The sequence below is a fragment of the Macrococcoides caseolyticum genome, from assembly GCF_002902665.1.
Classification (GTDB): domain Bacteria; phylum Bacillota; class Bacilli; order Staphylococcales; family Staphylococcaceae; genus Macrococcoides; species Macrococcoides caseolyticum.
Genome location: NZ_PPRM01000005.1, coordinates 1 through 57,671, shown reverse-complemented (window position 1 = coordinate 57,671; position 57,671 = coordinate 1). Strand labels below are relative to the sequence as shown.

At 37.3% G+C, this 57,671-nt stretch carries 61 protein-coding genes and 2 pseudogenes (1 of these 63 running past the window's edge); 17 read left to right on the top strand and 46 right to left on the bottom strand.

Going from position 1 to position 57,671, the window contains the following annotated elements; translation table 11 throughout:
- Window positions 1-247 carry the 5' portion of a peroxiredoxin gene (locus CD152_RS01195; protein ID WP_086039107.1) on the bottom strand. 218 nt of this gene lie to the left of the window's left edge, so only the first 247 of its 465 coding nucleotides appear in the window; it begins with the start codon at window positions 245-247; its stop codon lies off the left edge, out of view.
- 81 nt (window positions 248-328) lie between these two features.
- Here CD152_RS01195 and CD152_RS01190 point away from each other — a divergent pair, with 81 nt between their 5' ends.
- Window positions 329-1,615, top strand: coding sequence for a glutamate-1-semialdehyde 2,1-aminomutase (locus CD152_RS01190; protein ID WP_101141423.1), 1,287 nt, complete (start codon window positions 329-331; stop codon window positions 1,613-1,615).
- 62 nt (window positions 1,616-1,677) lie between these two features.
- A complete protein-coding gene (locus tag CD152_RS01185; RefSeq protein ID WP_086039108.1) occupies window positions 1,678-2,760 on the top strand; it encodes an FUSC family protein in 1,083 nt (360 codons plus the stop codon).
- Window positions 2,761-2,805: 45 nt separating this feature from the next.
- On the opposite strand, the gene CD152_RS01180 is transcribed toward CD152_RS01185, so the two are convergent.
- The 4 genes from CD152_RS01180 to mutY all read right to left on the bottom strand — a co-directional run bounded on the left by CD152_RS01180 (window position 2,806) and on the right by mutY (window position 7,072).
- Window positions 2,806-3,408, bottom strand: coding sequence for a DNA-3-methyladenine glycosylase (locus CD152_RS01180; protein WP_086039109.1), 603 nt, complete (start codon window positions 3,406-3,408; stop codon window positions 2,806-2,808).
- A gap of 141 nt (window positions 3,409-3,549) precedes the next feature.
- A complete protein-coding gene (locus CD152_RS01175; protein ID WP_101040219.1) occupies window positions 3,550-5,298 on the bottom strand; it encodes an ABC transporter ATP-binding protein in 1,749 nt (582 codons plus the stop codon).
- Window positions 5,299-5,420: 122 nt separating this feature from the next.
- Window positions 5,421-5,972 (bottom strand): nucleoside tri-diphosphate phosphatase, encoded by a 552-nt coding sequence (gene ntdP / locus CD152_RS01170; RefSeq protein WP_041636159.1) that lies wholly within the window; start codon window positions 5,970-5,972, stop codon window positions 5,421-5,423.
- Between the two features lie 65 nt (window positions 5,973-6,037).
- On the bottom strand, window positions 6,038-7,072 hold the full coding sequence (mutY, locus tag CD152_RS01165) for an A/G-specific adenine glycosylase (protein ID WP_101141422.1): 1,035 nt from the start codon (window positions 7,070-7,072) through the stop codon (window positions 6,038-6,040).
- Between the two features lie 96 nt (window positions 7,073-7,168).
- Here mutY and CD152_RS01160 point away from each other — a divergent pair, with 96 nt between their 5' ends.
- Window positions 7,169-8,149, top strand: a complete 981-nt coding sequence (locus tag CD152_RS01160; RefSeq protein WP_101040223.1) for a metal-dependent hydrolase — start codon at window positions 7,169-7,171, stop codon at window positions 8,147-8,149.
- A 47-nt stretch (window positions 8,150-8,196) separates the two neighbouring features.
- On the opposite strand, the gene CD152_RS01155 is transcribed toward CD152_RS01160, so the two are convergent.
- From CD152_RS01155 to CD152_RS11795, 8 genes are all read right to left on the bottom strand, one after another.
- Window positions 8,197-8,991 (bottom strand): hypothetical protein, encoded by a 795-nt coding sequence (locus tag CD152_RS01155; RefSeq protein WP_101040225.1) that lies wholly within the window; start codon window positions 8,989-8,991, stop codon window positions 8,197-8,199.
- A gap of 8 nt (window positions 8,992-8,999) precedes the next feature.
- Window positions 9,000-10,529 carry an ABC transporter ATP-binding protein gene (locus CD152_RS01150; RefSeq protein ID WP_101141420.1) on the bottom strand — a complete coding sequence of 510 codons (1,530 nt, stop codon included), beginning with the start codon at window positions 10,527-10,529 and terminating at the stop codon, window positions 9,000-9,002.
- A 12-nt stretch (window positions 10,530-10,541) separates the two neighbouring features.
- The gene (locus CD152_RS01145) at window positions 10,542-10,856 is read right to left on the bottom strand and encodes a YfhH family protein (RefSeq protein ID WP_041636160.1); all 315 of its coding nucleotides are present in this window, start codon (window positions 10,854-10,856) and stop codon (window positions 10,542-10,544) included.
- Entirely contained in the window at window positions 10,834-11,646 is an 813-nt protein-coding gene (gene recX, locus CD152_RS01140) for a recombination regulator RecX (protein WP_157821015.1), read from the bottom strand. The genes CD152_RS01145 and recX overlap by 23 nt, the downstream gene beginning before the upstream one ends.
- A 65-nt stretch (window positions 11,647-11,711) precedes the next feature.
- Window positions 11,712-12,419, bottom strand: a complete 708-nt coding sequence (locus CD152_RS01135; RefSeq protein WP_012657506.1) for a glycosyltransferase — start codon at window positions 12,417-12,419, stop codon at window positions 11,712-11,714.
- Window positions 12,420-12,615: 196 nt separating this feature from the next.
- Window positions 12,616-13,131, bottom strand: a complete 516-nt coding sequence (locus tag CD152_RS01130; protein ID WP_101040229.1) for a type 1 glutamine amidotransferase domain-containing protein — start codon at window positions 13,129-13,131, stop codon at window positions 12,616-12,618.
- 90 nt (window positions 13,132-13,221) lie between these two features.
- Complete coding sequence (rlmD, locus tag CD152_RS01125; protein WP_103214248.1) at window positions 13,222-14,601, bottom strand: 23S rRNA (uracil(1939)-C(5))-methyltransferase RlmD; 1,380 nt, start codon at window positions 14,599-14,601, stop codon at window positions 13,222-13,224.
- An 11-nt stretch (window positions 14,602-14,612) separates the two neighbouring features.
- A complete protein-coding gene (locus CD152_RS11795; protein ID WP_157819712.1) occupies window positions 14,613-14,771 on the bottom strand; it encodes an SE1561 family protein in 159 nt (52 codons plus the stop codon).
- Between the two features lie 131 nt (window positions 14,772-14,902).
- Here CD152_RS11795 and yfkAB point away from each other — a divergent pair, with 131 nt between their 5' ends.
- Entirely contained in the window at window positions 14,903-16,030 is a 1,128-nt protein-coding gene (yfkAB, locus tag CD152_RS01120; protein WP_101141415.1) for a radical SAM/CxCxxxxC motif protein YfkAB, read from the top strand.
- A gap of 133 nt (window positions 16,031-16,163) precedes the next feature.
- Here the strand turns inward: yfkAB and CD152_RS01115 are convergent, their stop codons facing one another.
- The 4 genes from CD152_RS01115 to CD152_RS01105 form a co-directional block, all read right to left on the bottom strand.
- A complete protein-coding gene (locus CD152_RS01115) occupies window positions 16,164-16,682 on the bottom strand; it encodes an acyl-CoA thioesterase (RefSeq protein ID WP_181451698.1) in 519 nt (172 codons plus the stop codon).
- Between the two features lie 89 nt (window positions 16,683-16,771).
- Window positions 16,772-16,945: a hypothetical protein gene (locus CD152_RS11790; RefSeq protein ID WP_165980564.1), complete on the bottom strand. Its 174-nt coding sequence runs from the start codon at window positions 16,943-16,945 to the stop codon at window positions 16,772-16,774.
- 55 nt (window positions 16,946-17,000) lie between these two features.
- The gene (locus tag CD152_RS01110; RefSeq protein ID WP_099483422.1) at window positions 17,001-18,230 is read right to left on the bottom strand and encodes an aminopeptidase; all 1,230 of its coding nucleotides are present in this window, start codon (window positions 18,228-18,230) and stop codon (window positions 17,001-17,003) included.
- Window positions 18,231-18,241: 11 nt separating this feature from the next.
- On the bottom strand, window positions 18,242-18,439 hold the full coding sequence (locus tag CD152_RS01105; RefSeq protein WP_041636162.1) for a DUF1128 family protein: 198 nt from the start codon (window positions 18,437-18,439) through the stop codon (window positions 18,242-18,244).
- Between the two features lie 173 nt (window positions 18,440-18,612).
- Here CD152_RS01105 and CD152_RS01100 point away from each other — a divergent pair, with 173 nt between their 5' ends.
- Genes CD152_RS01100 through CD152_RS01090 form a run of 3 tightly spaced genes read left to right on the top strand, consistent with a single transcriptional unit; the run spans window position 18,613 to window position 20,569 of the window.
- Complete coding sequence (locus tag CD152_RS01100) at window positions 18,613-18,918, top strand: YtxH domain-containing protein (RefSeq protein WP_012657512.1); 306 nt, start codon at window positions 18,613-18,615, stop codon at window positions 18,916-18,918.
- Window positions 18,919-18,942: 24 nt separating this feature from the next.
- Window positions 18,943-19,971, top strand: coding sequence for a YihY/virulence factor BrkB family protein (locus CD152_RS01095; protein ID WP_101141412.1), 1,029 nt, complete (start codon window positions 18,943-18,945; stop codon window positions 19,969-19,971).
- 19 nt (window positions 19,972-19,990) lie between these two features.
- Entirely contained in the window at window positions 19,991-20,569 is a 579-nt protein-coding gene (locus CD152_RS01090; protein WP_101141410.1) for a beta-class carbonic anhydrase, read from the top strand.
- A gap of 36 nt (window positions 20,570-20,605) precedes the next feature.
- Here the strand turns inward: CD152_RS01090 and CD152_RS01085 are convergent, their stop codons facing one another.
- The 5 genes from CD152_RS01085 to map all read right to left on the bottom strand — a co-directional run bounded on the left by CD152_RS01085 (window position 20,606) and on the right by map (window position 24,157).
- Entirely contained in the window at window positions 20,606-21,229 is a 624-nt protein-coding gene (locus CD152_RS01085) for a response regulator transcription factor (protein ID WP_012657515.1), read from the bottom strand.
- A 1-nt stretch (window position 21,230) separates the two neighbouring features.
- The gene (locus tag CD152_RS01080; RefSeq protein ID WP_099483427.1) at window positions 21,231-22,250 is read right to left on the bottom strand and encodes a sensor histidine kinase; all 1,020 of its coding nucleotides are present in this window, start codon (window positions 22,248-22,250) and stop codon (window positions 21,231-21,233) included.
- Window positions 22,247-22,942 carry a cell wall-active antibiotics response protein LiaF gene (gene liaF, locus CD152_RS01075; RefSeq protein ID WP_103214247.1) on the bottom strand — a complete coding sequence of 232 codons (696 nt, stop codon included), beginning with the start codon at window positions 22,940-22,942 and terminating at the stop codon, window positions 22,247-22,249. The genes CD152_RS01080 and liaF overlap by 4 nt, the downstream gene beginning before the upstream one ends.
- Window positions 22,943-22,954: 12 nt before the next feature.
- Window positions 22,955-23,308 carry a hypothetical protein gene (locus CD152_RS01070; RefSeq protein ID WP_086039121.1) on the bottom strand — a complete coding sequence of 118 codons (354 nt, stop codon included), beginning with the start codon at window positions 23,306-23,308 and terminating at the stop codon, window positions 22,955-22,957.
- A gap of 93 nt (window positions 23,309-23,401) precedes the next feature.
- Complete coding sequence (gene map, locus CD152_RS01065; RefSeq protein ID WP_012657519.1) at window positions 23,402-24,157, bottom strand: type I methionyl aminopeptidase; 756 nt, start codon at window positions 24,155-24,157, stop codon at window positions 23,402-23,404.
- 124 nt (window positions 24,158-24,281) lie between these two features.
- On the opposite strand from map, the gene CD152_RS01060 reads away from it, so the two are divergent.
- A complete protein-coding gene (locus CD152_RS01060) occupies window positions 24,282-25,271 on the top strand; it encodes an FUSC family protein (RefSeq protein WP_101141405.1) in 990 nt (329 codons plus the stop codon).
- Window positions 25,272-25,415: 144 nt separating this feature from the next.
- Here the strand turns inward: CD152_RS01060 and scdA are convergent, their stop codons facing one another.
- From scdA to murT, 3 genes are all read right to left on the bottom strand, one after another.
- Window positions 25,416-26,090 (bottom strand): iron-sulfur cluster repair di-iron protein ScdA, encoded by a 675-nt coding sequence (gene scdA / locus CD152_RS01055; protein WP_103214246.1) that lies wholly within the window; start codon window positions 26,088-26,090, stop codon window positions 25,416-25,418.
- Between the two features lie 204 nt (window positions 26,091-26,294).
- Window positions 26,295-27,020 carry a lipid II isoglutaminyl synthase subunit GatD gene (gene gatD / locus CD152_RS01050; RefSeq protein WP_103214245.1) on the bottom strand — a complete coding sequence of 242 codons (726 nt, stop codon included), beginning with the start codon at window positions 27,018-27,020 and terminating at the stop codon, window positions 26,295-26,297.
- Entirely contained in the window at window positions 27,017-28,333 is a 1,317-nt protein-coding gene (gene murT, locus CD152_RS01045; protein ID WP_101141400.1) for a lipid II isoglutaminyl synthase subunit MurT, read from the bottom strand. Before murT ends, gatD begins: the two co-directional genes overlap by 4 nt.
- A 156-nt stretch (window positions 28,334-28,489) precedes the next feature.
- On the opposite strand from murT, the gene CD152_RS01040 reads away from it, so the two are divergent.
- The 4 genes from CD152_RS01040 (at window position 28,490) to CD152_RS01025 (ending at window position 31,544) form a co-directional block, all read left to right on the top strand.
- Window positions 28,490-28,990, top strand: coding sequence for a ferritin (locus CD152_RS01040; protein ID WP_101141398.1), 501 nt, complete (start codon window positions 28,490-28,492; stop codon window positions 28,988-28,990).
- 162 nt (window positions 28,991-29,152) lie between these two features.
- A complete protein-coding gene (locus CD152_RS01035) occupies window positions 29,153-29,389 on the top strand; it encodes a FeoA family protein (RefSeq protein ID WP_041636164.1) in 237 nt (78 codons plus the stop codon).
- A complete protein-coding gene (feoB, locus tag CD152_RS01030) occupies window positions 29,382-31,358 on the top strand; it encodes a ferrous iron transport protein B (protein ID WP_101140774.1) in 1,977 nt (658 codons plus the stop codon). The genes CD152_RS01035 and feoB overlap by 8 nt, the downstream gene beginning before the upstream one ends.
- A gap of 9 nt (window positions 31,359-31,367) precedes the next feature.
- Window positions 31,368-31,544, top strand: a complete 177-nt coding sequence (locus CD152_RS01025) for a FeoB-associated Cys-rich membrane protein (protein ID WP_083754287.1) — start codon at window positions 31,368-31,370, stop codon at window positions 31,542-31,544.
- 5 nt (window positions 31,545-31,549) lie between these two features.
- Here CD152_RS01025 and CD152_RS01020 read toward each other — a convergent pair whose 3' ends face one another.
- Window positions 31,550-32,632 (bottom strand): YkvI family membrane protein, encoded by a 1,083-nt coding sequence (locus CD152_RS01020; RefSeq protein WP_103214244.1) that lies wholly within the window; start codon window positions 32,630-32,632, stop codon window positions 31,550-31,552.
- 153 nt (window positions 32,633-32,785) lie between these two features.
- Here CD152_RS01020 and CD152_RS12105 point away from each other — a divergent pair.
- Both CD152_RS12105 and CD152_RS12205 read left to right on the top strand, forming a co-directional pair.
- Window positions 32,786-33,298 (top strand): annotated as a pseudogene (locus tag CD152_RS12105) (3'-5' exonuclease); the annotation flags it as partial.
- Window positions 33,299-33,331: 33 nt separating this feature from the next.
- Window positions 33,332-33,679 (top strand): BRCT domain-containing protein, encoded by a 348-nt coding sequence (locus CD152_RS12205; protein WP_331463263.1) that lies wholly within the window; start codon window positions 33,332-33,334, stop codon window positions 33,677-33,679.
- A gap of 24 nt (window positions 33,680-33,703) precedes the next feature.
- Here CD152_RS12205 and CD152_RS01010 read toward each other — a convergent pair whose 3' ends face one another.
- The 3 genes from CD152_RS01010 to rlmD (CD152_RS01000) all read right to left on the bottom strand — a co-directional run bounded on the left by CD152_RS01010 (window position 33,704) and on the right by rlmD (CD152_RS01000) (window position 36,519).
- Window positions 33,704-33,910, bottom strand: a complete 207-nt coding sequence (locus tag CD152_RS01010) for a hypothetical protein (protein WP_041636165.1) — start codon at window positions 33,908-33,910, stop codon at window positions 33,704-33,706.
- Window positions 33,911-33,925: 15 nt separating this feature from the next.
- The gene (gene dinB / locus CD152_RS01005; RefSeq protein WP_101037665.1) at window positions 33,926-34,990 is read right to left on the bottom strand and encodes a DNA polymerase IV; all 1,065 of its coding nucleotides are present in this window, start codon (window positions 34,988-34,990) and stop codon (window positions 33,926-33,928) included.
- A gap of 164 nt (window positions 34,991-35,154) precedes the next feature.
- Window positions 35,155-36,519: a 23S rRNA (uracil(1939)-C(5))-methyltransferase RlmD gene (gene rlmD, locus CD152_RS01000; RefSeq protein ID WP_101140776.1), complete on the bottom strand. Its 1,365-nt coding sequence runs from the start codon at window positions 36,517-36,519 to the stop codon at window positions 35,155-35,157.
- Window positions 36,520-36,849: 330 nt separating this feature from the next.
- Here rlmD (CD152_RS01000) and CD152_RS00995 point away from each other — a divergent pair, with 330 nt between their 5' ends.
- The gene (locus CD152_RS00995) at window positions 36,850-37,683 is read left to right on the top strand and encodes a glucose 1-dehydrogenase (protein ID WP_012657531.1); all 834 of its coding nucleotides are present in this window, start codon (window positions 36,850-36,852) and stop codon (window positions 37,681-37,683) included.
- Between the two features lie 165 nt (window positions 37,684-37,848).
- On the opposite strand, the gene CD152_RS00990 is transcribed toward CD152_RS00995, so the two are convergent.
- The 3 genes from CD152_RS00990 to CD152_RS00980 all read right to left on the bottom strand — a co-directional run bounded on the left by CD152_RS00990 (window position 37,849) and on the right by CD152_RS00980 (window position 40,884).
- Window positions 37,849-38,808 (bottom strand): diacylglycerol kinase, encoded by a 960-nt coding sequence (locus tag CD152_RS00990; RefSeq protein WP_101037661.1) that lies wholly within the window; start codon window positions 38,806-38,808, stop codon window positions 37,849-37,851.
- A gap of 11 nt (window positions 38,809-38,819) precedes the next feature.
- On the bottom strand, window positions 38,820-40,262 hold the full coding sequence (locus tag CD152_RS00985) for a helicase HerA-like domain-containing protein (protein WP_101037659.1): 1,443 nt from the start codon (window positions 40,260-40,262) through the stop codon (window positions 38,820-38,822).
- Between the two features lie 100 nt (window positions 40,263-40,362).
- Window positions 40,363-40,884 (bottom strand): GrpB family protein, encoded by a 522-nt coding sequence (locus tag CD152_RS00980; RefSeq protein WP_012657534.1) that lies wholly within the window; start codon window positions 40,882-40,884, stop codon window positions 40,363-40,365.
- Between the two features lie 220 nt (window positions 40,885-41,104).
- Between CD152_RS00980 and CD152_RS00975 the strand changes: the two genes are divergently transcribed.
- On the top strand, window positions 41,105-41,833 hold the full coding sequence (locus tag CD152_RS00975) for an SGNH/GDSL hydrolase family protein (RefSeq protein ID WP_101037657.1): 729 nt from the start codon (window positions 41,105-41,107) through the stop codon (window positions 41,831-41,833).
- 63 nt (window positions 41,834-41,896) lie between these two features.
- On the opposite strand, the gene CD152_RS00970 is transcribed toward CD152_RS00975, so the two are convergent.
- The 4 genes from CD152_RS00970 to gatC are packed head-to-tail and all read right to left on the bottom strand — an operon-like array spanning window position 41,897 to window position 45,951.
- The gene (locus CD152_RS00970; protein WP_101037655.1) at window positions 41,897-42,706 is read right to left on the bottom strand and encodes a tyrosine-protein phosphatase; all 810 of its coding nucleotides are present in this window, start codon (window positions 42,704-42,706) and stop codon (window positions 41,897-41,899) included.
- A gap of 57 nt (window positions 42,707-42,763) precedes the next feature.
- The gene (gene gatB / locus CD152_RS00965; protein WP_101037653.1) at window positions 42,764-44,191 is read right to left on the bottom strand and encodes an Asp-tRNA(Asn)/Glu-tRNA(Gln) amidotransferase subunit GatB; all 1,428 of its coding nucleotides are present in this window, start codon (window positions 44,189-44,191) and stop codon (window positions 42,764-42,766) included.
- Between the two features lie 13 nt (window positions 44,192-44,204).
- Window positions 44,205-45,650, bottom strand: a complete 1,446-nt coding sequence (gene gatA, locus CD152_RS00960; RefSeq protein WP_101037651.1) for an Asp-tRNA(Asn)/Glu-tRNA(Gln) amidotransferase subunit GatA — start codon at window positions 45,648-45,650, stop codon at window positions 44,205-44,207.
- 1 nt (window position 45,651) lies between these two features.
- Entirely contained in the window at window positions 45,652-45,951 is a 300-nt protein-coding gene (gene gatC / locus CD152_RS00955) for an Asp-tRNA(Asn)/Glu-tRNA(Gln) amidotransferase subunit GatC (protein ID WP_012657539.1), read from the bottom strand.
- A 177-nt stretch (window positions 45,952-46,128) separates the two neighbouring features.
- On the opposite strand from gatC, the pseudogene putP reads away from it, so the two are divergent.
- Window positions 46,129-47,661 (top strand): annotated as a pseudogene (gene putP / locus CD152_RS00950) (sodium/proline symporter PutP).
- 81 nt (window positions 47,662-47,742) lie between these two features.
- On the opposite strand, the gene CD152_RS00945 reads toward putP, so the two are convergent.
- The 10 genes from CD152_RS00945 to CD152_RS11780 all read right to left on the bottom strand — a co-directional run.
- Window positions 47,743-48,909 carry a CamS family sex pheromone protein gene (locus CD152_RS00945; protein ID WP_101037649.1) on the bottom strand — a complete coding sequence of 389 codons (1,167 nt, stop codon included), beginning with the start codon at window positions 48,907-48,909 and terminating at the stop codon, window positions 47,743-47,745.
- A 12-nt stretch (window positions 48,910-48,921) separates the two neighbouring features.
- A complete protein-coding gene (gene ligA / locus CD152_RS00940; protein WP_101037647.1) occupies window positions 48,922-50,913 on the bottom strand; it encodes an NAD-dependent DNA ligase LigA in 1,992 nt (663 codons plus the stop codon).
- Window positions 50,914-50,916: 3 nt separating this feature from the next.
- Window positions 50,917-53,082 carry a DNA helicase PcrA gene (pcrA, locus tag CD152_RS00935; RefSeq protein WP_103214243.1) on the bottom strand — a complete coding sequence of 722 codons (2,166 nt, stop codon included), beginning with the start codon at window positions 53,080-53,082 and terminating at the stop codon, window positions 50,917-50,919.
- Window positions 53,079-53,765 (bottom strand): heptaprenylglyceryl phosphate synthase, encoded by a 687-nt coding sequence (gene pcrB, locus CD152_RS00930; protein ID WP_012657544.1) that lies wholly within the window; start codon window positions 53,763-53,765, stop codon window positions 53,079-53,081. Before pcrB ends, pcrA begins: the two co-directional genes overlap by 4 nt.
- A gap of 103 nt (window positions 53,766-53,868) precedes the next feature.
- Window positions 53,869-54,519: a M15 family metallopeptidase gene (locus tag CD152_RS00925; RefSeq protein ID WP_101037645.1), complete on the bottom strand. Its 651-nt coding sequence runs from the start codon at window positions 54,517-54,519 to the stop codon at window positions 53,869-53,871.
- 11 nt (window positions 54,520-54,530) lie between these two features.
- On the bottom strand, window positions 54,531-55,214 hold the full coding sequence (locus CD152_RS00920; protein ID WP_169926141.1) for a M15 family metallopeptidase: 684 nt from the start codon (window positions 55,212-55,214) through the stop codon (window positions 54,531-54,533).
- A gap of 89 nt (window positions 55,215-55,303) precedes the next feature.
- Window positions 55,304-55,600 (bottom strand): YerC/YecD family TrpR-related protein, encoded by a 297-nt coding sequence (locus CD152_RS00915; protein ID WP_086039142.1) that lies wholly within the window; start codon window positions 55,598-55,600, stop codon window positions 55,304-55,306.
- A gap of 380 nt (window positions 55,601-55,980) precedes the next feature.
- Window positions 55,981-56,127, bottom strand: a complete 147-nt coding sequence (locus CD152_RS11785; RefSeq protein WP_157821383.1) for a hypothetical protein — start codon at window positions 56,125-56,127, stop codon at window positions 55,981-55,983.
- Between the two features lie 190 nt (window positions 56,128-56,317).
- On the bottom strand, window positions 56,318-56,572 hold the full coding sequence (locus CD152_RS00910) for a hypothetical protein (RefSeq protein WP_103214242.1): 255 nt from the start codon (window positions 56,570-56,572) through the stop codon (window positions 56,318-56,320).
- Window positions 56,573-57,185: 613 nt separating this feature from the next.
- A partial coding sequence (locus CD152_RS11780) for a hypothetical protein (RefSeq protein ID WP_169926140.1) occupies window positions 57,186-57,671 on the bottom strand: 486 nt, incomplete at its 5' end.

Here is a 57,671-nt window from a genome sequence, read left to right as displayed (position 1 = left end):
ATTTATTAATAAAATTTGAATGCTTTACTTTACTATCTCCACTTACACCATATACTTGTGCATCCAGTGCATTAAGTACATCTAGATTATCATTGAAATCACACGCTTGAGTTGTACATGTTGGTGTATTATCTCTAGGGTAGAAGTATAAAACTGTCTTTTTACCGAACAGATCTTGATTTGTAATGATTTCCCCATCTTGATTTTCCATCTTAAAATCAGGTAATAGCATTCCTTTTTCTAACATAAATAACACTCCATCCTCAAATATTGTATAAGTATATGATAGTATAGTAGACGAAAATACAAAACAAAAGAGGTCGATAAAATGAACTTTAGTAATTCAGAAGCAATACAAAATCGTGCAAATGCCGCAATTCTTGGAGGTGTTAACTCACCTTCTCGTTCTTATAAAGCCGTTGGAGGAGGTACTCCAGTGGTTATGGCCCGTGGAGAAGGTGCTTACTTCTACGATGTGGATGGTAATAAATATATTGATTATCTTGCAGCATACGGCCCGATTATAACAGGTCATGCACACCCACACATTACAGAAGCAATTAAACGTGCTGCAGAAAACGGTGTACTATATGGTACTCCGACTGAACACGAAGTTGTGTTTGCAGAAATGCTGCAAGAAGCAATCCCATCATTAGAAAAAGTCCGCTTCGTTAACTCAGGTACGGAAGCTGTGATGACAACGATTCGTGTTGCGCGTGCATACACTGGCAGAGATAAGATCATTAAATTTGCAGGATGCTATCACGGCCATTCAGATTTAGTGCTTGTAGCAGCAGGTAGTGGCCCTTCACAGCTTGGTACTCCAGACTCAGCAGGTGTACCAAAGAGTGTGGCACAAGAAGTAATTACAGTCCCATTTAATGATATCGAACAATTCAAAGAAGCATTCTATCACTTCGGCGATCAGATTGCGGGTGTATTAGTTGAGCCAATCGTCGGTAATTTCGGTATTGTAGAACCCCATGCAGGATTTCTAGAAGCAGTGAACGAAGTAGCACATAGTCACGGGGCGCTTGTTATCTATGACGAAGTTATCACTGCATTCCGTTTCTGCTATGGTGGTGCACAAGATATGCTTGGTGTAAAACCTGACTTGACAGCTTTCGGTAAAGTTATTGGTGGCGGCTTACCGATTGGAGCATACGGTGGACGTCAGGATATCATGGAACATGTCGCTCCTCTTGGTCCAACTTATCAGGCAGGTACAATGGCAGGTAATCCATTAAGTATGCAGGCAGGTATCGCTCTACTTGAAGTGATCAAAGCTGAAGGCACTTATGATTATCTGGATAAGCTTGGTGAGATGCTTGAGACAGGCATGAATGAACTGATTGAAAAATACAGTATCAAAGCCAATATTAATCGTCTTAAAGGTGCTATGACAATTTATTTTACAGATGAAAAGGTAGAGAATTATGAACAAGCTGAAGCGACGGATGGAGAAGCCTTCGCCAAATTCTTTAAATTGATGCTACATCAAGGAATCAACCTTGCACCTTCTAAATACGAGGCATGGTTCATTACAATCGCTCATACCGAACAAGATATTCAAGATACACTAATCGCAGTTGAAAACAGTTTCAAACAAATGTAGCTTGAAAAAGTATGCAATGTCATGTATAAGTGTACTAACGAATAAATAAATGAGGTCAAAATATGAAATTAGGTGCACGTATATTCAAAACTGGAATTGCTATTATCATTGCCTTGTTAATCGCACATCAAATCAATGGACAAGGCGCAATCGTTGCTGGTATCTCGGCATTATTTGCAATGCAACCCAATGTGTACAGATCATATAAAACGATCATCGAACAATTTCAAGGAAACTTAATAGGTGCTGTACTTGCAATAATCATGGCTTCTTTATTTGGTTTTCATATCGTCATTATCGGCATTACTTCTATTATGCTGATTTCAATATTACAGAAAGTCAACCTTTCACATGTCACAGGTCTTGCTGTAGTCACTCAGCTTATTATTATGGACCACCAGGACGGTGCGTTCCTGGAATCTGCTGTTTTAAGATTTACGTTCGTTATGATTGGAGTAATCAGTGCGTTTGTCGTGAACACATTATTTTTACCACCTAAATTCGAAAGTAAGATTTATTATCAATGTTTGAGTATCTCGAGTGATATTTTCAAGTGGATTCGTCTAGAAATTAATGGCTCAACAGAATTCCATGCAGTAAAAAGAGATATAGATAACATCCGCAGTCGTATCGAGAAACTTGAAGAACAGTATAACTTGTATAAAGAAGAACGTGCATACACGAAACAAGGCAGTATTCGGAATCTACGCAAAAAGATCATCTTTAAAGAGACTGTACTGGCAACGCGTCGCGCCTATGATGTACTGCGCAAAATTCATAGATACGAAAATGATGTCATTAATTTGCCGGAAGAACTAAAAGTTCAGATTAAATTTGAACTCGATGAATTAATGACACTACATGAAGAGCTGCTTATGCGGATATCAAAGAAAGTGCCCGCTACAAAACATGACTGTCAAACCGGGATAACCGAACCTTATAAGCTCAATATCATGGATGCATTTCTTGAAGAAATCAACACGACACCAAGTGATGCATATAGCAAGGAACATATATTTGTAATTATCGGGACACTATTTGATTATCGTGATAAACTCGAACACCTTGATCGTATTACACATAGCTTCTATAAGTTTCATAAAGAGGATAAGAAATTCAGAATCGAACATAGTGAAGAGTTATAATTTGTTCAACATAAAAGGGAGTGCGAAATCGCACTCCCTTTTATGTTATTGCCAACCATTATTCTCTTCTACCATGACTTTATCTTTTGATACGTGTGGATTTCCTTTTACAGTAAATCGATAAAGATAATCTACCGCCTCTTCTTTATTTTCGATTCCGATACGCTTTGATGCTGTAATTACTTTCGGTGTTCTACCTTCACTTATATTTACACCGTCATCATTTAAACGCGTTCCATTGTACTGCTCTCTTCTTATCCCTAAACTTTGTGTCAGCTTTCCTGGTCCGTCTGTCAGATGATTTTCACGACCTCTTCTCTGTATCATTGTATCTATTCCTGTTACAGGTTCGATTCCTCGGATAAGTACACCTTCAGGTTGTGTTCTATCTTTCGTTATAAAATTCATACAGTGGTGACCATGCATTGTATATACATAGATGGTGCCAAAATCACGATACATCATTTCATTCTTCTTTGTACGACGAAGCTGATATGCATGTGCTGCTTTATCATGTTCACCTAGATAAGCTTCTACTTCAGTAATATATCCACCGGTAACAGCACCATCTTGCTCAGTATAAATATACTTTCCGAGCAAGGCTTGTGCTGCTGTTAATGTATCATATGCCAAAAATGACAAATCCAATTAAATCGCCTCCTTCGGAACTCTATATCACTTTGCGATAACTAGAGACCGTTCAATTTCCAGCTCACTCATTTCTTTTGGAAACAATGAGTATTGCAGATAGACCTTGTCGAAGTCGCTATAGATTTAAATAGATAATTCTTAATCAACACTTTCTAAGTTTTGAATAGAATAGAGATTATAATAATGTTCATGCTTTTGCATCAATTCATGGTGGGTACCCATTTCAACAATCTCACCATCTTGAACCACTACAATCTTATCTGCATGTGTGATCGTCGACAACCTATGTGCGACGATTACTGTTGTTCTATCTTGAGATAGGGACTCTAATGCTTCCTGTATCACCGCTTCACTTTCAAGGTCCAGCGCACTCGTCGCCTCATCCAGTATAAGAATCGGCGGATTTTTCAGGAATACACGAGAAATTGCAACACGTTGCTTCTGACCACCTGATAACTTAACGCCACGTTCGCCTACTTCTGTATCGTAGCCGTCAGGTAAACTCATAATAAAATCATGGGCATTCGCCAGTTTCGCAGCCTGAATCATCTCTGCTTCTGTGGCACCAGGTTTTCCTAACAAGATATTATTACGAATCGATTCAGAGAAGAGAATATTATCCTGCATGACCATTCCTATCTGTGTACGTAAGCTTTCCAGTGTATAATCTTTGATCGGATGATGGTCTACAGTAATTTCACCTTGCGTAACGTCGTAGAATCTCGGTATTAGACTGATCATTGTCGATTTACCCCCACCGCTCATTCCAACAAACGCTACAGTTTCACCACTTTTAATATCCAGATTAATATTGTGTAATACTTCTGTATCATCTTCGTTATACTTAAATCCAACATTGTTAAATGAAATATCTCCTCGGTGAATCTGAATATCACGTGCATTTTTCGTATCTTTAATATCGTAAGGTTCATCAAAGAGCTGGAACATTCGGTCCATCGATGCCATACTTTGTGTTAATGTCGTTGATGAGCTGACCAGTCTTCTTAAAGGGCCATACAATCTGTCAAGATATGCGATAAATGCTGCTAATGCACCGACCGAGAGATGACCACCAATGACCTGCCATGCACCAAAGCCTACTACAAGCAATGGCCCGATATCTGTAATCGTATTGATCACAGCAAAACTTTTGGCATTCCATCTGGTATGATTCATCGCCTTATTCAAAAAGTTCTTGTTGCGTCTATCGAACCGCTTATTCTCCTCTTCTTCGATGGCAAACGTCTTGATCAATGTCATACCTTGAACACGTTCATGCAGGAATCCTTGCACTTCTGCCAGTGACTGACTACGTTCACGCGTAAGCCTACGTAGGTTGCCGAAGAAATAATAGACGCTGAACATATAGAATGGAAAGACGATCAATGACACAAGTGTCAGCTTGACATCCATCGTGAACATGATGGCAAGTGCAATGATAATCGTAACTAAGTCCAGCCATACATTCATCAGACCTGTTATGATGAAATCCTTTGTCGATTCGACATCATTGATAACACGTGAGATGACTTCTCCAACTTTATTGTTAGCATAAAATCTCACGCTCAGTGCCTGAAGATGCTTATAGAGCTTCTTTCTAATATCGTATAAAATCTTGTTGCTTGTCCATTGTGCAAGATACTGTCTGAAATACTCAACAGGCGGACGAATAACCGTGAAGATAAATCCAAACAGGAGTAATGCTTGCAGTAATGCTTCTTTCTTCTCTGCAACTGACATCGATGTGTTATCGATGACATCATCGATAACATATTTGATCAGTAATGGTATTAACAACGGAATTCCAAACTTTAATATCCCTATCATAATGGTCAAGATAATCAGCATCGTATAGGGTTTTACAAATTGCATATAGCGCTTTAACATATTATTCTCCTTCAATATTATTCTTCTTCGTTAATGAATCAAAAAACCGAACAATGCAGAAAACGACATACATTTTCTTCACACTGTCCGGATTTAACAAAGAGGATTACTGCTCTGTATCCTTAATCTTCCTTGATTCTCTTTTGAAAATGAAATCTTTCCTGCCAGACTTTAATAAAGTCCGGAGCAAATGGCCCTTTCTTTCTTTCAATCCATTGTTGCAAAATGTCAACGTTTCGCCTTAGGATCAAATCGATCTCTTCGGGATAGTTCATCTGTTTCATGTGCTGCTGATATTCATCTTCATCAAGCAGATGATACTTGCCATTTGGATATACTTTAATATCCAGGTCGTAATCAATGTACTTAATAGCCTCACTATCACATACGAATGGTGAGGATAAGTTACAGTAATAATACACGCCATCTTCACGGAACATACAGATGACATTGAACCAGTATTCTGCATGAAAATAGACGATTGCAGGTTCACGTGTAACCCAAGTTCGACCATCGCTCTCAGTTACAAGAGTACGATTATTCCCTCCGATAATGACATGATTTGTTCCTTTTAAAATCGTTGTTTCGGACCAGATTCTGTGAATTTTCCCATTATGTTTATAGCTTTGAATCTGCACATTCTGGCCTTCTTTTGGTATGGATTCTTTGACCATGTTCCACACCACCTATATTTAGTATTTGCATTTTAAATTATAACATAACTTTTTTCACATTTAACCTATTTCAACTCATCAATATATTTTTTGAATATTTTTGTCATCGATACAGGGAAATTGAAACGTTCTTTCTCCTCTATATCTATAAATCTCGCTTTATCTACACGACCTAATGCCACGGCACGATAAACTTCCATATCCCAAGTCACATGCGTAAACTGATGCTTAAGTGACATAAAAGCATCAGCTTCAACATATAAAGACATATTCAGCTGTTCTTCAATCGTATCTTGATGCGTGCCGATATTAAACATCGGAAACTGCCACATCGACTGCAGTAAACCAGTCGATGGTCGCTGTTCAATATATATCTTATCGTCATGCATAATCACAAGCACTTTCCAATGTTCTGTCTTCTTTTTAATCTTCTTTAGTTTGACAGGTCTTAGCTGTACAGTACCTGCTTTATAACTTTCACAATGTTGCTGAACTGGACAGAACATACATAGCGGGGACTTAGGTGTACATACAGTTGCGCCAAGTTCCATCAAAGCTTCATTAAAGTCACCTGCTGCTTTTGGTATGACATCCATCACCTTGTCTTCAAAATGACGTCGTGCTGATGAACTTGATATATCAAAATCATCATTATCCAATCTAGAGAACACACGGTAGACATTGCCATCAACTGCTGGTATTTGATGATTAAATGCAATGCTCATCACTGCTCCTTGTGTATAAGGACCGACCCCTTTCAACTTTAAGAAGTCTTCAGGATTATTCGGCACTACGCCATTATAGCTTTCCTGTACTTCTTTCACAGCACTATGAAAATTGCGTACACGAGAGTAATACCCAAGTCCTTCCCAATATTTCGTTACTTCATCAATCTCTGCAGATGCCAGCGTACGTATATCAGGAAACCGTTCTGTAAACTTCAAATAATAAGGTTTAACCGTATTGACCTGTGTCTGCTGCAGCATCACTTCTGATAACCAGATTTTATACGGATCTTTCGTTTCTCTCCAAGGCATCTCTCGTTTATTCTTATAAAACCAGTCCAGGAGATGCTGTGAGAATTGCTGTTTGTTTAACATCGCTTTCCTCTTTCTAAAAAAATTTAAATTCTAAGCATGAATAATTTATCATTATATTCTATTTGTTCTATAATAAAACTTGAAAGGAATGATACTATGGATACTGCCACTCATGTCGTTATGGGCGTTGCACTTGCTGGCCTTGCAACAATCGATCCTGCAGTAACTTCTATGTACCCTGCGGTTGTAACCACAGTTATGATCGGTTCACAAATACCTGATATCGATACCGTACTGAAGTTACGTAATAATGCAGTATATATCACTCATCATCGCGGGATAACACACTCAATACCATTTACATTATTCTGGCCAATTGTGCTGACGGTTATGATGATGCTCATTTTTAAAGTGGATGCCCCGTTGCACCTATGGATGTGGGCACAAATTGCTGTATTGCTGCATGTCTTTGTAGATATCTTTAATTCATATGGGACTCAGGCGTTACGACCGTTTACTAAGAAATGGATACAAATCGGTATTATTAACACATTTGATCCGATTATATTTATATCACATATCATTGCAATATTGTTATGGTATATCGGCTTTAACCCCATCTCTACATTTGGCAGTCTTTACATACTACTTATCGTCTACTATATCATTCGACGTATGCTGCAACAAATGATTAAGAAAAACGTCCTGTTACGTATTCCTAAAGATGAGACGGTCATCAAAGCATTTGTTGCACCAACAATCAGATTCTTTGAATGGCGTATTGCTGTCCAGACTGATAAGTATGACTATATCGGTAGAAGCTATAAGGGAAGTGTTCACTTTAGTGATAAATTCGCACGTAAGAAACTTCCAGATAACGTAGTGATGCAGTATGCGAAGCATGACAGAAACTTACGCGCATTCTTAAGCTTTAGTTCTATATATCGCTATACCATCACGGAAACGAGTACAGGATATGAACTTCGCTTTATCGATTTACGTTACTTAAAGGACGGACATTATTCATTCGTTGCAATTCTTAGCCTAGATGGCGCATACCGCGTCACACATAGCTACACGGGATGGGTATTCTCAGAAGAAAAATTACAGCGTAAGCTCGTTAAGAGTAAAATTTAACCCGAATATCGGCGTGTTATTAATGACACGCCGATATTCGGGTTTTTCTATAATTTAACTTTTTTACTACCTTTTTTATTTATATTAATTTCATCCTTCAAGATCGTAAATAAATAATCAAACCATGTATAGAGGATAACAAGTTCAAAAATAAAAATAACTTGTGAAGGCAGATTAAAAAATGCATTTGTTCCAAACACCGTAGACTCCTGTACCCCGTTGATTACAAAGTTGAACGGATTGAGTTTCAGTATGTTTATCAGTAAATCCGGCAAGTTTCCTGGAACCCAGAGAATCGGAGAAGTGACAAGGATAATAAGCAGAAGCAATACAATCATCGCTTTTATATTACGTGTTAAATGTCCCCCTAGTGCCACTATAGTACAGATAGGCATCAGTAAAATAATAGTCATCAGTACAAAGTAAAGAATACAAAATATATTTGTCGTTAATTCAATTTTATTTCCTAATGCAACAAGCTGCAGTACAATATAAGAAATTAAGAATATAAAGATAAAATTCATGATTTGTACTGTAATTAGTACGTAACTCGGTAGATTCGTAATATTAAGTACATAGCCTCTCTTATGTAGAATCTTCATCGCATAATAAATGGAGCACCCGATACACATAAACATCAAATACCCACTAAGCTGCCATATTTTTGTGATACGTTCTAACGGAAGACTCTCTGTAACATTCATGTAGAAGAATGTTACAGCTATTACAAAAATATTTAAGGTAAGCCAGGATAAATAGCGCTTCTGGTTATAATAAAATTCTAGCAACGCATTTTTTAATGTGTGTGGAATATATTTTATTGACAGGTAAATTTCATTCATGTAAACACCTACATCTGTATAATTAGCCACTCGCCTTTGCTGAAGTCAGCAATAGCGTAGCCATCATCTATTTTAATAATCCATTGTTCTGTACTAATATTGAATTTCTGTCTCAGCTTTTCTTCATTGACTATCGGAAAACTAATGCCATTCATAATATCATAGTCATTAAAGTGAAGGTAGATTTCATTTTTAGTGAGCTTAATTTTAAATCGATCGTTACTTTCAGGATAAAGTTCTTTGTTGATAACACTATGATGCTTCCCAAGGTAACCATTGAAGAATTCCCTGAAGTTCGAATAGTTGTCATACATATAGTCTTCAAGCTCACTTAACGTATACTCATCATACAGTGCTGCCGGATTAATATATATAATATCCTGTTGCTTAACTTCCATAGTTTTCTTCTGATAATCCACTTTATATGTTTCATCACCAATGCTAGAAATCGTCATAGTATGACCAGCCGGTAATTTCACCTTTTGTTCGCCTTGAAGTTCGGTCGGCTTATTTGTAACACCAATTGCATACTTTTCACGAAATTCATCCACATTTTTCTCTACAATCCCTTTTTCATCAGCTGCAACTTCTGTTTTCTTCATACCGATGTCGTTGATCATCAATAGGAACATCACTGCAATACCTGCGATTAACATCAATGTCGATATTAATATCCGCTGTAGTTTTTCATCAAAGATTGCACCACCATACTTTTTTATACGACTTAGCTGTTCATCCTTGTCGTGATTAAGGCTACGTGACATACGCATCTGAAGATCGAACAATTCACGCTCTTCATCCGTACGGCAGCTATAATAATCACTTACATAAGATTGATATAACGGCAGAATTTCATCGGGAGTCCCCGATTGCTTTACTTGCCCATGACTCATCCATGTAATGTAGTTTGCACGCGTTCGAATTAATTCCATATTCGAATCAATCAGCACGATAGCACGTCGTTCTTTCTTGAACATATCAATAACCATATGAAACTTCTTTTTAAAGTCTTTATCCATATACTGATATAGTTCATCAAAGATAATCACATCAGGTTTTATAAAATATGCAAGACTTACGAGTAGCTTCGTACGTTCTTCTATCGTTAATTGCTGGATCGAACACTTCTCCTTGCCACCAAGCTCAGCAAAGTCTATCACATGCTTACGCTTTTCGTTGTATGATTGAAGTGGCATATTGTACGTAAGGAAAATTGACTCGATCAGCTGTCTGACTGAAGTACTGCCTTCAAATATATGATTATGACTTGCAAGAAATGTTAAATATTCATTCTTAACGCGACCGCTGTTAGGTTCAACAACTTTAGCCATAAGTTTTCCGATAATGGATTTACCAGAATTCGGTAAGCCAACTAAAGCAAGTATTTCGCCGCGATAGAGATGAATCGTTACATCTTTAACTTCAACAACATGGTTCTTAGATTCAGGCACCATTAAATCTCTGAACTTCTGAAAACCACTGACTTGTCTGAAATACTTTGTAACATTGAGTAATCTTACTAAAATTTCACTCGTCATCTTTCATTCTCCTTATAATTGTAGCAATGCAAGTGGGATACCTTCTTCTTCAAGTGTTCCACCTAGTCTGAACCCCCAGGCAAACACACCTTTAACGCGGTCTACCTTAAAGTATTCCGGTGGGTTTCCTACGAGCGCATATACTTTGCCCGGCTGTACTTTCTGTGCATCGACTAAATAACTTTCTGCAATAAGTGCTTTACGCATCCATACTTCGTATTCATTCACAATACCCATCATTTCAGCTTTACGTGCTTTCTCTCTGTAATCTGCTGTAATCTGTTGTAACTCATGCGGCGTCATTTCAATTAATTTCTTCTCTTCCACTTAATCCACTATCCTTTATCTTTGTCATAATATCATCGTAAAGAAATCCTTTTTGCATTAAACTTTGTATAACTTTCTGACTAAGGACGTAACCTTCATGTTTTCTTGCGAGTCTCGTTACGGTTTTTTCGAACGCTTTATCTAACGCCAGATCACTTGTAACAAGTTTAACATTTTTCATCGCATCATTTGCAATATCCAAATTATACCCTTTTTGAATAAGAGTTTGAATAACTTTCTGTTCAATCATTTTAGCGGATTGCTTCTTTTCATATTTTCTCATAACTTTTTGAGCAATCTTATCGATACGCTCTGAAGTGATCAAACCTTCAAACTGTACATGATATTTATCTATAATCGCTTGTTCAACGCCCAGCTGCTTTAAGGTCTGTACGAATATTGCAGGACCTTTATCTGTTGTGTTCAGCAATGTATTCATATAACTCTTCGTATAATCATCGTGGTCGATATACTTATTTTCCTTACAATACTGAATGACGCGCTCGATTACTTCACCACGCACTTCATCGCTTGCGAGATAATTTCGCACTTCTGATTCTGTGCGTTTCTTATATGATAAATAGTTTAAAGCATTATTAATTGCAACACGATACCCATCATATTCACCGATGTTACGGAGATCTTCATCGGATAATATGAGATCTTTCCTCAAATTAAAATAGACATACGTCGCAGCATCAATACCGGCAAAGAAATTGCCATTTATATACAGATTAAATCTGTCTTTGTTATGCTTTTGAACTTCAATCTTTGTAATCTTATGTTCCATCATAACCCTCCATCACACTGTCCTCAAAATAAAAAAGACGAGACAGTATCTCGTCTTACATTATATTATAAACCCGTTAATGCTTCATTATATTGCATTTCAGTTATTACATTCTGCTCTAACATTTTATTTAACGTGAACTCTGTTCTGGATTTGAGCGCTGCATCATTCTGGTAATCATCGATCTGATAAACAGAAGGTGCATTGATTGCACTTGCTAATAGTGCACTTTGTAGAACGGTTACTTGTGGATAGTACGCATTACTTACATGTATACTCGTATTAAAATAATGGTTTGCAGCATCTTCAGCTGAGTACAGATTATCACCAAAGTAAATCGTGTTTAAATAATAACTTAATATCTGATCCTTTGAATAATTGTTCTCTATACGTTTAGCCACTACTACCTCTTTAATCTTTCTGGAAATTGATTTCTCATTGTTAAAGAAATAGGTCTTCGCCAATTGCTGTGTAATCGTACTCCCACCTTGAGATGCTTCACCATTTTTCAATGAGACAAATATTGCACGCATCGTACCTAGCCAGTCTACACCAGTATGTTTGTAAAACCTTTTGTCTTCTAATGCGACAAATGCACCGGTTAAATGTTTCGGCATATTATTTGCAGCAACGAATGTCTGTTTTTGTTCAATTGATTGCAAATCATCAATATTAACACGATAGCCCTGAAATATATTAAAACCAATATAAAATGTTAATAGTAATAACGGAATAAATAAAATGGATAAACATCCACACCCTTTTCTTTTCATGCAGTCACCTCTTAGTCAATATCATATCATCGTGTATGTTGAATAGGAATTATTATTGATAAATAGAGGTGAAAATCAATCTTAAGACCGAGAAAGGATATCTCCTAAGTGTTAATTCTCGATGAAAAACTGCAAAATCGGTCTTATAATCATAACAAAAAAGGCATCTCAAATGAGATACCTTTTAATAATGCCATTATTTAAGTAAATTTAATGATTCTCTATTGAAGTCTTCTAAATCATCAGGTGTACGAGATGTTACGATATTAGAATCCACAACTACTGGCTCATCTACAACTGTAGCCCCTGCATTTTCGAGGTCTTTACGCACTGATAAGAAACTTGTTAATTTCTTACCTTTTAATAAATCTGTATCGATTAATAATTGCGGTCCATGACAGATAGCAAATACAGGTTTTTCATCTTGAACGAAATGTTTCGTAAACTCACCGAAACGACCTTGCTCATCTCCACGTAACATATCAGGTGAGAAACCACCAGGGATAAGTAACGCATCGAAGTCTTCAGGTTTTACATCGCTGATTGCTTTGTCGACTTGAACTTCTGTATCTTCAGATTTACCTTTTACAGTACCTGTTTCCTTACCGATTACAGTAATTTCATGTCCTTCACTCTTAAGTGCCTCAACGGGGCTCGTATATTCTACGTCTTCAAATAAATTATCTAGTACTACTGCGATTTTCTTACTCATAATATAAGTTCCTCCTAAAATCGTTATAGTAATGTATACCCCGCTTTGAGATGATAAAACATCCATAATAAATTATGAGGAATATATTTATTATTTCCTTAATTTTCTTTTACGTGTAAGCCTCACTACAGCTTCCACTTGTGCTGTTTGAGGGAACATATCCACTGGCTGGATATACTCCACCTGGAATGCTTTCGTTAAATGTGCTAAATCTTTCGCCAATGTCGAAGGATTACAGCTCGTATAAACGAATGTCTTCGGTTTAATTTCATTGATTAATTTAATCGTTGCTTCAGATAACCCAGTTCTTGGCGGATCCACTGTTATTACATCTGGATAGAAACCTTCTTCAATCCATTCATTTAATTTCTCTGATGCATCGCCAACTTCAAACTTACAGTTATCCGCACCATTTAATGTAGCATTATATATGGCGTTGACGATACCGTCTTCATTCGTATCCATACCGCGGACTTCACCTGCATTATCTGCTAGCCATATACCAATCGTACCTGTTCCACAGAATGCATCTACCACATTCTCCTTACCTGTAAGTGCTGCTGCATCGCGTACTTCATTATAAAGTACAACAGTCTGTCTCGGATTAAGCTGGAAGAAGCTTTCCGCTGATAAGTCATAAATATGATCTTGTAATTGCTCACGAATCGTTTCCTCACCGGCAATAACAATTGTTTCATCACCCATAACAATTGATGTCTTCTCCGTGTTAATATTTAATGCAACACTTTTCACGCCAGCTAAACGCATCACACGTTCTGCTAATAGATCTTGTTTCTTTAAATGTCTAGTATTTGTGACGAACACAACTTGAATTTCACCTGTTGCAAGTGCCACACGTGTAACGATATGGCGCACACCTTTTTCGCGCATCGGATTCTTACAAGCATCGATGTTAAGTTCGCTCATAATCTTCTTCACTTCATTCGTCGTATGCATCGTACGGTTGTCCTGGACGATACATTCATGTAAGTCGATTAAGGTATTCGAGTGCTCCTTATATAACCCGGCACGCACTTTACGTCCGGTCTTCTCAACTGGAAACTGGTTTTTATTACGGTACGTGTAAGGATTATGCATACCTTTAACATCTTTAATTTTGTCAAGCTTCACGTGTGGTGCATATTTCGTCAGCGCATCTTCAACAATTTGTTTCTTATACTTTAACTGTCCACGATAAGAAAGATGCTGTAATTGACACCCTCCACATAAATCGAATACATTACATTTCGGTTTTACACGTTCATTTGATTTTTCACGAATCTTAACCATCTTTGCCTGTAAGTATTTCGGATTAATATCTGTTACTTGTGCGACGATGACTTCTCCAGGTAACGCCCCTTTTACAAAAGTAATCTTGCGTTTAAAGTAACCAATACCTTCTCCGTTGATACCGAGTCTCTTAATTGTTAAAGGAAACTGCTGACCGACTTTTACTTGTATATCTGTCATATATAATCTCCTTAATGTTTAATTGATTTTACTTTCTGTTCTAACTGATCAAGCAACGCTAACCATTCATCAATATCATGGATATCCGTTGTTTCAGGATTTACCGAATCAATCGTCTCCATAAAATCATTTAATTTTACTTTAATTTCTTCTAAAGAATCTTTAGTCATAATGTACTCCTTTTTATTCTATGAATGTATTCATTATGTAACAGATTTCTTAAACTTTCAATGTATTTATTGACAACACTCCTTACACGTTCATAATAGTAATCGGACAATAAATGGAAAGAAGGCAAATTATGATCGCTTTAAAAGATAAAATTTCAATTCACAATGATCCATGGGAAGCATACAAGGAAGTGGAGAAATTTGGTGAGACGAAGTTATCTAATATAGAATTTACGACGACAACACTATGTAATATGCGTTGTGCACATTGTGCTGTCGGTTATACGTTGCAACTCAAGGATCCAGATACAATTGATATGACGACGATACTTAAACGTTTAGATGAAGTAGAACACTTATCAACATTAAGTATCACAGGCGGAGAACCGATGTTCTCTAAAAAATCGATAAAAGAAACAGTAACGCCTATACTTGAATATGCTAAGTCACGTGGTATCTATACACAGATGAACTCAAACTTAACGATAAACTATGATCGCTATGAACCATTAATCGATCTAATAGATGTGATGCATATTTCTCATAACTGGGGAACGATCGATGAATTTGCGGAAGTTGGCTTTCACGTTATGGATAAGAAGCCACCAATTAAAGCACGCTATAAATTATATGAACAAATTATAGAGAACGCACGACGCTTATCTGAGGCAGGCATGTTTGTCTCAGCAGAAACGATGCTCAATAAAAGTACGCTACCTTATCTAGAGAAGATTCATAAGGAAATCGTCAACGACATGAAATGTGCACGTCACGAAGTACATCCGATGTACCCATCAGACTTTGCAAGTGATTTAAATGTGTTAACAATAGAAGAAACGAAAACTGCAATCAGACAATTACTATCATTTAGAGATGAGGATACATGGATGTTATTTGGTACGTTACCAATACTGCCATGTTCTATGAATGCAGATGACTTATCATTTTTAGATGACGTCCACAGTGCAAAGAACGTTACAGTCCGTAATGATCCAGATGGACGTTCACGACTGAATGTTAACGTGTTTACCGGAGATGTCATCGTGACAGACTTTGGCGATGAAACAGGCACAATCGATAATATTATTGACACACCACTCCAGGATGTATACGATAAGTGGAAACAGAGTGCTCTCAATCAGACGATTAACTGTCACTGCCCGAAAGTGAAATGTCTCGGTCCGAACTTACTCGTGAAAAATATGTATTATCCTGATATTGACTTTAAAGCTAACGAAAAACGAATGCACGAACAATAGAAATTAAAAAATCACGTGAAGCAGTATGCTTTACGTGATTTTTTGTTGAGCTTGTTTTGATGAGTGTACGTTTGACGGACACTCGTGATGTTATTTCTGCGCGAGTGTCACTTTTTTGGACACTCACTCCATACTATATCGTTAAATTATTCGAGAAAAACTGGTGCAGGTCCTTACTCTTACTTCGACGTTCTTTACGTACTTTTGCACGTTCTTTCCCGGTTTCATTCAGCCATACCTGGTCTTCAGTCTCAGCAACAACTTCTGGCACCATAACCGGCAGATTATGCTCATCTAATGCAACAAACGTTAAGAAACTGATCGCCGCCAGATGCTTTCTTTGTTCCAGTATATTTTCAGCAACTATTTTCACACAAACTTCTAATGAAGATGTCCCAGTATAGGTCACAAGTGCAACCATTGATACGATTTCTCCTGGTCTTATCGGCTGCAGAAAATCTACAGAATCTGTACTTGCAGTGACGACTGATCTCCCACAATGTCTTGTTGCTGCGATGCTCGCCACGTCATCAATCATCGCCATCAGCTTTCCACCAAACAATGTATTATGATGATTCGTATCCGACGGGAAGATCTGCTGTGTTTTCACAGTTCTTGATGCATTCATTGATTTTTTTGATCGTTCGCTCATATTTATTCCCCATTCATATATAGTTGACAATATTATATCAAACAAAGAAAGAGGATGCGGAATCTTAATCCGTATCCTCTCAATTACTATTAGTGAACGTTATCAGCAAAGACTTTCTTTTCTAACGCTTCTTCTGGTGTATCGATGATATCTGCTTCTTTAGAATCAAAAGCTTTAACTAAAAACATCATTAGTACGCCACCAAATACGAAAATTGCGAAGATAAACGCAATAAGTACAAACCACATCATAGCTACTGACATGTCCATCCTCCTCTTAACCCATTAGTAATCCTATTTTATCATTTAATTCTCTAAATTAAAACGCCCAATTTCCATTTAAGAAAATCTCTTCTTCGTTTCCTTCAGATGTTACACCATAAATGTTCATTTGTGCTGAGCCAATCATAAAGTCTTCATGTGTAATCGAGTTGTTCAGTCCTGCAGCTTCAAGTCCTGCATCATCCAGCTCCTTACCACCTTCAAGACAGAATGGATATGCTGAACCTAATGCTAAATGGCATGATGCGTTCTCATCAAACAATGTGTTATAGTATAAGATCTTAGAATTAGAGATTGGTGAATCATGTGGTACGAGCGCGACTTCTCCTAAATATTTCGCTGCGTCATCTGTATTTAGCAGTCCCTCTAATATATCTTGACCCGTTTGCGCTTCAAAGTCCACTACTTGCCCATCCTTAAACGTTAATTTAAAGTTATCGATAATATTTCCGCCGTAACTCAGTGGCAAAGTGCTAGAGACATAACCATTTACTCTATCTTTATGTGGTACAGTAAATACTTCTTCTGTTGGCATATTCGCCATGAACTCTATACCGTCTTTATTAATACTTGATGCACCACACCAAATATGACCTTCTGGCAATCCAATTTCAAGGTCTGTACCCGGTGCTTTATAGCGCAGTGCTACATATTTCTTATTGTTTAAATAATCAGCTTTGCTGTGAAGATTATGATTATGCGTAGCCCATGCAGCTTCTGGATCCTCACTATTCATACGTACGCTATCTAAAATTGCATCTAATAACTTTTCAAATGCTGCTGTTTCATCAAGTTCTGGGAATACAAGCTTCGCCCATGCAGTTGAAGGATAGGCTGCAACAGTCCAGCTGAACTGATCTGATTGCATCATCTTCATATAATCTTTAAAAGCAGTACCGTATGCCTTCATATTCGCAGAGACTTTCTTAGGATCGGCATCCTTTAAGTTTTCTGGACTTGATGAAATAAGTGCAAGCTGAGCTGCATAGTCATTCGCATAATCCATACGCTCATCCACTAAATATTGTGGTACACTTTCGAAACTTTCTTGTTTACGATACTTGAAGTTTAACTGCGCCAACTTATCGTCACTATAATTCACTTTAACATCGCTGGCACCCGCCTCATAAGCCGCTTCAACAACAAGATGAACGAAATCTTGCGCGTCCACCGTTGCGCGAATATAAACGCGTTGCTCAGGTTGAACGTTCATACCTACCTTGACAAGTAATGCTGCATACTGTTTTAATTGTTCTTCTTTATACATTGTAATCCTCCTTATTTACGTAAACTTCCTAATGCATCTGTGAGTGCAGACATTTCACTCGGTGAAAAGGTATCACGTTTTTTTACCATCTCGTAAATCTCTGTCAGTTCATCCATCTTGTTATCATCTATAGATTCTGGCTTGATTACTCCGATATTTACGAGTTTTAGTTTCTTAACAATTTCATCAATCATTTCTGCTTTATTCATGGGACACCTCTTCAATTTTTTAATCTATAAACATTTTATCAAACTATTCTTAACTTTGAAAATAATTATTTTCAAAAACTTACTCTTAATTGTTTATTCTATCTACATTTTGGCTATATAATAATTAATAAGTGCAGATAGCACATTTCTTATATTTGAGAGGAGAATATATTATGAACAACAAATTAGTCCCAGCTGTAATTGCCGGTGCAGTCATCGGTGCTGCAGTATCAATGGCTGATAGAAAGACGCGTAAATCAGTAAAGAGTACAGTCGTTAAAACAAAACAAAATGGTATCACACCACAGCCTTCAACAAAGAATAAAGTAATGAACTTAAAGGATGAATTACTTTACTGGAAAGAAACAATCGATGAAATCCGTCGTAATAACCCAGAGTTAGAACGCGCAATCTTAGATGCTAAAGATACTTTCATCGAAAAGAAAAACCAAAAGAAAATCTCAGGACCAAACGGTTAATTTAATATAAGTTGAGGTGAAATTATGTCAAAGGACAATAAGAGTACCTCTAAATTTCTGACTCAGGCTGCAAAAGGTCCTGAGTCTCATAATGTAGAGGTAGAAAACAAAAATAAGCTCTCTAATAAAAATGAGCAATATGTAGACAATCAAAGATTTAAATCAAAGCAGGCTAAGAAAGATGACGAAACATTATATGTTTCAAAGATTAATAAACCAGCAAAGTATAAAAGTGACGGTAATTTTCTAAGTATGTTACTATTTAGAATTGGTAAAGACGATGCTGCAGGATTATCTGCACAGCTCGCGTATTACTTCTTACTATCTTTATTCCCAATGCTGATTTTCTTATTAACATTAATCCCATTGTTTAAAGTATCACCTGAAACAATTACGAATATGATCGCAAAGAATGCCCCTGGAGATGCAGCAAATATGATTACTGATGTAATCTCTGATGTGATGAACAATGCCAATGGCGGATTACTATCGTTCGGTTTAATTGCGGCACTTTGGTCAGCATCTAATGGTATGACAGCACTAATGAATGCATTTAATGTATCCTATGAAGTTGAAGATGCCCGTAATCCTATCGTATCAAAGTTACTTAGTGTGTTATTTACAGTGGTGATGGTGCTTGTATTTGGTGTTGCATTAGCATTACCTGTATTCGGTGAACAAATTGGCAATTATTTATTTGGTCAGTTCGGTCTTGAATCACAATTTAAATGGATTTTCTCGCTTGTTAAAGTCGCACTTCCACTAATTATTACGTTTATAGTATTCACGACATTATATGCGATTGCACCAAATATTAAACTTCAATTTAAATCTGTTATACCAGGTGCTTTGTTTGCAACGATTGCATGGATTGGCGCAAGCTTCCTATTCGGATACTATGTAAGCAACTTTGGTAACTACTCTAAGACTTATGGTAGTATCGGAGGAATCATCGTCTTAATGTTATGGTTATATTTAACAGGATTTATCATTATTATTGGTTCACAGATTAATGCTATAATTCATGAAAAGAAACTAAGTTCTAATCAATAGTAATGAAAGAGGGATAACATTGACTTTATTATCAAACATGCTGGAATTTAATAAGAAGTTTGTTGAAAACAAAGATTATACACAATATGAAACATCTAAAGTACCAGACATGAAGGCTGTGCTATTAACATGTATGGATACAAGGTTGCAAGAATTATCAACGAAAGCACTTGGGCTTAAGAACGGCGATGTTAAAACCGTTAAGAATGCCGGCGCTACAATCACACACCCTTATGGTTCTACGATGCGTAGCTTACTTGTCGGCATTTATGCATTAGGTGCCGAAGAGATTATTATTATGGGGCATAAGGATTGTGGGATGGGTGGTCTTAATGTTGATACAGTTAAATCAACCATGATCGGTCGCGGTATTAAGCAAGAAGTGATGGATACGATTATTCACTCTGGTATCGACGTAGACCATTTCTTAAGCGGCTTTAACGATGTGAACGAGAACGTACGTGAAAATGTTAAAATGGTTTATAATCATCCACTATTCGATCGCTCAGTACCTGTACATGGACTCGTTATCGAACCACATACCGGTGAAGTAGAACTGCTGATAAATGGTTATGATAATGTAGAAACAGAACGCTAGAAGAGTGAGATGCGGACATCCGCATCTCACTCTTTTTCATTCTATTAAATCATGTTGAAATGCATAGATTACTGCTTGTGTTCTATCCTGTACTTCAAGTTTACTCAGTATATTGCTCACATGTGTTTTCACGGTTTTAATCGTAATATGGCTTGCATCTGCAATCTCCTGATTAGAATATCCTTTTGCAATCAGTAATAATATCTCTTTCTCACGTTCTGTTAACATATCATGTAGTTCTGCCTTTTGGTTCATACGTGCGCGCATCTTCATCATCACTTCTTTTTCAAATACAGATTCACCTTGATATGTTTTAATAATCGCATCTCTTATTTCTTCAGCGCTACTCGTCTTTAATATGTAACTGTCCACACCAGCATCTAGTGCTCGATATACTTCTTTATCTTCTATAAAGCTTGTAAGCATCACAACTTTCACCTTTGGCATTTGAGATTTAATTTGCGCTGTCGCCTCAATCCCGTCCATCTCATTCATTACCATATCCATAAGTACAATGTCCGGTTTAAGATTTAACGTCTTCTCTATCCCTTCTTTGCCGTTTGATGCTTCTCCAACAATTTCAATACCTTCTTGCATCGATAAATAACTTGATATTCCGATTCTGACCATCTCATGATCATCTACAAATATTACGCGCATGTTATGCCTCCTCTAATGGCACTTTCACTTCGATACGAGTGCCTGACTGTGGTGCCGATATAATTTGAAATGTACCGCCAATTTCGAGTGCTCGTTCTTTCATCGTATTAAGTCCGTATCTTGAATCATCAACTCGTTCAATATCGAACCCTTTGCCATCGTCGCTTAACCTGAGTATTACTTTATTTCCTGCTTTAAACAGTTCGATAACAATCTGCGTCGCTTCAGCATGCCTCAATGTATTAGAAATGGATTCCTGGGCGATTCTAAACAGATGATCTTCCACACCTTTTTCGAGCTGTATGTCTTCGATATCTGATGTGATATGAAGGGGTATCTTCTGTTTCAGTTCTTTTAGTAGTTGCTGAATGCCTTCTTCCAGCGTTCTGTTCCTCAGTCCGATTGGTCGTAAGTGTAGCAACAACGCACGCATTTCAAGCTGTGTTTCTCGTAACATTTTATCCAGTAATTCGAGCTGCGATCTCACTTTCTCTTCATGTGTCCCTGCTTTTAGTGCAGATAACATCATAGATGCGGCAAACAGTTGCTGACTCACAGAATCGTGCAATTCTCGTGCGAGCCTTTGTCGTTCTTCTTCAACGATCTGCTTCACCGTCTCTTCATTTATCTTATGTACATCGTTTGTAACCAGCTGATTCTGTCGTTTAATATTCGCCATCGATACGCTTACTTCATTAATTGCATGCAGTACATCAATGACTTCCATATTCTGATCGATTGTGGTATTGATTTGTACCCCGTCTTCAATTTGTTCAATTTCATTTTTAATAAGCATAAGTTGTTCGTTCTGGCGATATGCAACGATGGAGCCCATAATAATACATGCAAGTATAACCGTTACATTTAAAAATAAAAAGGCGGGTACACCGACAATTTGTGTATACAGCATTCCTTGAAAGTAAATGATGTTGACGAATATTCGATCTAGAATAAAGAACACAACCGCTAAACTATAGACAAGTATAAGCATTGTTCCGATCATCTTCGTATAATTATTCATCGGTACTGCACCTCGAGATCTCCTACGATTGACGATACGAATAGTTTAATCTCTACACCGTTTGGGTATCCTTCAGTTTCGTACACTACACGTTCGTTACGCGCTTTTTTCACATAATGCTCTTTAAAGTTGAGCTGTCCGTATAGCGTTGTGTAATCCACCTTCACTTGATAACGATGTGGTACTGTAATCGTCGTCTTTCCAATTGCATTGCGAATCACTATGATATTGGATTGCTTTAAGTTAGCAGCTTGTGTAAGATCGATGTCCATATCTCCAACAAAATGCTGCAGGTTCATATCTTCAAACTTGTATACCTTATCAGGTGTCGATTGAAAGCTCAGCAGTGACTGCTTATGAATCGACATACTGTCATCATTCGTCTGGATTACTTTCATTGGTTGTTTCTTATAGATAATATAACGGATCGCTACAATAACAATAAATAAGAAGATAACAATCAAAGTATATGGATTAGATAACATGCCAAATAACAGCATAATAACACCAATCCAAAGTATGATGAGTCCCCTCAGATTCTCTTTCATCATCATGCTAAAGTATATCATGAGCATACCAGCTACGATAACAAGCAGCATCCCGATTTTCACGAAGAAAATATAATAAATATTTGAAAGTAGTATTAATGTGAAGAATGCGATTAACATTTCCGAATTCACAATTTGCTTCAAAGCGTCACATCCTTATGGTTTTACGTTCGATAACAATAATATTTCATACTGTATATTTTGCTTTTCAATTTCTAAATTTGCAAGTAATTGTTCAATTTCATCAATATCATGATCAAGGTCATTAATTTTCTGTATTAGTGGCGTGCGATTATGTAAAAGCTTATTAGAAACAGCAGACTCAATCGCGTCAAGTTCCTCTTGTACATGTACTTTCTCACACGATAACTTTATAACTTCATTTATCTTCATACTTTTAAGTAAATTAATATCCGAAATCTTCTTATAACTTGCAGCAATTTGCATGTAAAAGGTATTTTCTATACATCGTTTGACGGTTCTATTGAGGTGCGTTTTAATCTTTCGCATAGTACTTCCTCCTACGGTTAGTACTTTAATTATAAAAAAGTTCCAAAGCCGTAAAAAGCGGCTCTGGAACGATTCTTTTCTCAGACTTTAGGACTAGTCTTCTAATTTAGTTAAAAACAATGGGCCTTCAGCTGTAACTACGATTGTATGTTCAATTTGTGCAACAAAACTTTTATCTTTCGTCTCAAACGCCCACTCATCCTTACCGTCTGTAACGATTGTCGCTTTAGAAGAAATGAACGGCTCAACTGCTAGTACCATTCCTTCTTTAAGCAGTACTTTATCCATTGGGTCATAATAATTCATAATGTGCTGTGGTTCTTCGTGCAAGCTCTTACCAATGCCATGACCTGTTAAGTTTTTAATCACTGTTAAACCATTCTTACGTGCAGTGGCATTCACCGCACGGCCTATATTGCTTAACTTCGCTCCTGGTTTAATCTTCGTCATCGCCTCATTAAATGCCATCTCTGCAACATCGATCACCCTTTGTTTCATTGGCTCTGAAGCTTCGCCAACTACGAATGAAATACCTGTGTCAGCATAATAGCCATCTTTACAACCTGAAACATCGACGTTCACAAGATCTCCTTCATTAATAATACGTGTCCCTGGGATGCCGTGTGCCACTTCTTCATTCACACTGATACAAGTATATCCTGGGAAGTCATATTCAGTAATCGGGGCGCTCTTCGCATCATGCTTTTCAAATAATTCCTTTGCAATATTATCAAGTTCTTTCGTTGTCATACCAGGCTTTGCCGACGCTTTCAATGTGTCACGGATTTCTGCACAAATTTTACCGATTGCTTGTAAACCTTCTAGGTCTTGCTTTGATTTTACGATCATAATAATCTCTTCTTTCAGTTTAATTTAAGGATATGTATTGATTATAAGGTATAAATTCAATATCATATATTCATCACTGTTTATTATAACAGACTCAAACTATTACACAATTGGAATGATTACAATGAAAATTAACTGGTTCAAGAAATTAATCGGTGCAAGAACAATCAAAACAGGGCTTGCGACGTTTTTGACTGCATTAATATGTCAATTATTAAATTTACCTGCAATCTTTGCAGTTATTACATCAATCGTTTCTATTGAACCGACTGCCCGCGCTTCATTGAAAAAGGCATTTGTCAGATTTCCTGCATCAATACTCGGAGCATTTATCGCAGTTACAAGTACATATTTCTTAGGCGATTCGCCTTTAAGCTATAGTATCGCTGCAACCGCAACAATATTCGTATGCTACAAACTGAAACTCTATGACGGTCTCCTTGTAGCAAGTCTTACGGCTGTAGCGATGGTACCAAACATTCATCAGGACTTTGCGTTTAATTTCTTCTCCAGGCTTGCTACAACGACAATCGGTCTAACAACAGCTGGTATCGTTAACTTCTTTGTGATGCCACCGAAATATCATATACAAATCGCCCAACTACTCGATGTATTAGAGTCGAAGTTGATGCACATGCTATCTTTACGTGCAACTGAAATTAATTCTGGATTGTCTGATCTAAGTAGTGCTACCCCACTTGTAGAAGAATCGAATAAACTGATTAATAAAATCGATACGTTGCTGCAATATCAAAAAGAAGAACTTCAATTTCATGAAGATAAAGCGATAAAATATGAAATTACACAGTTGAAACATCGTCTTGATGTTAATAGACTCATTCAACTTCATGTGAATCAAATGATTTTATTACCGGATGGGACATATTTTACGTTAACTGTTCAGGAAAAAGAAGCGCTGAATCATTTAGTTAATGCGTTCAAACAGTTTGGAGAGAATCGCACATATACGCCAGACAGAAAAGCACTCAGCCTACTTAAGATGAGCGTGAAGCATTTGACAGAGTTTGATGACAATCAAATGCGCAGTCATTACATCTATGAAATATTGATGATTAACAGATTACTGATGGATCACCCGAATAGAGTGAAATAAAAATACGGAACGTCTCGTTGTAGACGTTCCGTATTTTTATGGGGAGAATATTATATGAATGCCGAGGATTGGCCACTCACAGATACTTTTATGTGCGAGTGGCACTTTTTCGGACACTCACGCACACTCGCACACGCACCAAATCTAAAGTCTTTCAAATAATACATTATTCTCAAGGTGTACATGCTGGAATGTCTCTCGTTCAAGCATGGCTAATCGTTGATAAACAACTCTGTATGTACCACATGCATCCATTGGTGGCGTAAAGTCATTCGTAATTTCACGTAGTCGTTTAAGCATACCCCCCGCACCGTCATGTTCACTTTCAAGCTCATCAATATGTGGTTGTAGCTGAGCGCGCAACTCTTCTGTTGGATTGTCACTGTATTCGATAATTAATGGGAATACAGTATCATCTTCGTCTTTCGTATGTTCAATGAGTTCATCTCTTAACTTCATCACTAAAGTCTTCATTTCAATTAAATGCGGATGACGCTCCCCGTGTACTTTCGCCACTTTCGTAATGTACGGCATTAAGCTTCTGAACTCTTCTTCGAGCGGTTTATGATATTTATTCTGGATATAGTTAATCAAACTTCTGTTATCTAAATATTGTACATCTAATCCGTCACTTGATTCGTTGTCTAATTGGTTAATTTCTTCAAGTAATGTTTCAATCGGCGCGCTCTTTTCATGTATTGCTTCACTCAGAGAAATATCACCTCCGCAACAAAAGTCAATTCGATTTTTTCTGAATATATCCGCAGCTTTAGGTAATTGTTTAACGATATCTGATACTTTCATATTTGCTGTAATCATAATCATCACTCCGTTTTATTATTTAATACACCTTTATTATACACCTTTAAGATATATTCAAAATGTATCTTTAAGATTATTCTTTAATTTGTCACAAAAATCACTTCGTTAGTGATATTTCAATTTATATAAAAAACACGATGCAGAAAATAATAATTTCTACATCGCGTGTATTAGTAACATCTCACTATTACTTAATTTCAGTTACTTTTCTTCGAGTAATCTTCTTACAATTACTTGTTTTGCCGCTTCTTCGCGTACATTATCAAGTGTGACTTCCGGGAATTCAATATTTTTACGTTCACATGCTGTGCGCAATAAATAATCGGTAATTTCATGGTTCTTCGGTAATATTGGTCCGTGCAGATACGTCCCTAATAGATTCTTATAATGAAGACCCTCTTCTTTATCTTCATCGTTGTTTCCAAATCCACTCACGACACGGCCGAGTGTTCCGTAATTATGATACGTTCTTCCACCATGATTCTCAAATCCTACAATCTGTCCGAATGTTTCAGACTCAATAACAATATCACCTACTAAACGTTCTGGTTTAGATTCTGTATAGAAATCTAATATATTCAGTCCACGTAATTCCTGGCCGTCAGGTGTAATGTACTTCTCACCAAGGAACTGATAGCCCCCGCATATCGTAAGTGCAGGCATACCATCTTCTATCGCTGCTTTAAAGTCATCTTTCACACGGAATAGATCATCCGTGGCAATTTTCTGTTCACGGTCACTTCCACCACCAATAAATAGTAGGTCCGCATCGCTAATCTTAATCCCGGTTGTCGTATTAATGTCCGTGACATTTACATCAATACCATGCCACGCTGCACGTTTTTTAAGTGCAATAATATTTCCGATATCGCCATATAAATTGAGTTTATCCGGCATAAAATGAAATATTTCTATCGCTTTACTCATTCATTATGCCCTCCTTCAAAGTATGCTGTAAGTGTCTGATGCATCGGTTCAAGCGATGTATAGTTCGGGATACATACAGTATATTCTGGACGTTCAAGTACTGACTTTGTTGCTCGTCGAATATCTTGATCAACTTCAATATGCGCATCCACTTCTGCATATTTCAGTCTTAGCGCGATTTCTTCTGCACGATTCCCTGTACACATAATATAAGGAATATTTTGACGCGCAAGTTTCTCAAAATCCGCATCCCAGATCCATGATATATCTCTGCCATCTGCACCATTATCATTTAAGCTGATAATATAACTTTTAGCACCTTCTATCTTCTCACCAACAGAAAAACTGGCATTAAGTCCTGCCGGATTCTTCGCTAGATTGACAATTGCAGATTTGCTTCCTCTACTAAAGCGCTGCATACGACCATTGTCAGATTGATATGTGCTAAATCCTTTATCAATCGACTCATCATTTAATCCTAGTTCACGCAGCACACTATATGCTGCAATGATATTGAATACATTAAAATCTCCAGCAATCAGCATGTTGAATGTATAGCCGTTAATGACAGGATTTAAAAATGGATTCTCATTCAATGATTCTACTTCATATTTCGGTTGTTCACGTTTGAATCCACATGAACAATGGTAGTGACCAATCTGGTTGTAATGAATCCAATCATATATCAGCATCTTTCCACAGTTCGGGCAGTACTTACTTTCAATCATCGTACTTTCTTCAAATGTATGGGCATGACTCTTCATGCCATAGTATACAACATCATCACTTGCAATCTTTAACCGTGATACAAATGGATCATCTGCGTTGAGTATCAGTTCAATACCTTTACCTTTAATATTGTCGGCAATACGATCTACTAATATATCAATTTCACCAAATCTATCCATCTGATCGCGGAAGAAGTTTGTAAACACCATCTTAGTAGGAGTCATTTCATCCAGCACACGAGGTATTGAACCTTCATCAATCTCGATAATCGCGAGTTTCGTTTGTTTAGAAGACTGTACGATAAAGCTCGATGTGATACCTGCTGCCATATTAGCACCTTCTGTATTATGAATAATTGAAATACCATTTTTCTTTAATGTATGCCCAATTAAATTACTAGTTGTCGTCTTACCGTTTGTACCGGAAATAAACACAACTTCATCAACTTGTGCGCTTAATTTCCTTAATATATCTGAATCCATTTTACGTGCGATTTGACCAGGCAAATCCGTACCACGCTTACCCGCCATGATACTTAACTTCCTCGCGACTTTCGCAACATTTATAGCAGCAAATTTTTTCATACGTACCTCCTTATTCAACACTTTATTATATCATCATACAAATTATTCGCATATCAATTTACATTTGTATTTATCAGTATAGGTGTTATACCATATTATTATATTTACAATTTAAACTATACTATAATAACTGTAACGACTAAAGGAGGTTATATTATGCTATCTCAAACATTAACAGACGCTTTAAACAAACAGATGAACGAAGAGTTCCAGGCTGCACATGCCTATATGGCAATGGCTGCTTATTGTGCTAAAGAAAGTTATGACGGATTTGCTAATTTCTATGAACAACAAGCTGAAGAAGAGCGTTTCCATGGGACTAAGATTTATAACTACTTAAACGACCGTGATCAGCATGCCATCTTCTCAGAAATCAAAGCACCGAAGACTGATTTTGCCACAATTCTTGATACATTTGAGGCAGGGCTTGCACAAGAACAGCAGGTGACAAAGAACTTCTACAATCTAGCCGAGCTCGCAAAAAATGATAATGAGTATGCAACAATTTCATTCTTAAACTGGTTCTTAGATGAACAAGTCGAAGAAGAAGCAATGTTCAAGAAGCATATCGACTATATTCGTCGTATTAAAGATAATGCAAATGCACTTTATCTATATGAAAAGGAACTTGGTAAACGAGACTTCCACCCTGAATAATAAGGCGACCAGTAAACGATTTTGTTTACTGGTCTTTTTTAGTATGCATTAGAATCCCCTTCATTTCGCGTTAATTCATCAGAAATAATTATTGAGAAATATTATCAGTAGTGGTACACTTTCACTGAAAATAATTATCAATTATCTTAAGAAGGTGTTCATATGCTACATGTTGCTAATGCAAAGCGCAATGAAATGTACAAAATTAAATCAATGAATTTTATGAATCCACAAATGTTGCATCGATTATATGCACTTGGATTTACAGAAGGCAGCTTAATCAAAATCAAACAGAAAAGTCTATTCAAAGGTCCTTGTACGTTAGATAAAAATGGTCAGCAAATTTGCATCCGCAATTGTGATGCGTGTCAGATCATGCTGGAGCAAGTACATGGGTAGCACATACTGTCTGCTCGGCAATCCGAATGTCGGTAAGACCTCGTTATTCAATGCATTAACAGGGTCTTACGAATATGTGGGTAACTGGAGCGGCGTAACTGTAGATAAAAAGGTTGGTAAGTTAAAGGAGCAAGCTGGACAGCTAGTAGACTTACCAGGGATATACGACTTACTCCCTATTTCTAAAGATGAGCAAGTCGTGACACAGTTCTTACTGAATGAGTCATTTGACGGTATGGTCAATATTGTTGATGCTGCTCAACTTGAGAGAAACTTACTGCTTACAGTTCAATTACTGGAATTCGGTGCACCGATGATGATCGGACTCAATATGATCGACGTTGCATATAAGCGCGGTATTCATATTAATCATGACTTACTGATGAAGAAATTAAAGACACCTATTATACCCGTAGTGGCACGTACAGGGAAAGGGTCGACAGAAGTATTACATGCGCTTTCTGATACACATCTCTCCATGAATCGACCGCTTAAGATACATTATGATGCATGTATCGAAAGTGCAATCAACGAAGTAACGAAACATTTATCATCACTTCCTATCGATAAGAAACATCATAGATTCTTGAGTATTCAATACTTGCTCAGCAATCCAGCTGTCGTAGAATTTGTCGGTCAATCAGAGGTTCTTAGGCAAATTAAAGCAGCACTTGATAATAAAGTGAACGTAAAGCAGTCTATCCATCAATCACGTTCGCAGTTTATTACACAGCTATTGACTGATGTGGTGATTCACCAAGATGAAGAGAAGCAGCATCTAACTGAGAAACTGGATCGTATCGTTACGCATAATATATTCGGTATTCCAATCTTCTTATTTATCATGTGGTTAATCTTTCAGACAACATTCACATGGATTGGTACACCGCTTTCTGACAAGCTCGATGCGTTCTTTGCTGGACCATTAACGGATACTGTGAAGTCATTAATGGATGGTGCCGGCGTCGTACCTTTCTTACAAGATTTAATAACAGATGGGGTTATCGCCGGCGTCGGAGGCGTACTCGTATTTGTACCACAAATACTTGTACTGTTCTTCTTCATCTCACTGCTTGAAGATTCAGGTTATATGGCAAGAATTGCAGTAATTATGGATCGTGTTATGGAAATATTTGGGCTCAATGGTAAGTCGTTTATCCCGATGATTATTGGCTTCGGGTGTAACGTACCTGGTATAATGGCAGCACGTAGTATAGAAGAAGAAAAAGAACGCTTAACGACGATACTTATAGCACCGTTTATGTCATGTTCTGCTCGTTTACCTGTATATGCATTATTTGCTGGTGTATTCTTTAAGGAGAATCAGGCGCTCATCGTGTTAAGCTTATACGTTATCGGTATCGTCGTTGCATTGCTTGTAAGTTTAGTATTATCTAAAACGGTACTGAAAAATGATACATCTGTTTTTATCGTTGAACTCCCCCCTTACCGACTGCCATCAACAAAAACATTATGGCGCAGTACGTGGGAAAAGGGTAAAGGATTCGTACGAAAAGCCGGTACATTTATATTCGGTGGTTCAGTATTAATATGGTTATTGAACTATGCTGGCCCTGGAGGATTCAATGTTGATATCGATGACAGTTTCCTTGCAATGATCGGCGGGGCTATTGCGCCGTTGTTAATACCTTTAGGATTTAGCTCATGGCAGGCAGGCGCAACACTCATTCCCGGATTCCTTGCAAAAGAAGTTATCGTAAGTGCGATGGCAATCATTTATGCAGTTAAAGACGATGCACTAGTATCCATGATCCATACTCAGTTTACACCGTTATCAGCGTATTGCTTTATGCTGTTTATACTGCTCTATATCCCATGTCTCTCAACTGTTGCAGCAATCAGAAAAGAAACATCATCTTGGAAATGGACCTTGATTGCGACAACTTATCCTATCGCAACTGCTTATTTATTAACGATGGCAGTATATCAAATCGGATTATTATTCTAGGAGGTCAATATGTCTCTATTAATTAATATCATCCTATTCGTACTCATCTTTGGATACGCAATCTTTACGCTATACAATTTCTTTCAAAAGTCAAAAGAAGGTAAATGCAACAGCTGTGACGTAAAGCAGGACTGTGGGTGTGAATTACATCAAATTGACTTTGAACATCTAAAAAACAAGCAGTAGGCTTATTAAGCCTGCTGCTTGTTTTTGTTATTCATCCTTAATTTCAGCGGAGCCAGCATGATAATGATAATCAATAAATAGTTCATGTTACCGAGTATCGGATATACTTTGTTCACAAGTTTCGTAAATCCTACGAAACTTAATCCGAAACCTGCAAGCGTTGTTAATATATAAAACACTTTAAACTTCACTGTACCTACTATCGTAAAACGTGCTGTAAATGCGTAAAACATACTAAGTGCCGTATTAAAGATCATCGCAAATACAATTACTGACATTGCAACACCTAAAATTGGTGAGATTTCATTTACAATACCGAGCATCGGTAATGGTAAGTCTTTAACAGTCTCGATTTTAGAGAATATTGCAAGATGACTAAGTATAATCAGTAAACCTAATACAAGTCCTCCGACTAACCCTCCAAGTGCAGCGGCACGTTTATTGCCTTCAGAACCCCCGATAACAATTGCCATTGCAGCACCCAGTCCTATGTTCATCGATACGTAGTTCACACCTGCAATAATCCAATGTGGGAATGGTGAAGTTACCGTATTTGAAATATAATCTAGTTCTGCATGGGGTGTGTCTAATGTCACGATACAATAAATCGAAATAATAACAATCATAATAACTAGAAATGGTGTAATGTTACCGATAACCTTTACGATATGGTCAATTTTAAGCATTCCGGCGATAATTACGACTAATGCCATTAATGCTGTTCCATAAGCTGTCGGTATGCCAAATTGCTGTTCTAAGTTAGAACCAGCACCGGCAAGCATCACAACACCGAAACTAAATAACGTAATAATCAGTACAACATCTATTATCCAAGCTAACACTTTTCCGATTCCAGGATAATCTGTCAATCTTTGAATCACAATTTGGTGATCATCCGCTTCTGTCTTGCTACCTGCCCAGACAAGAATCATCCCGACGTACGCGAATAATATGGTTGATACAATCGCACCGAATATCCCCATTGTTCCAAAGCTTGTAAAGTACTGCAGTATCTCTTGCCCTGATGCAAATCCAGCACCTACGATAACGCCAATAAAGGCACTACTAATTAGAAAAACCTTCTTCATAATATCCTCCCAGTCTATTAACAAGTCAAATGATTACAGATTCCAGTAGAAATCATGTAATATTACTTGCATATCCATTAATTTATTCCCTATTTTTCTAGAAATAATTATTAATTTTCCGAATAAATGAAATATTAATTTAAAGGAGTATTTATGAATTCTTTCATTGCATTAGATTTCGAGACTGCAAACCATGATGCTGCATCAATTTGTAGTGTCGGTATGGTAAAAGTTATAGATAATATGATGACAGAAACCTTCTATACGCTCGTAAATCCCGAAACAAACTTCAACACTTCAAATATAAATGTTCATAATATAAAACCCGAAGATGTTATCACAGCGCCTACATTTAAAACTGTCTATCTTCATATGCTGTCATTCATTGGAGACTTACCAGTTGTGTGTCACTTTGCACAGTTTGATATGAAAGTCCTACATGCATCGATTAAACGTTATCACTTTGAAATGCCGACGCTACCCTACTTCTGTTCCTGCATTATGGCGAGAGATACGATAACAAACCACAGCTACAGCTTAAAAAATATGATGACATACTATAATCTTGATTTCCACGGTCATCATCACGCATTAAACGATGCAAAGGCATGTGCCATGATTACAGTGCGATTGTTGAAGAACTATGAGTCACTCAATCAATATTTAACTTATAAGCGACGCAAGAAATACATTAGCAGCATGTCGCTTAAGTCTAAGCGTGCACAAATGGCACGTTATCAGACAGATTTGAATCGTATCACGCCTGAGACATCTAAAGTAAATAAAGATCACCTATTCTATAACAAGCGCATCGCAATAACAGGTACACTGCACATGAAGCGCAAGGACATCGTACAGTATATCGTAAATAACGGTGGTATATATACAGAAGAGATAGATACCATCGATATCTTTATTATGGGTAAATCTAAGCAAGGGGTTGCAAAAAAAGAGGGTATCGTACGTAATAAAATTGCGCTCGGTAATGAAATTATGCTCATCAATGATGATAAATTGAAGGACTTAATTGCATTTTATGACATATAAAAAAGTAGCATTCATATTCGAATGCTACTTTTTCGTTGTTTCTTTAATTGTCTTCTTAATACTCTGCTTCGTTACAGGACGCTCTAATTTGTGGTCGACCCAAAATAAAAATGCCGCTACAGCAATAATGCCGAGTAACGGTAATATATCAAAACCACTTTCAATGACATGCATCACATACATCACGATAAGCAGTGCAGTTATTCCAATAATCGCAAATTTGAATTTCATAATTGTTCCTCATTTCTAGAGAAAATCATATATCGTTAGATTTTCGTACACTTTATTTTTTATATTCCCTACCTGGACGCCGACTAAACGAATTTCTTCATTCTCTAGCTTTAAATCTGTATAGAGCAAAACAGCTGTTGCATATATCTTATCTGCCTGATCAGTAAAATCGAGCAGCTTCATCTGCTTCGTATGGCTCTCAAAGTCGCTTGTCTTAATCTTTACTGTTATCGTATCTGTTACTTTATTCATGCTTTGAAGCTTCGCTGCGACTTTCTCCGTCTGCTCATTCATTATACGTAAAATATAGGATTCATCATTCTTATCATGCGCAAATGTTGTCTCCTTACCGATTGATTTGCGTTCACGTTCGACCTCGATAATATCAGTGCCAATCCCACGTGCTTTGTTATATAAGCTTGATCCTTTCTTGCCGAACTGTTCAATAAGTTCAATCTCGGATAACTGACGTAAGTCTTTGCCAGTTGCTATCTTCAGCTTATGCATCTTCTGCTCAGTCACTTTACCGACACCCGGAAACTCACCAATCGGCAATGCATCTAATATTTGCTGCACGTTATTATAATGGATGACGGTTAATCCGTTCGGCTTATTCATACCGGAAGCGATTTTAGCCAGAAACTTATTATAAGAAACACCCGCACTGCACGTCAAATGTGTTGCCTCATATACATCATGTTTAATAGAAGCCGCAATTTGGCTGGCACCAAGATCCGGACGTACGAGATGCGTAATATCGAGGTATGCCTCATCTAATGATAATGGCTGCACAATATCGGTGTAACTCTTGAAGACATTCATAATTTGCTGTGACACAGACCTATACACGTCAAACCGAGGACTCACATAATAACCATCTGGACATAACTGATATGCACGAGACGTCGGCATCGCGCTATGCACACCAAACTTCCTCGCCTCATAACTCGCTGTCGCCACAACGCCACGATTACGACTCTTACCACCAACGATAACAGGCTTACCTTTAAGTTCAGGATTATCCCGCTGCTCCACCTGCGCATAGAACGCATCCATATCGATGTGAATGATCCTTTTCATAATATCAACTCTTTAATCTACTAATATATTTATTATATTCGTTAAAGTATCTATATGACAAATGCTTTGAATATATATTTTTCTTTATCACTAGTGCATTCAAATATTTATTTAATTCTTTCAATCAATATAAAACGTATAGTCAAATGACTATACGTTTTATATTATTTCGTTAATTTCACAACACATTCCACATGTGGTGTTTGTGGAAATAAGTCCACTGGCTTTACGTATTCTAATTTATAGCCTGCATCTGCAAACTTACGGCAGTCACGTGCACATGTCCCTGGATTACAGCTGACATAGACGATTGTTTTAGGGCTTTGATTAATTAATGTCTGAATAAAGTCATCATCTAATCCTTTACGTGGTGGATCTACGACTGCGACGTCAAACTTCACGCCTTGTTCGCTCCACTTCGGTAAGATTTCATCTGCTGAACCTGTTTCAAAGTGAACGTTATCAATACCGTTCATCTTCGCGTTCTGCTTCGCCATTTTAATCGATTCATGTACAATTTCCATCGCATAGACTTGTTCTGCATGCTGTGCGAGTGCAAGCGAGATTGTTCCGATACCACAATAAGCATCCAGTACCGTTTCATGTCCTTTTAGGTTTGCCGCTTCAAGGGCAAGCTTATATAATGCTTCTGCTTGTGGTGTATTCACCTGGAAGAATGAGTTCGGTGATACTCTGAATTCTAGTCCTAAAATCTTATCTGTATAATACGGTGTTCCGTGTAATACTGTATTGTTACGTCCTAGAATTACGTTGCCTTCTTGATTGTTGAAGTTTAATACAACGCTTTCAACGTTATCGATTGTGTTCACGATATCATGTGTAATCGATTCAATATTTGCTAATCGTTTCTTGTTTGTTACGAGAATAATCATCAGTTGACCTGTATAATGACCTCGTTTTACGACGATATGGCGAATTTCTCCGTTATGGTTGCGCTCGTTATAAGGGACGATATCGTATTTGCGCAGAATATCGCGCACTTTAACAATGGCTTCATCAATTGCTTTATGCTGAATATAGAAATTCTCTACAGGGACGAGCTGATGACTGTTCTTTCTAAAGAATCCTGTTTCAACGTTACCGTTTACTGAACGTACTGGAATTTGCGCTTTGTTACGATATTCATATGGGTAATCCATTCCGACTGTTTTCCATACTTTTACTTTTTTAAATTTCCCTAATCGTATAAATGCACTTTCAACGAGATGCTGCTTAAACTTAAGTTGTGCATCATATGACATGTGCTGCAGCGTCATCGTACCTACTTGTCTGCCGATAATATCTTTCTCTTCAACACGGTCAGCGCTTTTTGTTAATACTTTCTCAAGTCTTGCAAACCCAAATGTTTTACCGACTTTCATGACCTTGATTGAAACTTCTTCGCCAGGTAATGCACCTTCAACGAAGAACGGATAATCCTCAATCTTTACAACGCCCGCACCTTCATGTGTTAAATCTACGACTGTTCCAGTAAGTACTTCATTCTTGTTAAATTTAATTTGTTTCATAATTACTCCTATAGTTTATTTGTACAAAGTGACTGTTATTGATTGCTCCCCGGGTAGTTCTGTATCTTGCTTCTTGTATAAGGTCGATGCTATGAGTCAGTTCGTGGAATAAATCCATATTATAGCTCGGGAATCCAAGGGCAGTAGACTTATTATCCTTCAATATGAATGTTTTGTCTATCTTATTAAAATAAGAAATGCTCTATTGGACCCATTTGTGGAACACTTTTCTACTCCTCTATTATCTTATAGGAAAGTTTGATATACGTAAAAGGTTATATATAACATAATGAGGGTAATATAAACCATCATATTTGAAGGAGTTTTGCTATGTATCTTGACCTAAAAGGTAAAGTCGCAATAATCACTGGCGGTGCATCAGGTATAGGACGCGCTACAGCTTTACGTTACGCACAAGAAGGCGTCAATGTTGTTATCAATTATCATTCGAGAGAAGGTGAAGCACAAGCATTAATCGAAGCTATTCAATCATACGGTGTTGAGGCACTGATGATCCAAGGAGACACAACCAGTAAGAATGATATGGAACATCTCGTCCAGGAGACGATCAAACACTTCGGTGAATTTCATATTTTCGTTAATAACGCAGGCATCCAGTCCGACGTTCCAAGTCATACAATGTCGATAGAAACATTCGATAAAGTAATCGATGTGAATTTACGTGGAACCTTCATCGGGTGTCAATTAGCCTTACGTCACTTTATGGAAAATAAGTATAAAGGTACAATCATCAATATATCAAGTGTCCATGAAATTATACCGTGGCCACATTATGCACATTATTGTGCAAGTAAAGGCGGAGTAAAATTACTCACTCAAAGTCTCGCTCTAGAATATGCACGTGTACAAATCCGCGTTAATAATATTGCACCTGGAAGCATCAATACACCAATCAACGCAGAGAATTTCAAGACGGAACAAGATAAGAAAGATGCGGATCTATTTGTACCGATGGGATATGTTGCAGAACCTGAAGAAATCGCAAGTGTTGCTGCATTTCTAGCAAGTAAGGAAAGTAAGTATATTACCGGACAGACGATTGTAGCGGATGGTGGTCTGAGCCTATATCCATCTCATCGAAACTTTGAACATGATGCATTGCTCGATGAATTTACTGATGAGATTAATGTGAAGCCAAAATAAAAATGATTACAAGATAATATTTAGTCCTATATCGATAACTATCTAAACGGTGGAACAAAAGTTGCCACAAGCAAAAACCGGACAAAAACTTTAAATCAAAAGCGATTTATTAGTTTTGTCTGGTTTTTGCTTGTGGCAGAACACTTCTGTTCCAGCCTCTCCATTTTAATCACGTACTACTTTCGTCATTTCACGATATTCTTCTTCTATCTCAATCTTCTTCTCTGTATTCAGCTGTTCTAATAAACTAAAGACATTAATATGACGTTCAAGGTTAATAAAGTGAGCAGGTAACATACCTCCAAATTCGCCATCGACATTTAACTGCACCTTATCAAATGAAGATACTTTTATGTCTTTAGCCTTAACATAACGCACTTTAGGATGCTTAATATGTTCGCCTCTTGAAGCAAGCGTAAATATATGTCCGAACTCCGCAAAGTTTACCTTTTCTAATATTAATAAAGTAAAGTAGCCATCATTAATCGATGCATCCGGCACGAGCTTCTCAAAGCCACCTACCGAATTCGTAAGACCTATCAGAAACATCATTACTTCTCCACTGAATACTTCACCATCATATTCGATACGTACATCACTCGCTTTAATTTCCGGGAGCATCTCTAATCCTTTAACGTAGTAAGCAAGCGGTCCCAGTACTGTCTTCAGTCGGCTCGGTGCCTCATAGCTCACTTCCGTAATCTTCCCACCTCCAGCAATATTGATAAAATAGCGGTTATTCATCTTACCGACATCTACTGACACCTTCTGTCCACTGACAATCACATCAACTGCTTCATCGATATCTTTCGGAATGAGTAGCGCACGACCAAAGTCATTTACGGTTCCCATCGGTATAATACCGATGTCTGGTCGATAGTCTTTTTCTGCGATACCGTTAATCACCTCATTAATCGTACCGTCTCCACCCGCTGCAATTACCAAGTCAAACTTATCTTCCACTGCACGTTCTGCAGCAGCTGTTGCATCACCTGCACATTTTGTTGCATAAGCGCTTGTTTCATATCCTGCATCTTCTAACTTAATTAATACATCGGGTAATGCTCTCTTGAATAGCTCTCTACCGGATGTTGGATTATAGATAATTCTGGCACGTTTTCTCACGTACACTCCTCCTAACGTCTTCTTGTTCCAAATATGTTCCTTACAATTTCACGCCCAATTTGTCTTCCCACACTTGTAAGTACGCTTGAAGCAATCTTTTCGAATTCAGATTTCTGCTTTCTTTTAGGCGCTGCTTTTTCAGCTTTTGCTGCTTTAGTTTGTGTTTTTGCTTTCGGTGCTGTTACTTTCTTCTGCAGCAGTTCATATGCACTCTCGCGATCAACCGTTTCATTATACTGTGCATGATACGGGTTTGCTTCAATTACTTCTAATTTCACTTGTTCGTTAATCACGCCAATCTTACTTTCAGGCGGACGGATAAATGCACGTTCCACAATATTAGGTTGGCCATCTTCATTCAAACAGGAAATGAGTGCTTCACCTGTCTTCAGTTCTCCAATAACCGATGCGACATCAATTTCAGGGTTTTGTCGGAACGTTTCAGCTGCACTGGCAACAGCTTTTTGATCACGTGGTGTAAATGAGCGTAAAGCATGTTGAACACGGTTTCCAAGCTGACCTAATATTTCGTCTGGTAAATCGATAGGATTTTGAGTAATGAAATATACTCCTACACCTTTAGAGCGAACAAGACGTACTACTTGCTCCACCTGTGTCACAAACGACTTTGGTGCATCTTTAAACAGTAAATGTGCTTCATCGAAAAAGAATACAAGCTTCGGTTGTTCCATGTCTCCGACTTCCGGTAACGTCTCAAAAAGTTCAGTTAATAACCAAAGCAGAAATGTAGAGTACAATACTGGTTTTGTATATAAATTGTTGGCCATCAGGATGTTGATGACACCCTTATCTTCTGTCGTTTCCATAAAGTCTGATAACTTTAATGCCGGCTCCCCGAAAAATTGATCAGCACCTTGTGTTTCTAATGATAATAACTTACGTTGAATTGTCCCTATCGATTGCTTCGTGATATTACCGTAGACACCACTATATTCGGTCGTATTTTCAGACATTTCCTTTAATAATGCTTGTAGATCTTTCAGGTCCAGTAGAAGCAGGCCTTGTTCATCACTGATTTTAAACGCAATATCTAATATGCCAGACTGTGTATCATTCAGCTCTAGCAGACGACTTAAAAGCATCGGCCCCATATCCGTAATTGTCGCTCTGACAGGTGTGCCTTGTTCTCCAAATATATCCCATAACCTTACAGGAAACGTTTGAGGTGTATAATCATCAATCTGTAAGTCGGTTAATCGTTGTTGAATCTTATCATTAATCGTCATCGCTTCTGCAATACTTGCCAGATCCCCCTTAATATCAGCCAGGAACACAGGCACTCCAGCTTTAGAAAACTGTTCAGCCATAACTTTTAGTGTGACAGTCTTACCCGTACCTGTTGCACCTGCTATCAAACCATGACGGTTTGCCATAGGAAGATTTAAATATATATTATGATCAGCTGCTTTAGCTATCTTTATATTATTCGTCATTTGTTACCCCTCATTTTGTATTATCGAATACTTTTATTTTACATGAACAGCACGAATATGCAATTTTGACACAAAAAAAAGAGGGTGGAAACCACTCCTCTTAATTATTTAATCGATACCAGTATATCGCTTTTGCTTCAATCTCTTTTAAATATTCATCTTCAGCACGTTGCAATTCTTGAGATACTTGTGTTAAGCGATTCAACTCCTGCTTAAACAGCTTGTATGCAGTACGCTCTTCATGATGTGTCCTTAAATAATCTCTTACCGCAAGTTTCCTCTCAAGACTATCGCAGTCTGTACGTTCAATAATAAGCACACATATCTCTATATCGTTCTTATGTGCAGTAAACAATAGATACTTATTATTCCCATCTAGTGAGGTTTGAGCTAATGAATAGCCTATTCGTTCCATATGAGCGACATAACCATCAAGCTTGTTTAAGTCCTTGACTACCGGTAATATTTCTACTGATGGTATGACACTTACACCTTCAATAGAAGTACTACCAATGTGATGTAATTCAACAATTTCATTACGAAAGACTTCTATCAGTTCCTTAGAAGCATTGATATATATTTGATGATAGTCAAGATCACTATATAATTTATAATCCAGCATAGAATTCCTCCATCCCTAGCAAGTTACTTCGTATTTCGCGCTAATTTTAAAGTAGTTTATCATATTAAATGTAATATATCTATGAATATTAATAATATTTAGAATAATAAAATATTTATTCATATACCCATTCTTAATAAAAATAGTACGCATCGTCATATATTATTTATAATTGTTATTTGATAAAATAATAATATCTATGAAACTGGAGGTTTAATTAATGAAAAATATATTATTCTGGATATATATACTAGCAGCGATCCTGCTGATTGGTGCAGGCTATAAATACTGGCAAGACAAGGTGACTGAAGGCGGAGAAACGAAGGAAGCCCAGTTAAAAAGCTCTACTGATCAACCAGAAGAACAAACATCAGAAAAAGACAAGATATCTTTACCACACGTCTTCAAAGAACCTGCTATACAAAAGATTTATGAAGAACAAAAGAAAGATAATAAAAGGGTGCAGCTGACATTTGTAAGCACACCGTACCAAACATCAAATAAAGACACAAATGTCGCAAATACATTTATTTCAAATTTACAAGAAGATGTAAATTATAATATTGTTGATGTCGATGCTAGTTCTAACACACTAAACAGCGATGATATTAATAAAGAAAATCCAGATGTCGTTATTTTAGATGCGCTTACACTTAATGACTATATCGAGGGCGTAACTATCGAAGAGCACTTGAATAATCTTGAAGCAATCATTAATAACATAAAAAATGAAAACCGAAAAATTTATGTTACTGGTACACGCAGGATGAATGATGATGAATTTAATACTTACCAGCAAGAAGAAGCAAACTTTCTGCAAAACCAGGACGTGTTTTTCATTCCAGTAAGTGAAGCTGTCAAAGATAAATATGACAATGATACAGAACTTCTTACGAAAGATGGCGTGACGAACTGGAGTAAAGCTATTACAGATGAAATATTAAAATAAGACTATCGGGACTTTGTCTCGATAGTCTTATTTATGAACTTATCACTTTGCACTTATGTCAATTTAAAATAAACCTAGAAATTTCTTTTTCTTTTCTTTCTTCTTCTTTGCTTGTCTATCTGATGAATTCTCAGTCTTAATGATTTCTTTTGGGCTTAAATATGGTATTTGTTCACCAAGCAGTACTTTCTTCGCATTATCTTTGAAACGATCAGCTACTTCACTGCTAAACTTATTCTCGATCATTTCGTATGCTGCTTTCATATGGAAATTACGGTTATTTACATTGTGTGCATCACTTGCGACGAAATGAATCAATTGATGTTCAATCATAAGTTCTGCAACAGATTGTGCATGATGACCTAAATTACCGACAACTACCCCAGCTGTAACTTGTGCAAGCGCTCCGAGTTCAATCAGTTCAGCGAGTTTCTTCGGGTTTTTCTGAAGCTCAGTATTGCGTTCTGGATGAGCGATGATTGGAACATACCCTTCCATTGCAAGTTGTGTAAACAGCTGCTCTGTATAAATCGGCACTTCATTAGATGGGAATTCTATTAGTACGTAAGGTCCTGCAAGCGGTAATGCTTTACCGCTTTTTAAGTCAGTAATAACATCCCCATATATTCTAATTTCCTGACTTGCATGTACATTAAGAGTAATATTATTCTCTTTAATGAGATGATTTACCTTGTCTGTTAATTCTTTAATCTTCGGACCAAAATTGTCATATAACTGAATCTTATGATGTGGTGTTGCAATAATATCTGTAATACCTTCTGCCATGGCTTGTCGTGCCATATCAAGGGTCTCTGCTTCTGTCTGTGCACCATCATCGACCCCGTACAATATATGGTTATGGATATCTATCATGTACTCACCTCTTTATAGAACAAAGAGCCTGAATGCTCATCCAGACTCCTGTTTTATTTATCTTTTCTCTAATTCTTCACGCAAAATTTTATTAACAAGCTGTGGGTTCGCCTGTCCTTTAGAAATCTTCATAATCTGACCTACTAAGAATCCTGTTGCTTTACCTTTACCGTTCTTGAAATCTTCAATAGATTGAGGATTATTATCTAATGCTTCAGTGACGAATGCTTTAAGTTGTTCTGGATCAGAAATTTGAACAAGACCTTGTTCTTCCATAATTACTTTCGGCGCTTTACCTGTTTCTACTGTTTCAGCAAATACTTTTTTCGCAATTTTAGAAGAGATTGTGCCATCTGCAAGCAACTTAACCATTTCACTTAAGTTCTCAGGCGTCAATGCAGTTTCATGTAATTCCTTCTGGTTCTTGTTTAAGTATTCGTTTACGCCGCCCATTAACCAGTTTGATGAAAGTTTTGCATCTGCATCTAGTGCAATCATTGCTTCGAAGAAATCAGACATTTCTTTCGTTAACGTTAATACGTGCGCATCGTATTCAGGTAATCCATACTCTGATACATACTTCGCTTTACGTGCATCCGGAAGCTCAGGGATTGATGCACGCACACGTTCTTTCCATGCTTCGTCGATATATAACGGTACTAAGTCTGGTTCCGGGAAGTATCTATAATCGTCAGAACCTTCTTTAACACGCATAAGAATTGTCTTACCTGTCGACTCGTCGAAACGACGTGTCTCCTGTAAGATTTCTCCGCCATTTAATAATACTTCTTCCTGGCGTTTAACTTCATGTTCTAAACCTTTCTTAACGAATGAGAAAGAGTTTAAGTTTTTAAGTTCTGCTTTCGTACCGAATTTTTCCTGTCCTACAGGGCGCAATGAAATATTAGCATCACAACGCAGTGATCCTTCTTCCATACGTACATCCGATACACCTGTGTACTGAATGATTGCTTTTAATTTCTCTAGATACGCATACGCTTCTTCAGGTGTACGAATATCGGGCTCGGATACAATCTCAACGAGCGGCGTACCTTGACGGTTTAAGTCCACTAATGAATAACCATCTTTATGTGTTAATTTCCCAGCATCTTCTTCCATATGCAGACGTGTGATACCGATACGTTTCGTTTCTCCGTTCACTTCAATATCGATATAACCATTCTCACCAATCGGCTCATCAAACTGAGAAATTTGGTAAGCTTTCGGGTTATCCGGATAAAAGTAGTTTTTACGGTCAAACTTCGTTTCAGTTCGAATATCCATATTCAGTGCCATCGCTGCACGCATTGCCCAATCAACGGCAGTCTTGTTTACAACTGGTAATACACCAGGATAACCAAGATCTACAACGTTAACATTTGTGTTTGGCTCTGCGCCAAAATGTGCAGGAGAAGCTGAGAACATTTTAGATTCTGTCTTTAATTCTACGTGGACTTCAAGTCCGATTACTGTTTCAAAATGCATAGTTTAAGTCTCCTTATAATGATTGATAACGTTCGTGCATGTTAAAGATTTGTTCATAGTTATATGCAACGTTGTATAAAGTTTTCTCGTCGAATGGTTTACCGATTAACTGTAAACCGATTGGACGACCGTTTGACTCTCCACATGGAATAGACATCGATGGTAATCCTGCTAAGTTGATTGGAATTGTTAAGATGTCATTCGCATACATTGTTAATGGGTCGTTAATTTGAGCACCGATATCAAATGCTGTTGTTGGTGCAGTTGGTCCTACGATAATGTCGTAGTTTTCAAATACGCGTTCGAAGTCCTGTTTAATTAATGTACGAACTTTTTGGGCTTTTTTGTAATATGCATCGTAATAACCAGAGCTTAATGCATATGTTCCAAGCATAATACGACGTTTAACTTCATCACCGAAGCCTTCCTGACGTGTCTTCTTATAAAGTTCTTCTAAGTTTTGTGCACCTTCTGCCTGGTAACCGTAACGAATACCGTCAAAGCGCGCTAAGTTCGCACTCGCTTCACTTGAAGAAAGAATATAATACGTCGCAACACCATATTTAGAATTTGGAAGAGATACTTCTTCTACAGTCGCACCCATCTTCTCTAATGCTTTAATCGCTGCCTGTACACTTGCCTTAACTTCTTCAGATACACCTTCGCCTAAATATTCTTTTGGAACTGCTACGCGAAGTCCTTTAATATCCTTATCGATTTGAGATGTAAAATCTACATTATCGACTGGTGCACTTGTGGAATCATGTGGATCTAGTCCTGAAATCACTTCTAATACCGTCGCATTATCTTTAACGTTACGGGTAATCGGTCCAATTTGATCAAGTGACGATGCAAATGCAACTAAACCGAAACGTGATACACGGCCGTAAGTTGGCTTCATCCCTACTACACCACAGTATGATGCTGGCTGACGAATAGAACCACCAGTGTCACTACCGAGTGAGAAAGGTACTAAACTTGCAGCAACTGCAGCTGCAGAACCACCAGATGATCCCCCTGGAACCGCTTTATGGTCAAATGGATTCACCGTTTTCTTGTAGAATGAGTTTTCAGTTGAGCCACCCATCGCAAACTCATCCATGTTTAGTTTACCCACAAGAATACCGTTTTCTGCATTTAATTTATTCATAACAGTCGCGTCATATACAGAATTAAAGCCTTCTAAAATTTTAGACGCACAAGTTGTTTCAACGTCTTTCGTTACGATATTATCTTTAATTCCCATCGGAATACCGAATAATTTACCTGATGGCGTTTCGTTATCCATAGTCTTTGCTTTCTCTAATGCAGCTTCTTTATCTAAAGCTAAAAATGAATTGATGACTGTATCATCTTTTTCGATGTTCACAAAAGTATCTTCAATTAATTCAGAAGGTTTAATCGTTTTGTTCTGAATCATTTGTGATAAGCTTTCGATTGATTCGTATCTTAATGACATATTATTCTCCTCCGCCTAAAATCGATGGCACTTTGAACTGACCATCTTCTGTATGTGCCGCATTCTTTAAGATTTCTTCTTGTGTTAAGCTCGTCTCTGCTACATCTTCACGTAATACATTTTGTAAGTCTAATACGTGGAATGTTGGTTCTACACCTTCTGTATCAACTTCTTCTAATTGATCAGCAAAGTTAAGAATTGCTTCAAGCTGTGCACTGAATTTCGTTGCTTCTTCTTCAGTAATTTCTAAACGTGCTAAATGTGCAACGTGTTTAACCTGCTCATTTGTAATCTTTGACATGTGAGTCCTCCTTATGTGCATATAACATCTTTAAATTTTATCAAATTTTAGCGAAAAAATCTAAGCTTACTAAAAATAATTCTATGAAAACGCTTAAATCCCCATTATAATAGATATATTGTTACTCTAGTACAATATAATTCAGTGCTAATTGTAAAAATAAAGGAGGATAAACAAATGGGTTTGATATTAGGTCATACTTTTCAAAACGTAAAAATTGAAACAACCTGGATGACATATGTCATGATTGCAGTATATTTCTTAATTCTGTTAGGTATCGGTTATTATGCATATAAACAATCAACAAGCACATTAGATGAATACATGCTTGGTGGTCGTAACCTCGGACCATTAGTAACAGCACTTTCTGCTGGAGCAGCTGATATGAGCGGATGGATGCTGATGGGATTACCAGGTTCAGTATACTCTACAGGACTCTCTGCAACCTGGATTGCAATCGGATTAACGATAGGGGCTTGGTTAAACTATATCCTAGTTGCACCGAGATTACGTGTATATACGGAGCTTGCAGATAATGCAATTACAATTCCGGACTTCTTCGAAAAACGTGTAAGTGATCATACGCGTATATTAAAGATTATTTCAGGACTTGTTATCGTTGTTTTCTTCACATTATATACGCATGCCGGAATGGTATCAGGTGGAGTATTATTCGAAAGTGCCTTCGGATTAAACTACCATTACGGTCTAGTACTGACTGCCAGTATCGTAATTATCTATACATTGTTCGGCGGATATCTTGCAGTGTCACTGACAGACTTCTTCCAGGGGGTTATCATGTTAATTGCATTAGTGTTAGTACCAATCGTCGCATTGATGAAATTAAACGGTATGGAAGCGTTTGATACAGTTGTAGAGCTTAAACCAACAAACTTAGATTTCTTTAAAGGTACGACAACGATCGGTATTATTTCATTGCTTGCATGGGGATTAGGATACTTTGGACAACCTCATGTTATCGTGCGTTTTATGTCAATTAAGTCTCATAAACAATTACCGGCAGCACGTCGTATCGGTATTTCATGGATGGCTATATCGTTAATTGGTGCATGTGTTACAGGACTTGTTGGTATTGCATTTGTCAATAAATCAGGTGCTAAGTTAGACAACGCTGAAACAATCTTCGTAATGATGAGTCAAGTGCTCTTCCATCCATTAATTGCTGGATTCTTCCTGGCAGCGATTTTAGCGGCTATTATGAGTACGATTTCTTCACAGCTACTCGTTACAAGTAGTGCATTAACACAAGATTTCTATATGTTGTTACGTAAAACAAGCATTCAGGATACGAGTCGTGAGAAAGAGTTCGTTATGATTGGACGCCTATCAGTATTACTCGTTGCAATTGTTTCAATGGCAATCGCATGGAGCCCAAATGATACAATCTTAAACTTAGTTGGTAACGCATGAGCAGGATTTGGTGCGGCATTCGGACCGCTCGTATTGTTATCACTTTACTGGAAAGGTTTAACGAAGCATGGTGCAATTACAGGTATGGTACTCGGATCAATCACAGTAATCTTCTGGATTGTGATGAAATCACACGGTGGCATCTTTGAGTTATATGAAATCGTTCCAGGGTTCTTTATCAGTTTGGTGTCAACTGTACTTGTGAGTATGATTACCCCAAAACCTGAACAACGTATTATTGACGAGTTCGATGAAATGAAACGAATTGTGAATTCATAATGAAAAGGTCGAGACAACGTGTCTCGACCTTTTACTCTTTCTGCAAAGTTACGTGTTTATATGTGCAGATTAAACACTTTGCTATTCATATACATGAATATAAGGTGCTTTATCACCTTTTTCTTTCACTATTAATGCCCGAGGTCTGTTGTTATCTACGATGGAGATTTCAAAGCGATCGACGTGCGCAAAGCTTTTCATTGATAAGTCTGCAATATATTGGGTCACACCGATAACTTCTGCTTTCCCATAGTAATCTAATGGTACATTAATTTTCAATGACTGTACCTTATCATCGACGAAATAACCTGTCCCAATCGCCTGTGTAAAGTTAGGGAAGTAGTTCTGTAGCTGATCGTTAAACTGCTTAAATCCGTTATTTAGTTTTTCATCCAGTTCTCCCGCTTCTTCCGACGGCACTAAGATGTAATCTTCATTTATCTTCTTCCAATCATCAATCTTATTGCTTCCAGCTTTACTCGTGCCATATGAAGTAAATGATCCGGGCGTAATACTTTCAGCCGATGACTGTACAAACACAGCAAATGTGATCGGAATATTTTTCAGCTCCTGCTTTACACGTAATCTAGAAAGTATTTCATCAGACATCTGCTTAGCTTGTTTCTCAATTTCTTTTTTATCGAGTTTCACACTATAAGTAGTTCCAAACTCTTCTTTTTGATAATAGTACACACTATTCATTGCAAGACCGATTGTCATACCTGAAAGTTTCTGTTTTTTTGCATCTTCTTCAGTATAGAAATCCTGTTCTAATAGATGCGACAAATACGCTGGAGATTGTCGGGCAATTTTTTCCTCATCTGTTTCTCCTTTGTGTGACGGGTTGAGACCGAAATTGGCATAAGCGTTTTTTTCGATTCGCTCGTCTTTATCCATATTATCGATTTCCTGCTTTGTATATTCTGGTTCAAGGTAGCTCTCAACAGTACTTTTCGATAACAATTGCCCATCACGATATAAATATTTATCTGGTGCGTACACTTTCTTACTGATATTCAGCAAACCGTCCTCAAACGCTTCGCCATTGTAGCTGCTTGCCATATTCGAACTTGTAAGTCCTCGTGCCTGGCTCTCTTTGAATGGTAACAACGTTCTATAATAATCATTCGATATCTGTACATCTGTTGAAATTTGTTTATCCTTCTCTTTGTTGTTACTTTCTGGTGTACCATTTGAACAGCTTGCCAGAATAATTGTAGACAACATTAATATCCCTAGTCGTTTCATAGATTTCCCCTCTTAATTTCGTAATGCATCAACCATCATTTGTTCCGTCCATACAGGAATTCCGAGTGAATCTGCTTTTTCCTTCTTACTGCCAGCATCACTACCTGCAATAACAATATCTGTCTTCTTTGTTACAGAACTTGTCACCTTTGCACCAAGGTTCGTTAATGCTTTCGTTGCTTCGCTACGAGACATGATAGTGAGTTTACCTGTTAAAACAATTGTCTTCTCGCCGAATACCGGATGAATTTCGATATCGTCTTTCGTAAACCCAGTATAGCGCATATTTACACCGTATTGTTCTAATTTTTCAAGCAGGTTAATAATATCTTCATTGTGCAAGTAAGTGACTAAAGACTGAGCCATTTTCTCACCGATATCATCAATTTGTGTCAATGTTTCAACTGTGGCATTCTTTAGATTGTCCATCGTTCCAAATTCTCGTGCAAGCACCATACTCGCCTTTGCACCTAAATGTCTGATGCCTAATCCAAAGAGTAAACGTTCCAGCGAATTGGTCTTAGAAGCTTCTATCGCTGCCAGTAATTTATCGACTTTCTTCTCTCCCATACGTTCTAAAGTTAATAGTCGCTCACGTTCTAATGTATATAGATCTGCAACGTCATTTATAATATCTTCATTGTATAAGACTTCGACGATGCGTTCCCCTAAACCATCAATGTTCATCGCTGTTCTGGAGACGAAATGGATAACACCTTCTACTAGTTTCGCATCGCATTTCGGATTGATGCAACGCAATGCGACTTCCCCTTCTATGCGTACGAGTTCATGACCACATGACGGACAAATTTCAGGCATATGGTACGGTTTAGTACCTTCTGGTCTTCTGTCTAATACGACGCGCACCACCTCAGGGATAATCTCTCCTGCTTTTCTTATAACGACCGAATCACCGATGCGTATATCCTTTTCACGAATTAAATCTTCATTATGCAGTGAAGCACGTCCTACAGTAGTACCCGCTACTTTCACCGGCTCTAAAATTGCAGTCGGTGTTACAACACCAGTACGTCCGATAGACAGCTCGATATCATTTAATGTCGTAATGACTTCTTCAGCAGGAAACTTATAGGCAATCGCCCACTTTGGACTCTTTGCAGTAAATCCAAGTTCGTCCTGCTTACTTAAATCGTTTACCTTAATGACGATACCATCAATGTCATAGGCTAGATCATTACGCTTTTCTGTCCAGTATTTAATATACTCGAACACTTCTTCCATATTACGACAAAGCTTTCGTTCATGATTCGTTTTAAAGCCGATTTCATCTAACTTGTCTAACGCTTCACTTTGACTCTGCGCATTAAGCTCTCTTAAATCATTCACACTGTATAGGAAGATGTCTAACTTACGTTTCGCAGTAAGCTTCGAGTCCAGCTGTCTTAATGAACCTGCTGCAGCGTTTCGTGGATTTGCAGCTAGCTGTTCTCCAACCTTTTCCCGATATGCATTAAGCGCAAGAAACGACTTTCTAGGCATATAAGCTTCACCACGTACTTCAAAAGTGAGCGGTACAGATAATGTCAGCGGTATCGCATGAATGGTCTTTAAATTCTGCGTGATGTTCTCACCCGTTGTGCCGTCACCACGTGTCAATCCTTGAACGAATACACCGTCCACATACTTCAGCGATACTGCAAGACCATCAATTTTCAATTCAACCATATATTCCACTTCGCCGACTTCAGCTTTAACACGCTTGTCAAATGCCAACAAATCTTCTTCGCTGAAGGCGTTGCCAAGACTGAGCATTGGTGTATCATGATCAACTTTCTCAAAAGCAGAGACTGGTGTCCCACCTACACGCACAGTCGGAGAATCATCCGTCTTTAGTTCCGGGTGCTCACGTTCAATATCAATCAGTTCGTGCAGCAACTTATCGTATTCACTATCAGGTACAGATGGATTGTCCTGTACGTGGTATTCATAGTTATACTGGTGCAGCAACTGATGCAGTTCTGTTACTCTCTGTTCAATATTCATACATTACTCCTTCTTTTCAATTGGGGCAAACTGGCTTAACAGTCGCTTCATTCCTACAGATTTAAAGATGATATCCAGTTCAGTAGAACCACCCTTATCCGTCACATTGCTGATCAATCCTTCTCCCCATGCCTTATGCATTACTTTGTCACCGACTTTATAAGTAGCTTGAGCTTGCGCAGCAGAAGAAGCTTGCGTCATTCTGCGTGCTGGTCCACGTTTAACGCCGGCCGGAATCTTTCTTGCTACCGGTACATCTAGAATATCTTCAGGAATTTCAGAGATAAATCTTGACTTCTTATTCGCTTGTGTTCGGCCGAATAAGTTACGCATCTCAGCATGAGATAAATAAAGATGTTCTTCTGCCCTTGTAATGGCAACGTACATTAAGCGACGTTCCTCTTCCATCTCGCTATCACTATTCAAGCTACGGCTATGCGGGAATATCGACTCTTCAAGACCCGCAATAAAGACGACTTTAAATTCTAAGCCCTTTGCTGAGTGCATCGTCATCAGCGTAACTCCCGCTTCCAGATCCGCATTGTCAACATCTGCCACGAGCTGTAAGTCTGTCAGGAAATTAATTAACGACTGTTCTTCAACCGGCGTGTCCTTTTCATAATCTTTTGGTACATTCATAAACTCCTGAATGTTCTCGATACGTGACTGTGATTCTAAAGTATTCTCTGCTTCAAGCATCTTCATATAACCAGATTTATCGAGCAGCATCTGGGTTAATTCCGTAATAGATAAGAATTCCTGCTGCTTCATTAAATTGTCCATCATTGTATAGAATTCAACAAGTTTCTCTGTCGTCTTCTTCGGCAGCCCGATAAAATCTACTTCGGCTAATGCATCAAAGTAACTCAGACCATTATGCTCTGCATAAGTGATAATCTTATCTAGCGCACCTGGTCCTATACCACGCTTTGGTGTATTGATAATTCGGGTAAAACTGATGTCTTCGTTGCTATTAGCAACAAGGCGAAGATAACTAAGCAGGTCTTTAATTTCTTTTCTGTCATAGAACTTTGTGCCTCCGACCATCGTATAGCTGATGTTTGATTTCATCAGCGTTTCCTCGATAACACGAGACTGTGCATTCGTTCGATATAGTATTGCCATATCACTAAGCGCATAGTTTTCACGCTTTTTCTTCAATATTTCTGCAACGATATACTCCGCTTCTGCACGTTCTGACATCGCTTTATAGTAGTTGATCTTAGAACCGTGGTCATTGTCTGTCCAAAGCGCTTTCGGTTTACGTTCTGTATTATTTTTGATCACCTCATTTGCGGCAAACAGAATATTTTTCGTCGAGCGATAATTACGTTCTAAAAAGATTGTCTTAGCCTCTTTATAATCATCTTCGAAGCTTAAGATGTTATAAATATCTGCACCACGCCAGCCATATATTGATTGATCCGAATCACCCACGACGCAAATATTCTTAAACTTATCTGCAAGCATCTTCACAAGAAGATATTGCGCTCTGTTTGTATCCTGATACTCGTCGACATGAATGTACTGAAATTTCGACTGATAATAGTCCAGAACTTCCGGTACACGTTCAAACAATTGAATCGTCGTCATAATAAGGTCATCAAAGTCCAGTGCATGATTCTTAAGCAGTACTCTTTGATATTCCGCATAGACTTTGCTGATCATCATACCCATAAAGTCACTCTCTGCTTCAATCGCATCATCAGGCGATTTCATTTCATTCTTTAAGTTCGAAATTTCTGCGACAAACATACGCGGATCATACTTCTTCGGATCGATATTCTCACGCTTTAATATATCTTTAACTACAGAGCGCTGATCTGTAGGGTCTAATATCGTAAAGTTTCGTTCAATACCGATACGGTCAATGTCGCGTCTCAATATACGCACACACATCGAATGGAACGTTGATATCCAGATAACATCACTCTCGTCACCGATAATCTTCTTGACACGTTCTTTCATTTCTTTTGCTGCCTTATTCGTAAAAGTAATTGCCAGAATCTTATAAGGTGAAACATCTTTCTCGTCAATTAGATACGCGATACGATGTGTGAGCACACGTGTCTTACCAGAACCTGCTCCTGCCATAATAAGGAGTGGTCCTTCAGTCGTCATCACTGCCTGGCGCTGTTCTTCATTCATATGTTTTAATAATTCGTTCATGATAATCCTACCTTTACTGTTTGTAATGCTGCTTCAATATCTGTGTAGATCACGTTGCCAACGACAATTGTATCTGCGACTTCACGCATCTCTTGTGCACGTGCACGTGAATCAATACCTCCACCATATATCAGACGCGTAGATTTCAGTTTTCGTTTTGCAGCTTTAACCATTTCCACATCACCATAGGTTCCGCTATATTCTATATACATTGTCTTTAGCTTATATACTTCCTCGATCATCTCAGCGTATGCTGCAATATCTTCAACTGATAAATCGGTTTTCGCCTTTGTCAGTTGTGCAACCTTGCTCTCTTGGTTCAGTACAATATAACCTTCTAATGTAAACAGGTCATAATCCATCATATGGCCGAACTGTTTAATTGCTTCGTGCAGTATTCCATTATGATACGCTACATTCGAACTGTTAAGCACTGAAGGAATCATGTAATGATCAAAACCTGGCATCGCACTTTCCAAAGTCGATAATTCTAGTACGCAAGGGACTGGATATCTTCTTACACGGCTCATTAAATCGAGTACATTATCTACCGTTACATTATCAGATCCACCGACAAAGATGGCATCTGTTCCTGACTCACAAATAAGCTCCAGGTGTGCATCGCTAATTTCTTTCGCCGGATCTAACTTAAATACATGTTGCCAATCTTTCACTTCGTACATAATGTCTCTCCTTTAAATATTAATATTGTATATTATATCATTTATCATTCATAACATTAAAAAAGAGAGGATGAGATTTTACAATTTCTTCTCATGCTCTCTATTATTGTCCTGTCTGATCTTTCGGATATAATCCAAGATATTCTTCAAGTGTTATGTTCTTAGCAAATATATCTTTTGCAATCTTTGTACCAACATATCGCACGTGCCATGACTCATACTGATACCCTGTAATATTTGACTTACCTTCAGGATATCTGATGATAAATCCATATTTATGTGCATTTTGTGCCAGCCATTCTCCTTCAGTCGTATCACCAAATGAAATCGTTAAATCTTTCGCAGACTCAACAGAGCCAATATCAAAGGCGAGACCTGTCTGATGTTCAGAATAACCAGGACGTGCACTATAAGTGTCTGCATTCGCATCTATTGCTTTAAATTCTTTATATAGCTTTTCCTGCATCTGATAAGAGCGATAACCACTTCTTACAACAAGATATTCTTTATCTTTCTTGGCGTCTTTGATCATCTGATCCAGCTTCACACGCGCGTAGCGATTCTCACCAGGATTAAAATGAGCAGGCAGTCCAATCTTCTTATTAACAATGAGTATATCATTAATATATGTAACGCCATTACGCGTTATGCGTTCGTATTTGGATGGTGCTACATATGTATGTTTCTGTGTAACAACCGGTTCATTCGAACAGGCAGCCAAACACACAATAATGATGATGATTAATTTCTTCATGTTGTAACCCCTTATTTTAAACCGAGATATTCCTCTAATGTGAGGCCACTTTCATATACCTTCTCCGCTGTAGGTTTCCCTAGATATCTTAAATGCCACGGTTCATACTGGTACCCAGTAATGTCAGTTTTCCCTTTCGGATATCGTATGACGAATCCGTATTCATGGGCATGACTTTTCAGCCATTCACCTTCTTTTGTATCCTCAAAAGATTCCATAAAATCATCAGTGCCTTCAATATTACCTAAATCAAATGCAAGTCCTGTCTGATGTTCAGAATGACCAGGGCGTGCACTATAGGTATCTGCCTTCTTCTGTCCATCTCTTGTAACATACTGGTTATATAGTGATGTTTGCGTCTCATAACTTCTAAAGGCACTACGAAGTACGAAGTTTAATCCTTCTTCATGTCCTGCAGCGATCAATTCATTTAAATGTTGATTTGCCACCTGACTCACATCCGGATGATATGTTTTTGGAAGTCCTATATCTTTATTGACGATGAGAATCCCATCAATATATGTAATTCCATCTTTTATTTCTTTGTGATGTGTCGTTGCTTCCTGCTTTTCTTTAACTTGTAAAGTTTCTTTTTTATTGCTTTGAGTCGTGTCTTTAATTTCACCAGGTGTTTTACTCTCTTGGCAAGCAGTAAGCAGCATTGCTGACAACAGTATTACAAATAATTTCCTCACAGATTCGCCTCTTTTCATCGTTCTATTATATGACAAAAAAAGTACTGAATCAATGAAGACCCAGTACCTGTAAATATTAATTATCTACGTTATTCTTCTTTATCCAATCGATTTAAGACAAGCGTATATGCATCATTCCCCCATTGAAGCGAACGTTTCACGCGTGAAATAGTAGCAGTAGATGCACCTGATTCCTTTTCAATAGAAGCATACGTATGTCCTTGTTTAATCATTTTCGCAACAAGCAGGCGTTGGGATAACGACTGTAATTCATTCACTGTACATAAATCATCAAAGAACAGATAACATTCTTCACGTGTTTCAAGCGTCAGTATAGCATCAAATAAGTCGTCCAGTTGCTTTCCTCTAAGTTTGTCAATTTGCAAAATACTCAGCCCCCTTCAAACTCTTCATAGTTTAATTTTATATTAGTAATATATAGAAGTACAGACAAAATATTTAGATTTCCGAAACTAATCATTGATTTCGATTCCTTTGATACAATTAATCACTCTTTAATATAACCAAGTTCCTTATTCATTGCCGTACATCCTATTGTATTTCAATATATCTTTATTAAACCACGAAACTTTAATTCTTTAAAGTAAAAAACCACCTACAATTGTAAGCGGTTTAATAAAGTGTAATTATTCTAATCCAGCACGTTAACAAATAAATTTCATAACTATTTCATACTTTCTAAAAACCTTATATATCAATGCTTTGAGCTTTTTATATTTCAAAATAAATAGTATGGTATATCAGACTAATTGATAAAGTTGTCCTTTTTTTGTCCTTTTTTATTATTGCTCCCATTGAATATTCTTCTTATCTGCTCCTTAATTTCTTTAGGTACTTTCACTTGTGCTGGATCGATTACGTTTCCGTCTTTGTCATAGCATGTGACTTTCATGTGCTATCCTCCTATAATAAATTATTTAACATCTGCAAAGCCAATATACACATATTGTGAGGTAGAGTTTTTAATTACTTCTAATATCGATTTTTCTAATTCATATAAATCTATATTAATATTCAATCTTATTATCTTTGTTTCTATACAAGCAATTTTAAGCACAGTTAGTGAGCTACTACCTTACTTATCAAGTTTCGATGCGTCTGAGGGCGTTTCTCCGACACCTAAAAATGCTTTTTTTTGTATTCTTCAACATTCTTATACCTTTATCGGTAAGTTCATACTTTTTTTCCTGGCATTCATCTTGTAATTCTTTAATGAAACCATGAAATAATAAATGGTCAATCAGTGGTAACGCTCTATCCATATCTTTTAACTTTGCCATGCTATCTGTCGATATACACTTTAATATCTGATGCAGTTTCTCTTTCAGTTGCAGCATTAAGCATCCCTCCCTAATATGTATAGTGAATTATCAATATCATTATATATAATCAGTTCATTCTTACATATTAAGTAATTGTAAAGATTACAAAAAAGAGATAACCATATTAAATGGCTACCTACTGCTTGTGCTTGTCGCTTTTCTTATCTTTAGTGATCATGAATAAAGTTGTAATGAGTACGGGAAAGAATATTAATATCAGTGCTAAGTTCACTGTATCCCTCCTTATATGCAGCAACGATTAGTGCAACACTCGTAAAATGTACTATTAATGGCTTTGCTCTCTCTTTTCTATGTACATATTAATGAGGTAAAGTATAAAGATGGTTATTGCTATACTTATTTGTACTGTTCTTATTTGTGCTTTAATATGCCAATCAAATATATTATTCGGTATATGCAGCAGTATAACACCAACAAATATAATTATAAGTGCATTGATTACTTTATCCAATTTCATTGTCTAACCACCTTATATAGTCGTTATGGATAATTTTAACATACTGTTGGGGTATTGTAGAATGATATAAGAAAAACCACACTCAATTAAGAATGTGGTTATAAATGCTATTTAATAGTAATTTCATCCATTACTTCTTGGTTTTCAACTTCATTCATTGTCATCATTTTCATCATTCTCCTTTTCCTCTTCAAAGTTATTATATAAATATTTTTCTTGGAAAGCAATAAAATCATCTTTTTGTTTTACTAATTTAAAAATAGGCCACTGCAAAATAATGATAATTTGTTTTACTTCTACTAATTCAAAAAAGGCTTCAATTTTTTCAAGATAATTAGAATCATTTAAGAATATTGCTCTTGCCATTTCCTGTTGTGAATTTATCTCACTTTTATCATCAAAGTGTTTCTGGATATCTAAATCACAAGTATGATCTCCCATTAATTTTTGAGATAGCCAAAGATTATATAATGTAATTTCTTTTTGATCCTCATTAGAAGTCTTATCATTTTCCAGTAATAAACTAAAAAATAATTTCCCTTCACTAAAAAAATCATTATTTAGTAATTCAAGACCTATAAGTGTTAATTTGGTTATAAATGCTGAATCTCTATTGCAACCCAAACTCTTTACAGA

What these genes read in the sequence shown, in the direction of transcription:
- CD152_RS01010 (WP_041636165.1), bottom strand. Translation starts at nt 33,910, where the DNA reads ATGAAATTCAAATTTGCGATTATTGGAATAACTGCACTGCTTATCGTG.
- CD152_RS01175 (WP_101040219.1), bottom strand. Translation starts at nt 5,298, where the DNA reads ATGTTAAAGCGCTATATGCAATTTGTAAAACCCTATACGATGCTGATT.
- CD152_RS11785 (WP_157821383.1), bottom strand. Translation starts at nt 56,127, where the DNA reads ATGAAAGTCACATGCTATGACAAAGACGGAAACGTAATCGATCCAGCA.
- CD152_RS00985 (WP_101037659.1), bottom strand. Translation starts at nt 40,262, where the DNA reads ATGACGAATAATATAAAGATAGCTAAAGCAGCTGATCATAATATATAT.
- CD152_RS01130 (WP_101040229.1), bottom strand. Translation starts at nt 13,131, where the DNA reads ATGAGTAAGAAAATCGCAGTAGTACTAGATAATTTATTTGAAGACGTA.
- CD152_RS01025 (WP_083754287.1), top strand. Translation starts at nt 31,368, where the DNA reads ATGTCTCTATTAATTAATATCATCCTATTCGTACTCATCTTTGGATAC.
- murT (WP_101141400.1), bottom strand. Translation starts at nt 28,333, where the DNA reads ATGAAAAAATTTGCTGCTATAAATGTTGCGAAAGTCGCGAGGAAGTTA.
- CD152_RS01110 (WP_099483422.1), bottom strand. Translation starts at nt 18,230, where the DNA reads ATGTATAAAGAAGAACAATTAAAACAGTATGCAGCATTACTTGTCAAG.
- gatA (WP_101037651.1), bottom strand. Translation starts at nt 45,650, where the DNA reads ATGTCATTAAGATACGAATCAATCGAAAGCTTATCACAAATGATTCAG.
- CD152_RS01070 (WP_086039121.1), bottom strand. Translation starts at nt 23,308, where the DNA reads ATGCGAAAGATTAAAACGCACCTCAATAGAACCGTCAAACGATGTATA.
- CD152_RS01135 (WP_012657506.1), bottom strand. Translation starts at nt 12,419, where the DNA reads ATGAAAAGAAAAGGGTGTGGATGTTTATCCATTTTATTTATTCCGTTA.
- recX (WP_157821015.1), bottom strand. Translation starts at nt 11,646, where the DNA reads ATGGAACATAAGATTACAAAGATTGAAGTTCAAAAGCATAACAAAGAC.
- feoB (WP_101140774.1), top strand. Translation starts at nt 29,382, where the DNA reads ATGGGTAGCACATACTGTCTGCTCGGCAATCCGAATGTCGGTAAGACC.
- yfkAB (WP_101141415.1), top strand. Translation starts at nt 14,903, where the DNA reads ATGATCGCTTTAAAAGATAAAATTTCAATTCACAATGATCCATGGGAA.
- gatD (WP_103214245.1), bottom strand. Translation starts at nt 27,020, where the DNA reads ATGAGTAAAGCGATAGAAATATTTCATTTTATGCCGGATAAACTCAAT.
- CD152_RS01080 (WP_099483427.1), bottom strand. Translation starts at nt 22,250, where the DNA reads ATGAATAATTATACGAAGATGATCGGAACAATGCTTATACTTGTCTAT.
- CD152_RS01155 (WP_101040225.1), bottom strand. Translation starts at nt 8,991, where the DNA reads ATGAATGAAATTTACCTGTCAATAAAATATATTCCACACACATTAAAA.
- map (WP_012657519.1), bottom strand. Translation starts at nt 24,157, where the DNA reads ATGATCGTAAAATCAAAGCAAGACCTAGAAGGTTTACAAGCAATCGGT.
- pcrA (WP_103214243.1), bottom strand. Translation starts at nt 53,082, where the DNA reads ATGAACGAATTATTAAAACATATGAATGAAGAACAGCGCCAGGCAGTG.
- CD152_RS01040 (WP_101141398.1), top strand. Translation starts at nt 28,490, where the DNA reads ATGCTATCTCAAACATTAACAGACGCTTTAAACAAACAGATGAACGAA.
- CD152_RS00925 (WP_101037645.1), bottom strand. Translation starts at nt 54,519, where the DNA reads ATGAAGAAATTAATCATCATCATTATTGTGTGTTTGGCTGCCTGTTCG.
- pcrB (WP_012657544.1), bottom strand. Translation starts at nt 53,765, where the DNA reads ATGTACGAAGTGAAAGATTGGCAACATGTATTTAAGTTAGATCCGGCG.
- mutY (WP_101141422.1), bottom strand. Translation starts at nt 7,072, where the DNA reads ATGTTAAACAAACAGCAATTCTCACAGCATCTCCTGGACTGGTTTTAT.
- CD152_RS00945 (WP_101037649.1), bottom strand. Translation starts at nt 48,909, where the DNA reads ATGAAACGACTAGGGATATTAATGTTGTCTACAATTATTCTGGCAAGC.
- CD152_RS01100 (WP_012657512.1), top strand. Translation starts at nt 18,613, where the DNA reads ATGAACAACAAATTAGTCCCAGCTGTAATTGCCGGTGCAGTCATCGGT.
- ntdP (WP_041636159.1), bottom strand. Translation starts at nt 5,972, where the DNA reads ATGGTCAAAGAATCCATACCAAAAGAAGGCCAGAATGTGCAGATTCAA.
- CD152_RS01115 (WP_181451698.1), bottom strand. Translation starts at nt 16,682, where the DNA reads ATGAGCGAACGATCAAAAAAATCAATGAATGCATCAAGAACTGTGAAA.
- CD152_RS11790 (WP_165980564.1), bottom strand. Translation starts at nt 16,945, where the DNA reads ATGTCAGTAGCTATGATGTGGTTTGTACTTATTGCGTTTATCTTCGCA.
- CD152_RS01060 (WP_101141405.1), top strand. Translation starts at nt 24,282, where the DNA reads ATGAAAATTAACTGGTTCAAGAAATTAATCGGTGCAAGAACAATCAAA.
- CD152_RS01150 (WP_101141420.1), bottom strand. Translation starts at nt 10,529, where the DNA reads ATGACGAGTGAAATTTTAGTAAGATTACTCAATGTTACAAAGTATTTC.
- CD152_RS01105 (WP_041636162.1), bottom strand. Translation starts at nt 18,439, where the DNA reads ATGAATAAAGCAGAAATGATTGATGAAATTGTTAAGAAACTAAAACTC.
- rlmD (WP_101140776.1), bottom strand. Translation starts at nt 36,519, where the DNA reads ATGAAACAAATTAAATTTAACAAGAATGAAGTACTTACTGGAACAGTC.
- rlmD (WP_103214248.1), bottom strand. Translation starts at nt 14,601, where the DNA reads ATGACAGATATACAAGTAAAAGTCGGTCAGCAGTTTCCTTTAACAATT.
- CD152_RS01085 (WP_012657515.1), bottom strand. Translation starts at nt 21,229, where the DNA reads ATGCGCGTAATATTTGTAGATGATCATGAGATGGTCAGAATCGGAATA.
- CD152_RS00910 (WP_103214242.1), bottom strand. Translation starts at nt 56,572, where the DNA reads ATGCTGCAACTGAAAGAGAAACTGCATCAGATATTAAAGTGTATATCG.
- CD152_RS01190 (WP_101141423.1), top strand. Translation starts at nt 329, where the DNA reads ATGAACTTTAGTAATTCAGAAGCAATACAAAATCGTGCAAATGCCGCA.
- CD152_RS01035 (WP_041636164.1), top strand. Translation starts at nt 29,153, where the DNA reads ATGCTACATGTTGCTAATGCAAAGCGCAATGAAATGTACAAAATTAAA.
- gatB (WP_101037653.1), bottom strand. Translation starts at nt 44,191, where the DNA reads ATGCATTTTGAAACAGTAATCGGACTTGAAGTCCACGTAGAATTAAAG.
- CD152_RS00980 (WP_012657534.1), bottom strand. Translation starts at nt 40,884, where the DNA reads ATGCTGGATTATAAATTATATAGTGATCTTGACTATCATCAAATATAT.
- CD152_RS01160 (WP_101040223.1), top strand. Translation starts at nt 7,169, where the DNA reads ATGGATACTGCCACTCATGTCGTTATGGGCGTTGCACTTGCTGGCCTT.
- CD152_RS00975 (WP_101037657.1), top strand. Translation starts at nt 41,105, where the DNA reads ATGAAAAATATATTATTCTGGATATATATACTAGCAGCGATCCTGCTG.
- CD152_RS11795 (WP_157819712.1), bottom strand. Translation starts at nt 14,771, where the DNA reads ATGACTAAAGATTCTTTAGAAGAAATTAAAGTAAAATTAAATGATTTT.
- CD152_RS01020 (WP_103214244.1), bottom strand. Translation starts at nt 32,632, where the DNA reads ATGAAGAAGGTTTTTCTAATTAGTAGTGCCTTTATTGGCGTTATCGTA.
- scdA (WP_103214246.1), bottom strand. Translation starts at nt 26,090, where the DNA reads ATGATTACAGCAAATATGAAAGTATCAGATATCGTTAAACAATTACCT.
- CD152_RS01095 (WP_101141412.1), top strand. Translation starts at nt 18,943, where the DNA reads ATGTCAAAGGACAATAAGAGTACCTCTAAATTTCTGACTCAGGCTGCA.
- CD152_RS00995 (WP_012657531.1), top strand. Translation starts at nt 36,850, where the DNA reads ATGTATCTTGACCTAAAAGGTAAAGTCGCAATAATCACTGGCGGTGCA.
- CD152_RS01185 (WP_086039108.1), top strand. Translation starts at nt 1,678, where the DNA reads ATGAAATTAGGTGCACGTATATTCAAAACTGGAATTGCTATTATCATT.
- ligA (WP_101037647.1), bottom strand. Translation starts at nt 50,913, where the DNA reads ATGAATATTGAACAGAGAGTAACAGAACTGCATCAGTTGCTGCACCAG.
- CD152_RS12205 (WP_331463263.1), top strand. Translation starts at nt 33,332, where the DNA reads ATGTCGCTTAAGTCTAAGCGTGCACAAATGGCACGTTATCAGACAGAT.
- gatC (WP_012657539.1), bottom strand. Translation starts at nt 45,951, where the DNA reads ATGTCAAAGATTACAAATGAGCAGGTTAAACACGTTGCACATTTAGCA.
- CD152_RS00970 (WP_101037655.1), bottom strand. Translation starts at nt 42,706, where the DNA reads ATGATAGATATCCATAACCATATATTGTACGGGGTCGATGATGGTGCA.
- dinB (WP_101037665.1), bottom strand. Translation starts at nt 34,990, where the DNA reads ATGAAAAGGATCATTCACATCGATATGGATGCGTTCTATGCGCAGGTG.